This window comes from [Phormidium] sp. LEGE 05292, assembly GCF_015207735.1.
Classification (GTDB): Bacteria; Cyanobacteriota; Cyanobacteriia; order Cyanobacteriales; family Aerosakkonemataceae; genus Floridanema.
On record NZ_JADEWG010000001.1, the window covers coordinates 1 to 57,671 of the forward strand.

Here is a 57,671-nt window from a genome sequence, read left to right on the forward strand (position 1 = left end):
CCCTTGTCCCCTTGTCTCCTTGTCCCCTTGTCCCCCCATCCGGTTAATTTTATTTGATGACCATGAATTAGCCCTGCCTTAATAAGGGGGGAACTCCGAAAGAATTAATAACTAGCCACTTGCGTTAATAGCGAAGCTTGCGCTGGTTCCCCTCTTACAAAGGGGGGCGGAAGGGGGATCAAAAGGGGGAGCTAAGAAAGAGCCAGACTTGTAACTAACAACTTGAGTTAAATTACTCAAATAGGAGTAAGACTAAGCTATTTAATTAAAAAGCGTGTGTGTGTGTTTCAAGAAATAAAACTATTTAAAGTTTAGTAAACTAGTCGATCGTCACTGAGAAACAAATGCTACTTTATTAATTAAGGCACAGATCAAGTAGATCTTCATTCAATTTTCACATCTTGGTTTGGTTTCGAGCCTGTGCCTTCCTGCTCGATGCCGAGAGCAGCAGATTACCGGAATGATGTTTCATTTTTGAGAGTTATATTTGCGTTCAGTTTGTTACTACTTGCTTGTTCTTGTAAGAACGCAAATCGATCGGTAAGTGTCTGTAAGTAACGGAGGTGATGCAAACCGAGAGTCCGGCCTGTTGCGAGTAAAGTCCTTATTTTGGAGTTAAAGTTCTTTCTTTTTGGAAACTGTTCGTTATCAGTCGGTTCGTTTAATTCGACTGTTTGTAATCTCAATAACCCGCCTTGAGCTACCAGTATTTTCCTTAGCGAGGCGGGTTTTGAGTTGGTTAGGGAATCTGTTTTTATCATATTATTGTGAATAATTAAATAATTAAAGCATCAATTCTGAGCAACTAAATTAATTACAGTAATTTCTGGGCGGCAAAACAATCGTCCAGGTAAGTAAGTTCCTAATCCTCGATTGACATAAAGCAAATTTTTTCCTACTTGGTGTAAGCCTTGTGACCATTCCCAATGTCGAAATCTTTGGTAGGGTTTTTTCTTGGCGTAAGGCAACTTTTGACGCAAAGGTTGGGGGATGAAAGGATGAATTTTTGGTAATAGTGCAGGGAGGGAGCCAATTTTAGGGATGATAATTTGACCGCCATGAGTATGACCAGATAATTGTAAATCGACGCGCCAAGATTGCAATTGCTCGGCAGTATCAGGATTATGAGATAAGACGATGCGGGGAATCCTAGCATCGATTTGTGGCATAACTGCGGCAGGATTAAATTGATGAGAACGGAGATCGGCAAATCCGACTATGGCTAATTCAGATCCGAAAGGATAAACAATTTGATTCCAGAGGACGTGAATATCAATACTAGCTAAGGCGCGAATAATTGTGGTTTTTGAGTGAGAAAAATAAAGGTCGTGGTTGCCTAAAACGGCGTAGATCCCAAAGCGACTTGTTAAATGTTTCAGTTGGAGTACTAGTTGATAAATTGGGGCTGGATTGCTGGTAACATAGTCGCCTGTGAGAAATACTAAATCGGGTTGAATTTGATTGCTGGTAGCGATCGCTTTTTCTAACAAATCGTCTGACAAGGAGAAACCGTCATAGTGAAAATCTGAAAGCTGGACGATTTTGATGCCGTGTAAGGATGGGGGTAAATTAGCGATCGGCACTGTTAATTTTTCTACCTTTAACCTTCCGGTAAGTAATCTGTGCATAAATTTATCTCTTTTATATTTAGATGTAACATAATCAAGACTCTACAGACAGGAGCTTGTCACCGGAAAAAGTCAAAATTACTTGAGCAAAAGACTTGTGTTAAACGCCTAGATTGAGCAAAATTCTGTTATGCAAAAAAGTTCCCATAATGTAGCTATCGATAAGCTTATGAAATTCACTCCCATAGCTAGCGCCACTTTACTAACCACATTTACTCTAGCCAATCCCGCACTTGCGGCTAATCCCGAACATACCCGACAACTACTTGCCACTAAACAATGCTCTCGATGCGATTTAACTGACGCTGGATTAGTCATGGCTAATCTAGTGGGTGCCGATTTGAGTGGTGCTGATTTAAGTCGGGCAAACCTCAGCCGTGCTAACCTGATGGGTGCCGATCTCAGGGGTGCTAACCTGATGGGTGCCAGTCTCAATGGTGCAAACCTCACAGGTGCTAACCTTAGTGGTGCTAATCTCGCTGCTGCTGATTTAAGAGATACTTTTTTATCTCAGGCAAATTTAGTCGGGACAACTTTAGTTAATGCTAATTTGCTGGGTGCAGTTGGATTACCAAATTATACGGGTAATGCCGAAGATTTTTACCGCTGGGGAATGGCGGAAGCTGAGAGAGATAATCACCAAAGAGCTTTGGATCTACTCAACCAAGCTTTAGCGATGAAACCTGATTATGCCAACGCTTACTTAGGTCGGAGTATGGTGCAATTTAATCAGGGCGATCGCCTAGCAGCACTTGCTGATTCCAAAAAGGCAGCTGAACTCTACAATGCTCAAGGCGATCAAATGGGTGTTAAGGTCGCGCAACAAGTAACTGAGGGAATTGAACAACTAAACAAACCCAAAGAGCGCCGTCCCAGTTTTGGCGAAAATCTACTTGGCCTGCTTCAGGGTTTAGCAGGTTTAGCTCTTCAGATGGGGTATATCTAAATAGTATTGCTGAGGGAACAAGGAACCAAAAATTTTTCTTTTTACTATTCTTTATTCTCTGTTCTCTAAGTTGTTCAATTTACTACCTAAGTGTGACTCTAATCACTTAATTCTGGGAGAAGAGTCACAATTTTTTAGCGAGTTGAATCACTCTAATTAATATAGAAAAAACTGATAGTAATAATATCAACATTAGAGCGGTAATTTCACCACTCTTGGGGGGGAGTTATAAATGTTAGAAAAATTTTTATTAGCAGCCACAGTTACTTTCGCGATACATTTTCTTTTACCTGCACATTCGTCAGAAGTTACTCAGAAGGACTGGCAACTTTACTCGTCAAGTAAGATAAGCACAGAACAGAGCAATTCAGTAGATAAACAATTGCTAGCTGAAATTTGGCAACCTATAGATTTTGGCCGCTAATTTTGCTTTTTACCTGTGAGCAGATAAGTTACCATTTCTCCTTTACCTTTAATAGAGATAGCACCCCGCTTTGTTAACTTGTACTTATCTTTTAGTAATTGGTATGTGGTAGTACTAACTTGAATTGCACCAGGAATACCTTGAGATTCCATGCGGCTAGCTGTGTTAACTGTATCACCCCATAAATCGTAACTAAATTTTTTAATTCCAATTACGCCAGCTACAACTGGGCCTGTATTCATACCAATTCTGAGGCTAAAGCTGGTACCAGCTTTGCTATTAAATTCAGCAATTTTTATGAGCATACCTAATGCCATTTCCGCAGCTGCTTCTGCATGATCGGGCCGAGAAGCAGGTAATCCAGCTACAGCCATGTAAGCATCACCAATGGTTTTTATTTTTTCTAAACCATGCTGTTCGGCTAAGAGATCGAACTCGGAGAATACTATATTCAAGTTTTCTACTAATTGTCGAGGAGATGTGTTAGCTGACAATTCAGTAAAACCTACTAAGTCAGCAAACAAAACTGTGACATTTTCAAAACTATCAGCGATCGTATTTTGTTCTAATTTTAATCTTTGGGCAATTGGTTCTGGGAGAATATTTAGTAATAGTTTTTCTGCTTGTTCTTGTTCATAACGCAGAGCTTCTTGAGCTACTTTACGCACTGTAATATCGGAAACTGTACCTTCATAATATAGCAATTTTCCGGTGGAATCACGCACTGCCCGTGCATTTTCGCTAATCCAAATTACTTTACCATCTTTGCGCCGGATTAAAGATTCAAACCCATAGACAGCATGATGTTTTTCTATTTTATTAACAAATTCTTGGCGGCGCTTGGGATTGACATAAAGTTGCTCGGAAATATTATTCAGCATAGAAATTAATTCTGCTGGTGAATCATAACCGTAAATTTTCGCTAAAGCAGGATTAGCACTAAGATAACGTCCAGAAGGTGTGGTTTGAAAAATTCCATCTACTGCATTTTCGACAATGCTGTGATATCTTTGTTCAGCTAATCTTAAGGCTTCTTCTGCACGTTTACGTTGAATTAGTGAACCTAATTGTGTAGCAACTGCATTAACTAATTCTAATAAGTTTAGTTCGGCTTTGGTAGGAGTTTTTTTGAAGAAAATTAAAATTGCTAAGACTTCATCAGCAAGTAAAATAGGAACGCCAAAACAACAATTTAATCCTACTGCAAGAAGAATTTCTTGGCAAGAAAAAGTCTCCGATGATTCAGCACAAAGGTCTTCGATCCATTCTGGCTGTCGATTTATCCAAATTCTTCCAGGTAATCCTACGTTTTCAGCAAATGTAAATTTTAAGCTTTTTTGTCTAAATATTTCTAAATTTGATTCACTGGCATACCAAGCTGGAGAGCATTCTAAGACTTGGTGCTCTTGATTAGGAATCCAAGCTTCACCAAAATCCCAACCTATTGTTTTGCAGATTAAATGTAGAATTACTTCAATAGCAGTGTCAAATTTTTCGGCGCGACTAATGGCTTGAGTTGCTGCTAGTAAGAGGCGAATTTTGATTTCGGCTTTTTTGCGATCGCTAATTTCTGCTTGTAGCTGCTGATTTTTATATTCTAGTTGTTCAGATAATTTCTTTTGATTTAATTGATTGTTAATTCTTGCTAAAACTTCTTCTAATTGAAATGGTTTAGTAATATAATCAACTCCTCCCACTTCAAAGGCTTTGATTTTATCTATTACCTGATCCAAAGCACTAATAAAAATCACAGGGATTTTGCAAGTGTTAGGATTTGCTTTTAAAGCTTGACATACTTCATAACCGTTCATCAACGGCATATTCACATCTAGTAAAATTAAATCTGGGGGAGACATTTCTGTTGCTTTTAAAGCAATTTGTCCGTTAATTGCTTTTCGCACATAGTACCCTTGCCCAGTCAGCATGGTAGATAACAGTCGCAAGTTATCGGGGGTGTCATCAACGATCAGGATATTAGGTGCTGTTTGTGGATTTGATTGTGGCTTTTGTTGCTGATTCATCAGAAGCGATCGATTATTCTTAATTTGCTCAGTAGGGAGTTTTAATTATTCTCTTAAATATGCCCCTGATTATAAGACTTTCTTTAATTTTGCTTAACTAAGCTCAACTAAATTGACTAAAACAATCTGATTTCTTCCTTGTTGTTTAGCTGAATAGAGTGCTTTATCAGTTATAGCAATTAAAATGTCAGGATTAACTTCTGGATTAGGAATAACAGTAGTAACTCCTAAACTTAGGGTAACAAATTGGTTCACAGTAGATTTACCATGAACGATTTTAAGAGCTTGCACTTTCTGTCTAATTGATTCTGCTACTTTTAGCGCACCATTAGCATCAGTGTTGGGCAAAATCACGGCAAATTCTTCACCTCCATATCTTGCTACTAAATCTGCTGGACGTTTAATACTTGTATTAATCGTTGTAGCTACCTGCTGTAAACAAAAATCTCCTACAAGGTGTCCATAAGTATCGTTGTAAAGTTTGAAAAAATCTACATCACATAAAATTAAAGATAAGGGTAATTGTTCCCGAAACATCTGTAACCATTCTATTCCTAAATATTCATCAAATAAACGACGATTAGCAATTCCGGTTAAACCATCTACAGTCGCAAGTCGCTCTAGTTCCTGGTTAGCTTTTACTAAAGCGTCTTCGGTTCTTTTTAGCTGAATTAGTGAAGCTAATTGGGTAGCTACAACATGAACTAAATCAACTAATCTTGGTTCCAATGGGCTTAATTCTTTTTTATAAAAAGCCAAAACAGTTAAAACTCGATCGTTGATTAAAATGGGAATTCCAAAAGCTGTTTTTAACCCCGCTTCTAGGGCAATTTTTTGTCTAGTAAAGTTAGGTTCGATTTCGGTTGAAATATCTTCTACCCACTCAAAATTTTTTGATTTCCAAATTCTTCCTGCTAATCCATTACCAAAAGGCAATGTCAAAAATTTACTTTCTTCAATAAAATTTTTTAGATTTTTTTCCCTAGTATACCAACCACTACTATATTCTAATTTATTATTTTTATAATTAGGAATCCAAGCTTCTCCTAAATCCCAGCATATAGCTTGACAAACTTGCTTAAGAGTAACTTTTAGTGCATCATCAAAATCTACTGATTTACTAATTAATTGAGAGGTAGTAAATAAAAATCTAATTTCTTCTTCTACTTTCTGACGTTCAATTATTTCTAACTGTAGTTGAGCATTTTGCTGATAAAGCTGCTTTTGTAGCTTATGAATAGTTAATTGATTTTCGACACGAGCTAATACTTCTTCCAATTGAAAAGGCTTTGTAATATAGTCTACTCCTCCGATTTGAAAGGCTTTGACTTTATCTAAAATTTCATCTAAAGCACTAATAAAAATCACGGGAATAAGACGAGTTGTTTCCGAAGACTTCAATTGTTTACAAACTTCGTAACCGTTGATTTCTGGCATATTTATATCTAGCAATATTAGGTCTGGTTGGCTTATTTGTACTCCTTTTAAAGCTAACTGACCGTTGATTGCTTTTCTTACATGATAACCTTGGGACATTAGCATATTGGACAAAAGTCGTAAGTTGTCCGGGGTATCATCAACAATTAAAATATCTGCTTTATACTGAGTAGATTTTGATTTATTCATCAGGACATTCCCTGGTTATTTCGATAATTATATCCATGCGGAAGTTATCCACTAAGTCTATTAGAGCCTGCATAAGCTCAGAATGAGTTTCAGGTATTTGTTTAATCAGTTTACTTACTTCTAGGTCATTGATAGCGAGTGCTGCTCTGTGTAGTTTTGTTAACCATTCTTTCGACATGATATGTAAGTCATTTCGGTTAATAATTTTTGTTGCTACTGGATGAATAATGGGGGTAGATGATGAATCTTCTTGAGAAAGATAACGCAATCCTAAATGTTTAGCCATTTTTTCAAATAGCATTTCTTCCCGAAAAGGTTTGGGTAGAAAGTCGTCACATCCTGCTTTTAAGATAGCTGATTGTTGCTCTTGAAAGGCGCTAGCAGTGAGAGCAATAATCACGGTATCTTGACCTTTTGATTGAGATTTAATGTATTTAGTGGCTTCATAACCGTCCATGACTGGCATTTGCATATCCATCCAGATTAAATGGGGTTGCCAATTTTCCCATAAAGTAATTGCTTGTTGACCGTTTTCAGCTTCGCGGATTTCAAATCCGAAAGGTGCGAGTAATTTGACTACTAATTGTCGATTTTCTTTAATATCTTCAACTATGAGGATACGGTAGATGGGTTGATTGGATTCTAAACCAATAATTCGCTTTCTTGAAGAGATGGCATTTTGCTCAAGATGAGAAACTAGATGAGCGAGAATGTGGAATGTGAAGGTAGTTCCTTGACTCAGTTGGCTGCAAACTGTGATATCTCCTCCCATTAATCTGATGAATTGTTGACTAATTGGTAAACCTAAACCTGTTCCTTGTCCTGTCTGACGACCTGTTTGGGTTTGGACGAAGGGTTGAAATAAAGTTGAAAGTTCGTTGGGGGCAATTCCTGGGCCAGTATCTTGCACTATAAAGACGATTTTAGTTGTCGGGGTGGAAGAACTGTGATGAGTAGTTTCTGTTTCTGCTAAAAGAACTTGCAATTTGACAATGCCCGTGTGGGTAAATTTGATGGCGTTACCTAGTAAGTTCAGGAGAACTTGTCGTAATTTGCTTTCATCTGTTTGGATATATTCTGGTACTTGGGGAGCAATTTCAAATAGTAATTTTAATCCTTTGGAATTTGCTTTAAGTCGCAGTAGTTCTTCAATTGAATTGAGTAGTTCATGGAGGTTAAAAGGATTTTCGTTTAAGGTAACTTGTCCGGCTTCAATTTTTGCCATCGATAAAATATCGTTGATTAAATCGAGCAAATGTTCGCCACTGCGATTAATAATTTCTGTATATTCTTGCTGTTCTATAGAGAGGGATGGAGTACGAGTCATGAGTTGACTAAACCCCAGGATGGCATTTAGAGGAGTACGCAATTCATGGCTCATTTTAGCAAGGAATTGACTTTTGGCTTTGTTAGCAGCGTCGGCAGCTTCTTTAGCTTTCATTAATTCTAAGGATTGTCTTTGGGTTTGTTCGAGTAATTCTGCTTGCTGTAAGGCGACTGTTAGTTGGGTGCCAATTTGTACTACTACGTCGATTTCTGCTTTTTGCCATTGTCGGGGGCTAGAATTTTGATAGTTTGCTAGTAATCCCCAGAGTTTATTGCCACAAAAAATCGGTACGGTGAGGTAAGCTTTAGCTTGAAATTGTTCTAATACATGGATGTAGCATTGCTCAAAGTTGGCTTGATATATATCTGCTACTGCTAGATAGCTAGCACCACGAGTGTAAGCGCCACCTTGGGTATCTTGTAAATAAGTGTCTTCGACTATAATTGTAGGGGTACTCCATGTTTTAACAAGACATCTTTCCGAGTTTAAAGAATTAGTTGTGAGGTTGGGATTATCTTGATGTGATTTGATTAAAGAAACCCAACCACTAGCTACAGATTCAGCAACAAATTCGCCACTCCAGTCAGGGTTAAAGCGGTAAATGGCAACGCGATCGCAGTTGAGAACTTGCCGTAATTCTGAGGTGGTTGCTTTAAATATTGTTTCTAAGTTTAATGTTTGGCGGATTCTTTCGATGGCTTTGGCGATCGCTTTAGAGCGTTCGGCGCTTTCTCTTAATGCGGCTTCTGATTTCTGGCGTTCTGTGATATCAATTGCCATTGCTGCACCGCCAATTACTTGACCATCATTATCTACTAAAACTGTGTTATACCATTGACAAATGATTCGTTTACCATCTTTTGTTATGTTTTCATTAATGTTATTTTTGTCGCCACCTTCTCGCATTAACTTTTTTAAAAAATTAGTGATATATTCCCGTTGTTCTGGTGGCACTAATAATTGTAAAGCGTTAAAGTTTTTAATTTCTGTGAATTGATATCCAAAAATCGCTTCGGCGGCTGGATTCCAGGCAATTATTTCAAAGTTTTTATTCAATTCAATGATGGCTACTGGGGTTTGTTGGACAAAAAATGATAGCCTTTTTTGAGATTCTTTAAGTTTGGCTTCGGAAAGTTTGCGCTCGGTAATGTCAAATATTAAACCATGCCAAACAATGTCTCCGTTTGAGTGACATTCTGGTTTAGCAACTGCTTCTATCCATTTAATTCCTGATTGGGTAATTATTCTACCTTCCCAACGCCAAGGTTCTAAAGTTTGGCTGCAAATTTGGATGCTGTCATCGTGATTTTTGCGATCGTCGGGATGAATTTTATTGAAAGCTAGTTCTAAATTTTCTAAAATTTGCTCTGGCTCTAATCCATAAATTTCTCGGCAAGCCGAACTAATATAAGTTAAATTAAAAGCACCATCGGACTTTTGAATAATTTCGTAAATAATGCCTGGTACACTATCTGCTAATTTTTGAAATTTGGCTTCGCTTTGCTTTAAGGCTGCTTCGGTTTTTTTGCGATCGCTAATATCGGTTGCTGCACCAAGAATTTGTTCTGGTTTATCATCTGGGGTTCTACTGAAGACTATTTCTCGAGTAAATAGCCAACGCCATTCTTTGTTTTTGTGAAGAATTCGATATTCAAAATCAATGGCTTCACCATCTTTAATTGTTTCCAGTTTGCTAAACTGTGTTTTCATCATTTGGCGATCGTCTGGGTGAATCAGATTTAACCAATCTTTGCTTGGCACATTTTGTAATTCTTCTGGTGTATAACCAAGTATTTTAACTACTTCTGCATTAATATATATATTCTTTATTTCTGGCAATTTATAAATATACAAAAGATTTGGGTTTGCATCTGTTATTGCTTGCAACCAACGTTGGCTTTTTTGCAATTGTTCTTCTATTTCTTTGCGTTGGGAAATATCTTTAACTATCCCGATAAAATACAGAGGATTACTCTGGGAATCTCGTACTAATGAAGTACTAATATTTATCCACTTAATTTGACCATCTTTCCGAACTAAATGTTTTTCTACCGAATATTTGTCAATTTTTCCTGCTAAAAGTTCATTGATATAATTTAAGCATCGATCTATTTCTTCTGCCAGAGTCCAGTGTTTCCAAGTGATTTGTAATAATTCGGATTCTGAATATCCACTAATTTGACAAAACTGTTGGTTAACTCGGATAAATTGTCCAGTGAGAGATACCTGAGTTATTCCTACTGCTGCTTGCTCAAAGATGGCGCGGAAACGTTCTTCACTGTCTCTGAGTGCTTCTTGTGCTTGTTTTTCTGAGGTTATATTCCGCAATGTTATAGCTAAACCATCAGCTAATTTAACAGCTGTTATTTGCAACCATGCTTCGATATTTTCATAATCATAATAAATTTTAGTATTGAATGTTTCACCTGTTTCTACTACTTTTATATAAGCATCAAATAAGCCGCTTCTTTGATGACCAGGCAATTCTTTTAATAAATATTTGCCAACAATATCATCGGCAGTACGGTGGATAAGTTCTTCGGCACTTTTATTAAGTAAAAGATATTTAAAATCTATAATATTGCCTTGGGAATTGCGGACAGATGCTAAGGCAATTATTCCATCTAAAGAACTATTTAATATACTAGCTAAAAGAGATTCTGTTTCTTGTAGATGTTGATTTTGCCTTTGCAGTTGTATTTGCAGGCGTTTAATAGTGAGTTGGTTTTCTATGCGAGCTAATACTTCTTCTACTTGAAATGGTTTAGTAATATAATCTGTACCACCAACGCGAAAAGCTGTGACTTTTTCCGCAGTTTGGTCTAAGACACTTAAGAAAATTACTGGTATATCTTTAGTTTGGGAATTTTCTTTAAGTTTCTGGCAAACTTCGTAGCCATTTATTTCTGGCATCATTATATCCAGAAGTATTAAATCTGGGGGAGAGGCGATCGCATAATTTAAGGCTAAGTGTCCAGAAATAGCTTTTTTAACGCTGTATCCTTCTCGACTAAGAACATCAGACAAGAAGCGGAGGTTACTAGGTTGATCGTCAACTACTAAGATTTCAGTCTTGGCATTTTCGGTTTTTCTTTGGTTATACTGATTTTCTGATGGCAACATACCTTTGGGCTACTTTATGGCTGAGTTTGTTATACGAACTATTATGTCAAGCCGAAAATCATTAAGCAAATCCCTTAAAGCATCAGCAAGAGTTGCAGACTCAGCTGGTAATTGCTCAATTAACTGAAAAATTAACTCTTCATTCAGTTCAGTAGCTGCTTGATACAACTGCATTACCCAATTGTGAGGTACTTTAGCCAGTAAAGGTAAAAAGAATGAATCTGGCTTTTGGTTAACAGAATAACGCTTTCTATAAAAAACGTTGTTTATTTGAGGCAAATCTTCATAAAGATATAGTATTCCTAAGTACTGTGCAATTTTTTCAAATATTAATTTTTCGTCAAAAGGTTTGCGGACAAAATCATCACAGCCGATGGCTAAAAACTCTTCTTTTTTTTCTTCAAAAGCACTAGCAGTTAAAGCAATAATTATTGTGTGAGTTCTACAACATAAAGTGTCACACATGGAAAATTTGCGATCGCTAATTTCTAGTTGCGGCTCTGTTTTTTTCCTTTGCTTTTCCAAGTCTCTAATATATTTAGTAGCTTGAAAACCATCCATTACAGGCATTCGCGTATCCATCCAAATTAAGTGTGGTTGCCAACTTGACCACAGGCTAATTGCTTGTTCACCATTTTCAACTTCTTGGACTTCAAAACCGATCGGCTGAAGTAGTTTAACTAACAACAAACGATTGTCCCGATTATCATCAACTATTAAAATCCGACAGGGTGTTTGTGTTTGTTCTAATCCAATTACTCTTTGTCGTATTTGAGGCGTTATTTCCGCAGCATTTGCCAGTGAAGCTTTAATATCAAATTTAAAAGTTGTTCCTTTACCTAAAACACTACTAACACTAATATTTCCTCCTAAAATTTGCACAAATTTACGAGTAATTGTTAACCCCAAACCTGTTCCTTCAGCACTTTTTCTGCCTGATTCAGTTTGAATAAAAGCATTAAATAAACTATCAATTTCTTCTGGTGCGATGCCTACTCCAGTATCTTCAACTTCAAATTGAAGTTTGCATGATTGATCATTGAAACTAAAATCATTTTTACTAACAATATTGACGCGCAAAATAATACTTCCAAAATGAGTAAATTTAATAGCATTACCGAGCAAATTAATTAAAGAGCTACGTAATTTTTTTTCATCAGTTTTGATATATTGAGGAATTTCTGGTGGGACTATTAACCTCATTTTTAATCTCTTTCTTTCAGCTTTGATTTGAAACATTTCCTCCAAACTATCTAAAAGCCTATACAAATCAAAGCTGCTTTCATCCAATGAAACCACTCCTGATTCTATTTTAGACAATTCCAAAACATCATTAATTAATTCCAATAAATGTTCACCGCTACGATTAATAATTCTCAAGTTTTCTGTCTGATCGCTACTTAACATAGAGTCACGCATCATCACTTGAGTAAAACCCAAAATTGCATTCAGCGGAGTACGCAACTCATGACTCATATTGGCGAGGAATTCAGTTTTAGCATGAGAAGCTGCGGCGGCGGCTTCTTCTGCCTTTTTGCGTTCAACTATTTCTTCTTGTAATTGTTGATTTTGAGCAATTAATTGTTTTTGTAATCTCCGAATTGTTAATTGATGCTCAACTCTTGTTAAAACTTCTTCGACTTGAAATGGTTTAGTAACATAATCTACACCTCCAACCTGAAAAGCTTTGACTTTATCTAATACTTCATCAGAAGCACTAATAAAGATAACGGGGATTTCTGAAGTAGAAGCATCACTTTTAAGGTGTTCGCATACTTGATAGCCATTCATATCTGGCATTCTAATATCCAATAAAATTAAATCCGGTTGAGCCGATCGCGCTGCTCTCAATGCCATTTTGCCATTAATTACTCCCCGAATTTTATATCCAGAATCGGTTAAAGTTGCCGACAGAACTTGTAAGTTTTCCGGGGTATCGTCAACAATTAAAATATTTCCTTTACTAATTATGTTAGAGTTGTCCATTATTTTAACAATTTGCTATGTGGCTAATAATTAACTTGCTTGGCTTTCTATTAAATCAATGATTTTATCACAACGGAAATTGTGAACTAAATTAGCAATTGTTCTGCTAATATAAGCATATTTCGGGGGAATTTGTTCGAGTAGTAAAAAAATTTCTTCATTATCTACAGCATCAGCAGCCTGATATAGTCGATCGATCCATTCTGGAGGCATTACCTGTAAGCACAAAGGCTCAAGATTATTACCTAAATTCATATTTCCCTTTAAAGCTTCTGCTTCAATTAATGAAGATTGTTTTTCTCCGTTGGTTAATGATGAAATAGGTTGCTCATAAATATAACGCACTCCTAAATATTGAGCCATTTTTTCTAAAATTACCTGTTCCCGAAATGGTTTAGCAACAAAGTCATCGCAGCCTATTGATAGGATAACAGAACGTTCTTCGTCAAAAGCACTGGCTGTTAAGGCAATAATTACAGTTGCTTGACCTTTTAAATGGTTTTTGATATGTTTAGTAGCTTCATAACCATCCATTACAGGCATTCGCATATCCATCCAAATTAACTGTGGTTCCCAACTTGACCACAATTCTACTGCTTGCTGACCATTTTCTGCTTCCTGCACAGAGAAGCCAAGGGATGCTAATAGTTTTACTAATAAAAGACGACTTTCTAAGCGATCGTCCACTACTAAGATACGATACTCAGGTTGTCCGGGTTCTATAGCAACTACTCGACAGTTTTCTTGAGTAGTTTGTACTAAATCTTTTTCAACTATATTAATGGCAATATTAAATTTAAAAATAGTACCCTTACCCAAGGTACTGCTAACAGTAATATCTCCTCCCATAAGTTGAATAAATTGACGGCTAATTGGTAAACCTAAACCAGTTCCTTCTTGCGATCGCCGACCTGTTTCAGTTTGCATAAATGGTTTAAACAAAGTATCGATTTCTTGAGGAGAAATTCCGGCTCCTGTATCTTCAATCTCAAAAAATAAATAATTTAATGAACGATCATTTTCTTGATTTCCAGTTTCATCTGCTAATTTTACTCGCAGTGTCACCCCACCTTCCGATGTGAATTTAATGGCATTTCCCAGAAGATTAATTAACACTTGCCGTAATTTACTTTCATCAGTTTCTATGTATTGAGGTAAGTTCGGAGCAAAATCAAAAATTAATTGCAAAGCTTTTTTCTTAGCCTGTAGTTCCAACATTTCATCTAGACTCTTGAACAGGCGATACAGATCGAAAGTATTTTTATCTACTGTTACCCGTCCTACTTCAATTTTGGACATTTGTAAAATATTGTTGATTAGTTGGAGTAAATGTTCTCCACTGCGGTTGATAATTCCTAATTGTTCTTGTTGCTGAGGTTTTAAAGAAATATCGCGTAATAATAATTGAGTAAAGCCTAAAATAGCATTCAGAGGAGTTCGTAATTCATGGCTCATATTGGAGAGAAATTCACTTTTGGCACGGTTAGCTTTATCAGCTGCTTCTTTTGCTTGTTGTAATGCTAATTCTGCTTGTTTGCGATCGGTGATATCCTGGCTAACGGAAATCACACAAGTTTCTCCGCTTACTTCAATAATTTCCGCTGCTAGTAATGCCGTTTTAATATCTCCGTCTTTGGTACGAAAATCAAACTCAAAATTGCGAATTCTGCTGTTTTGAGTTAACAATTCAAATAAGCGGGTACGATCGGATAAATTTACCCATAAGTTTAATTCGATCGCTGTACTACCTATAATCTCTTTATTGCTATAACCAATCATTTGGCAAAAAGCATCATTTACTTCAATATGGCAACCGTCACTGAGCCTGGTAATAGTAATGGGATTGGGAGATGAGCGAAAAGCTTTAGCAAACTTTTCCTCAGAAAGACGTAATGCTGTTGTGCGTTCTTCAACTATACTTTCTAACTTGTGATTCATGCGCTGGAGTTGAGCATTTTGCTCTGCCAGCTGTTGTTCCAAAAAGTAGCTATGTACGGCTTCTTTAACTGTAAGTTTTAAATCTTCTATTTGCCAAGGTTTGGCGATATAACGATACAATCTGGCATATTTAATTGCATTTCCCACTGCTTCTAAATCGGCTTGACCAGTGAGCATAATTTTGAGAGTATTGGGAATAATTTTATGAATTAATTTTAATAGTTCATCGCCTTTTAAATCAGGCATGATATAATCAGAAATAACCAAAGGAATTTGATAATTATCTGCTAATAATTCTTCAATTAAATCTAAAGCATCAGACCCACATTCAGCAGTTTCAATCAGATAATCATTGCCTAATATTGCTTTTAGTTCTATTTTAAGACTATCTAAAATAGTTGTCTCATCATCAACACAGAGGATTATCGGTTTTTTCATATTTACCCCATTTATAAATTTGCTTTTTTTTCATTATTTTAAATTATGAAAGTAATTTTTGAATAACTTCAGCTTATAACCCTTCCAAGCCAGATTTTATTGTGGCAATTAATTCCTGACTACTCCAAGGTTTATATAAACAATTGTGTAATGCAGCTTTTTCTTTGGCACGTTGAATTGCTGTTTCATCAGCTTGTCCTGTCAGCATAACTTTGATGATTTTGGGATATTTTTCATGCACACGAATTAAGAATTCATCGCCTTTAATACCAGGCATCAACCAATCAGAGACAATTACTAAAATATCAGTTTCTTCTGATTGTAATTCATCAATAATTTCTAAGGCTTCGTCAGCACTTTCGGCTACCTCATAAACATAGGCATCGCCAAATTCCCTTTTCAGCTGAATTTTTAAGCTATTTAGTACTACTACTTCATCATCAACACACAAAATTGCTGCTTTAGACATTAAACTTTACTCCTTAATTAGATTGAATTTTGCTATGTAAATTTGGGGTTAAGAGTTGGGATTTAATGGTAAATTTACATTAAAAGTTGTTTTTCCTGGGACACTTTCTGCAAAAATTTTACCATCATGTTTTTGAATTATTTTTTGCACAATGTCCAGTCCCAAACCGCTACCTTCTCCTGGGGGTTTAGTAGTGAAAAATGGTTCAAATATTCTGGGCATTATGTCAGGAGGAATTCCCTTGCCGCTGTCAGTTATACTAACTAATAAGCTATCACCTTGATGAGTGATGTTAATAGCTAAATGGCCTTTATAATCCATTGCCTGAATTGCATTATGAATTAAATTTGTCCAAACTTGGTTTAATTCATCAGGGTAACATAACAAGGATGGTAAATTAGGTTCATAATCTTTGGTAACTTCGATGCCATGTTTTAGTTGATTATTATAGAGAGTTAAAACTGTGTCTATACCTTCTGGAATTTGCGATCGCACTTTTTCTCCCGTATGATCGTAACGCGCATAATTTTTTAAAGCAAATACAACTTTTGCCGCTTTTTCTGTCGCTGTTCTAATCGTATCTGTGCTTTTTTGAATACTGGCAATTTGGTAAGCTTTTTCTAATATTTGCGAGCCTTTTTCATCTTGAAATAGGGGAACTAAGCTTGATATGCGATCGTAAATCCCTAAATCAACTAAAGTATCGGCAATAGTATCAGCATTACTAATTTCTTTTGCCTCTAATTCTTTGATTAAGGATTTCTTTAACTGACGCTTTTCTTTACTAGATAAACTATTTTTTTGTTCGCTCGATCTGTGTAAAATTTCCCAGAAATATTGCTGATATTCCGGCATTAAAGAATTGAAAAAGTCAGGAAATTGCAATAAGTTCTCTTTCAAAAAATCAGCAATATTTTCTACTGATGAACGAATTGCACCCAAAGGAGTATTAATTTCATGGGCTATTCCTGCTACAAGTTGTCCTAAAGCCGCCATTTTTTCGGATTGAATTAACTGTTCCTGAGTATTTTGTAACTGTTGGACAGTCATTTCTAAATCTTGGTTTTTAGTAATAAGATTTTTTTCTAATTGACGAATTGCTAAATGCGTTTCCACTCGCATCAAAACTTCTTCTACTTGAAATGGTTTGGTGACATAATCTACACCCCCAACTTGAAATGCTTTTACTTTATCTAATACATCATCCAAAGCACTAATAAAGATTACAGGAATTTCCCGTGTTAATTCATTCTCTTTTAATTTTTCACAGACTTCATAGCCGTTCATTTTCGGCATATTAATATCCAGTAAAATTAAGTCTGGTGGTATAGCTTTAGCACCTGTCAAGGCTAGTTCACCATCCATGACAGGACGAACTTTATAACCATTTTCTGTTAACATTCCTACCAAAAGCCGTAAATTAGCTGGAGTATCATCAACAACTAAAATGTTAGCTTTATAATTTTTCTTTAAATCAGGATTCATCGCTACTAATACTCCTCCTTAATCTACTGCTATTAAGTGCAAAATTTTTTCATAATTAAAATTATCTATATAATTCTTGATTGATTTGGCTACATCGGGATTATACTGATAAATTTCTCTAATTATGAGTTCGGCTGATTCTACATCAATATTGATGACTGCTTCTTTTAAATTAACTAGTAATGATTCAGGTATATTTTGGAAATCAGTCGCAGTCAATACAGTGTTATTAACTTCCGACAATGAAGGTGTATCATCGCTTTTATCCTCATAGATATAGCGTACTCCAATATGTCTATTCATGATGTCAAAAATTTCTGCTTCCCGAAATGGTTTACGCAAAAAGTCATCGCAACCTGCTGATAAAACAATTGTTCTTTCTTCTTCAAAAACACTAGCAGTGACCGCAATTATTGCGGTAGATTGACCTTTTTTGGTTGCTTTAATCTGCTTGGTAGCAGTGTAGCCATCCATGACTGGCATTCGCATATCCATCAAAATTAAATGTGGTTCCCATTTTTCCCATATTGCGATCGCTTCCTCACCATTACCAGCTTCCTGCAATTCAAAACCCAAGGGATTTAACAATTTAACTAATAGTTGACGATTTAATGCTTTATCATCAACAATTAAAATTCGATAATTGGGTTGATTTGGTTCCAAGGCAATCACTTGGCGAGTAGGCTTATAAGTGGGAACTTCCGCAGTATCAACCATTTGAGCTTGGACATAAAATTTAAAATTTGCTCCTTTACCAACTTGGGAATTAACGCTCATTTCACCATCCATTAATTGCACAAATTGTTGGCTAATCACTAAGCCTAAGCCTGTTCCTTCTTGTGAATCTTTTCCACTTTTAGTTTGGACAAAAGCTGTAAATAGATTTACTAATTCCTCTGGTGCTATACCAGAACCAGTATCTTCAACCTCAAAGTAAATTTTTATTTTTTGTTCATCATTAGTTGTGGTTTTTTGCTCAATGTATTGCCAATTAGTATTATCTAATGACACCCTAACTGACACACCACCCTCTTGAGTGAATTTTAGTGCATTATTTAGCAGATTAATTAAAATTTGACGTAACTTTACCTCATCAGTACGAATATACTGGGGTAAATTCGGATGAAGCTCAAACACTAAATATAAATTTTTATCGTCAGCCTTCAGGTAAAACATATCTTCTAAATCGTTAAGCAAACGATGAAGGTCAAAGTTTTTTTCGTTTAAAGTCACTCGTCCAGCTTCAATTTTAGATAAATCCAAAATATTATTAATTAGAGTTAACAAATGTTCCCCACTCCGCATAATAATACCAATGTTTTCTCTTTGATCGGAACTCAACGTTTTCTGGCGATTAATAATTTGGGAAAATCCTAAAATTGCATTTAAAGGTGTTCTTAATTCATGACTCATATTAGCAAGGAATGTACTTTTTGCTTGATTAGCAATTTCAGCTACTTCTTTAGCTTTAACTAATTCCTCTGTACGTTCTGCTACTCGTTGTTCTAATTTTGTAAATGATTCTTGTAGTTGTTCTGCCATTGAATTAAAAGATTTAGCTAATTCTCCTAATTCATCAGAACGTTTTACTTCTATGGTTTTTTCCCAATCACCTTTAGCAATATCTTTAGCCGCTGTATTTAAACGCAAAATTGGTTTAGTCACCCAACGAGCAGTTAAAATACCAGTAATTATAGCTAGTCCTAAAGCTGCTAAACATAAGAAAATTGTCATGCGGCTATTAGCATTAATTTGTTCCATAAAATCTGCTTCTGGAACTACCACCATAATCAACCAATCTAAACCTTTACCATCCTGAAATGGCAAAATTTTTACGAACTGCTGCTTACCATTGACAGTAAAATTGACTTGTTGAGGAGATTGAATTTGCTTGAATGTTTTCAAACGATTGAATAAATAATGAGCTGTTGCTTGAGTTAATAAGTTACTGCTATCTTCGGCTTTAATTAATTTTCTAGTGTTGTCTGGCTGAATGCGAAAAGGTTTTTCTTCTGTAGAAGTTGCTAGGAGAGTGCCATTTCTTTCGATAATAAATGCTTGTCCAGTTTTGCCAATTTTTAAACTGTTGAGAAAGTTCCCAATATGATCTAAACGTATAGCTGTATGTATTACTCCTTCTAACTGATTTCCTTGGGGGTTGTAAACTGGTTCAGTGCCACTAATTAGTAATGTTGGCTCTAAAATAGAAATAAAAACATCACTCCAAGTTGGTTTACCTGCTTTGACTGCGTTTTGATACCAAAACCAATTACGGGGATCAAAATCTCCCTTAGTCATGGCAGCAACAGAAGTACGATCGCCCTTGTCATTAGTATGATAAGAAATAAAATTATTATTAACCTTAGTTCCTGCTATATTCATCATCAAATTACCATTAGACATTCTTTCTCCAGAACGATACTCTCCTTTGGCATTAGCTACAGCAGTAAAATTAATGTAAGGATATAATTGAACTTGATGCCAAAGAAACTTTTCCCAAGCATCCATTTCTGTCATATTTAAATAGCCCATTTTAATCATATTGAGCTTATTTTTATTGATGATATGCGGAGTTCCTACATAAACTTGAAGATTTTGCTTAACTCGATCGCCAACTTCACTCATTAATTGACTAGCTAAGACATTTACTGCTTGTTGACCATTTCTAAAAGAAAGATATCCTACTATTCCCACCGTTCCTAAAATTTGCAACACAAAAGGAACTATTAACACAGTTCTTAAAGGAACTCTTCCCCCAGCTTTGCCCATCCAGCGATCGATCGATTGAATTAACATACTTGATTAACTGCTCTTTAATTTATTAAGCAAAAATGAAATTAATTATTATCCTAAATTGGCATTAGTTTCTCTGTTTTTGGTCAAGAGAAATCTAAAAAACTTAGTTAAATTATATTGTACTGAATTTTCGTTAAATTTAGATAAATAAACTTTAGCTTCACATCCGATGCTAGGATACTAAAGATATAGCACCAAAAAGCTTACCTTTTGGTACTCTAGGGAAATGTTCATTAGTATACTAACTTATAATAAAATCAGCCCTTGACGAGCGCCTAAAATTACCGCCTCAGTGCGGCTAGAAGCATTGAGCTTACTAAAAATTGAGGCAATGTGAAATTTCACTGTATGTTCAGAAATACCTAGCCGACGAGCAATAGTTTTATTCCCCAAACCTTCAGCCAACATGGTTAAAACTTCAATCTCGCGACTAGTTAAAGGATGATTTAATTTAGTAGGTATAGGTTGAGTATTTGTAGGTAAAATTGATACCAAAGAATCTAATATATCTGGATGTAAAACTGTTAACCCAGTTGCCGTTGCTATAATTGCCTGAATAATTTCTTCAGCCGTCGCCTCAATGGGTAAAACGCCACGTACCCCAAAACGCAAAATTTCCGCCAAAGATACAATTTGCCAATTATTGACTAACAAAACGATCGCTAAATTAGCCAACTCTGGTTCCAAAGAAAATAGAGTCGGAACCCCATCATTTTCCGACTCATCCCACTCCCATAACAATACATCCGGCTGAAGTTGCATCACCTGTTGCGCCAAAGAATCTGAACTAGAGAAACTGCCCACTACATCCAAATTAGAATTAGTAGTAATCAGCGCCTCCAGTCCAGCCCGCATAACTACAGAGTTTGCAACTACCAAAACGCGAATCACGCTGCCTCCGCCGAAGAAACTCTGCTGCATAACACTACATCCGCTACCATTTGCCTATGATCACGCTGGAAATTTAGCGTTAGTCCATCACCAACATGAGAATTTTCCAAAATCCGAAATAACTCATTTGGTTTGTGAAAAGGAATTCCTCTAACACCAGTTAACACATCGCCAACTTGCAGTTTCGCAACTTCTGCCGGACTTCCCGCCACCACTTCAGTAATTAACAACCCAAAACCAGGTCTAGAATTAAAAGCAACTAAAACAGGTTGCAAAGTCACACCCAAATAAGGACGGGCTGGGTAATTACTCAAAAATTGTTGCACCACATTGCTAGGGACAGCAAACCCTCGACCATTCACAATCATGGTGTTAATTCCTATTACCTGACCTTGCACATTTGCTAAAGGCCCACCAGAATTTCCCGGTGCGAGTTTAATATCTGCTTGTATCCAATTGCGCCGACTAAATTCAGTTGTACCAACACTGTGAATAATCCCCGTAGTTACTGCGCCCATTAATCCCAAAGGATTACCAACTGCTAATACTAATTCCCCAACTCGGAGGTTTTCTGAATCTCCTATTTGTGCTGCTGGCAGGTCTGTAGCATCTACTTTTAATGCTACTAAATCTCGCTGCGAATTTCTAGCAGTAATAGTTGCCATTAAAACTCTGCCATCAGCAAGTTCTACTTCTGTATTTCCCCTTCGGCTAACAACATGATCGTTAGTAATGATGACTCCATCACTACTCCAAATTACCCCAGAACCAACACCCCTTTTCCTGCCGCGAACTTGCACATTTGAACGTCGCAATTCTTCCGTTATTTCTGTTAATTCCGCAGCTAAATTTGCCCAAATCATCTCTATTTTCCTTGTTAATTCTAAATGTGAAAATCCCCATCCCGTAGGACAGGCATCTTGCCTGTCAGTCCCCAATTATTCCTTTTCTCCGACAATAATTGTGATTTGGGTTAAAGTGCCACCGCGAATAATTTGAGCGTTTAAAGGTTTGCCTACTCTTTCGGGATCGAGCATGGCGTGAACATCGCTGACATCATTAATTGGTTTGTCATTTAGCGCCACCAAAATATCACCTATTAATATTCCTGCTTTATCTGCGGGTGCATCTGGTTCAACGCTAACAATAATTACTCCGCCAATTCCAGAAATATTTAATTGTTTTCGCAGTGCTTGAGGCAATTGTATGGGTTGCATTCCTAAACCTAAATAACCTGGTTTGATGCGTTTTCCGGTTAATATTTGCTCAACTACTCGGTTGACTGTGGAAGTAGGAATCGTTAAGACTAATTGCCGAGGGCCAGCAGTATTAATGCCAACAACTTTTCCTTGGGCATTAACTAATGAACCGCCAGAAAAACCGGGATAAAGCATTACTGAAGGACGAATAAATTGGTCTATTTTGCCTCCATGCCAAGTGCGCCAAGTGCCGCCTAAAGTGCTAATTACTCCTAAACTGGCACTAATGCCGCTTTCTGGGAAACGTGCGATCGCTAACACCATTTCTCCTACTCTTAATTCTGTACTATTGCTTAAATTTGCTGTGGGTAAAGCGTCGGTTTCTGCTAATCGCAGTAATGCTAAATCAGTGCCGGAGTCGCGCCCAATTAAAGTTGCGGTAATTGTGCGATCGTCTGACAAAGTAACAGTAATATCTTCTTCTCTATTAATAGTATGATCTGCTGTGACCACAATTCCCGATCGCCAATGCACACCCGCAGAAGACATCCGCCTGCGTCCATTCACTGCCACTACAGAACGCCCCGACTGTTCCACAATATCCGCCAAATTGTTTGAGAGTTGTTGTAATAAATTCCCACTCTCTGTTGCTGAATTTACCATATCATTCCTTTGATATCGCTTATTTCTAGAATGCAGAATTATCCCCTTGTGCGACATCGGATAAATGGCGAGTTACTTACCTAGAAAAATGGCTAGTAACTCAAGTTGCTAGTTATTAATTCTTTCTTGTTCCCCCTTTGAGTAAGGGGGGCTAAGAAAGAGTCAGACTTGTAACTAGCAACTTGAGTTACTATACAATTTACTCTTATTTCCCCAACGGCAAAATCACTGTAAAAGTCGTCCCCACCCCTACTTCACTCTTCAAATTAATACTCCCGCCATGCAACTCTACACACTTTTTCACCACCACAAGTCCTAGCCCCGTTCCTGGAATATTCCGCACATTTTTCCCGCGATGAAACGGTTCAAATAACTGTTTTTGATCCGCTTCAGAAATGCCAATTCCTCGGTCGCGAATTCGCAAAACAGTATTATTTCCATCACACTCTAAACTAAAATAAATGTTGCTACCTTGGGGAGAATATTTAATTGCATTAGAAAGCAGATTTGATAAAATTGACTTGAGCAATCTTTCATCTAAATAAGCGCGACTACATTCCCCAACACATCCAAACCTAATTTGATGATTTGCCCCTTGACTTAAACGTATTTCTTCGATAACATTCAAACAAAAACTTTCTAAATTTAAAACCTGTGGCTTAAATTCTAATTTTCCAGTTTCAGCACGATTAATAGTTAATATATCATCCAATAACTGAATCATCGTTTTTACAGAAGATTGGATTCTGTTTAAATTCCGGGTAATTTTATCATTTTGATTCCCTTGAGTACTGCTGTTTTCTAAAAGTTGCGCTGCGGCTAGAATTGTACTTAAAGGGGTGCGAAATTCATGGGATGCCATTGAAAAAAAGCGCACTTTTAAAGCACTAATTTCTTTCTCTTTTTCCAAGGCGAGGCGAATTTCATCTAAACGTTTGCGTTCAGTAATATCGCGAGAATTGACAAAAATTCTGGTAGTTTCCGCATGGTCTACAAACTTCTGACTAATCGCTTCAAAAATTCGCCAAGTTCCGTCTTTGTGACGACGACGAAATTCGATCGATAACCCAGTTCCCGGATTTTGAATTGTGTTAGTAAAAGTTCGTAAAGCGTTGCTAACATCATCTGGGTGAATATATTCAAAAATGTTCTTTCCCACTAAGTCAGCAGAGGCGTAACTTAAAACTTTTTCAACTGATGGACTTTCGTAACTGATAATACCATCGGCATCAATAATGGTGATAATATCTAAAGCATTTTCGATTAAAGAGCGGAATCTTTCTTCACTTCTTCGTAAAGCTTCTTCCGCCTCTTTTCTTTCAGTAATATCTCGTTGGACAGAGATCCAATGTGTGTACCAACCAGTTTTATCTGCAACAGGAACAACACTAAATTCTACCCAAAATTCTGAACCATCTTTGCGATAATTAATTACTTCAATTGTGACTGATTCCCAACGAGAAAGTGCTTCTCTAACTTTCTTTAATTCGGCGGGATCAGTTTTTGCCCCTTGGAGAATTCGGGGGGTTTTTCCTAACACTTCTTCTAATGTATAACCAGTCATGCTGGTAAATGCTTTGTTAGCATAAAGAATCCGAGGCCCAGGTTCATCAATTGGCGCAGCTTCGGTGATTAAAACGGCATCATTTGTGTTAATAACCACTGACTGAAGTAGACGTAATTGTTCTTCTTGGCGTTTTTGTTCGGTGATGTCAGCAACTACGGCTACTAAACCATTAACGTTTCCTTCGCTATCTTTTAAAGGTGCAGCAGAAAAGCTAATATCTATTGGTGTTCCGTCTTTTTTCTGTCGGCGTAATTCGCCTGTATAATGAATTGTTCCTTGCAAAACGCTTTGTTTTAATGATCGGAATTCTTCGATTTTATCTTCGGGAACTATGGGATTAGGCCGATCGCTAATTTCCGCCTCTGTCCACCCAAAAATTCTTTCCGCTGCTGGATTCCAAATGTTCACGTTACCATTTAAATCTAAGGTAAAAATGGCGCGTGGAGATGCAAAAATTAAGGCTTGTAAAGTATGATTTGTGTGGCGCAAAGCTTCATTGGCTAATGCTAATTCTTCGGTACGTTGTTGCACGCGAATTTCTAAGTCGGCGTTGAGTTCTTGCAATTGTTCGTAAAGTTCTGATTGTTGAATTGCGATCGCTACTTGTGTCGCTAATTGTTTCATTAATTCTACTTCTGATGCTTCCCATTGTCGCGGACTGCTACAATGATGAGCAATGAGTAATCCCCAAAGGTTTTCTCCTTGTAAAATCGGAACTACTAACTTTGCTTTCACACCGAATTGTTTGACAAATTCTATTAAGCAAGGTTCGATGTCTGATTTTTCAATATCAGTAATGGCGCGAGTTTTGCCTTTTGAATAAGCTTGATGATACTCTTGGGGAAATACTTCTTCAGGAAATGATTGTCCTAAAATTAAGGGCCATTCTGGTAATACTGTTTCGGTAATTGCTGTACCTGTTCCATCTGGCCAAAGGCGATAAATCAGTACGCGATCGCATCCCAAAAATTGTCGAACTTCGGCTACAGTTGTCACTAATACTTCTTCTAAGTTTAATGATTCCCGAATATGATGGGCAATTTGGGTAACTAATCTCTCTCTTTCTGTTTGTTGGCGGAGAACTATTTCTGTTTGTTGGCGTTTGGTAATTTCTTGGTTTAATAGGTAATATGCTGTCAGTAAAATTAGAATGTTAATTGTGAGGATGATTAAAAGCATTTTGGGTGAAGTTGATAGATTTTATTATTAAAACCGCAGAGATGCAGAGACGCAGAGACGCAGAGGAAAGAAAGAGTGATAAAAAATTATCTGTGCTCATCTGCGTACTAAAAGAGAAATCCGGCAAAAACAGTTAACATCTATATACTATCTGTGCCTATTTGTCGTAAAAACTCCTAGATTTTGGATTGTTTTCAATAGGTTAATTTTATAATACAAAATTCCCACCCCAAAAAGGAGTGGGATAATTCATTGTCACTTCACCAATTCCAGGCGTGTAGGAGTTTAACGTAGGCGATAGAAGCTAAGGGGAAAGATATTTAAACCGCAGATGTAGGCTTAGCCTTTTCGTAGAGTACGCAGATAAACGCAGATGAATTTTAGGTGTTAATTTCAATTCTAGCAGATTGCCAATTTTCTAAGGCGGTTTGACAACGTAATCTGACAATTTGATCGGTTTGTTGACCTAATGATTGTTCTAAAATTTTCTGAGTTTCTGGGGTAGCAATTTGTTGTAAGGAGACGATCGCTGCATAGCGTAATGCCCAATCTTCGACGTTAGATAATGCCCAATTCAGTTTTTCTATGCAACGATCGATCGCAGAAATATCGTTTGTTGTGCTGCCGATTTTTCCTAATCCTCTCGCTGCCATTCTTCGCACGCTTCCTTGACAGTGATTGGCTACTTCTATTCCTACAACTTCGATTAATAAATCGAGGGCGCGAATATCAGCAATTCGAGCTAATGCTTGGATAATAAAACCTTGAACTCCGTGATCTTTACAAGTTAAAAAAGCAGCGATCAAAGGTTCTACTGTTTCGGTTCCTCTTTGTACTAATGATTCTACTACTGTTGATGAAATGCCTGGATGATTATAGTACAATTTTTCAATTAAAAAGGCGATCGCTTCCTCATTATTTACAGTAGCTTCCCGATTTTCCGGTAGTAACAATCGATCGATAGCACCCAACAACAAACTTTTTTCTGGTAAAGATGTTCCATTCTCTGCTTCTTCTGCAAGCAATGCTTCTAAAATGCGCTTCAAATTCAACAGCTTTAAACTATCAGCAACTTTTGCAGAAATTATCGCTTCTGCTGCGGTTAAATGTCCGATCGCACCCAAATCAAAAGCAGCTGCCCACCGCAAATATACATTCTCATGACTGAGATTTTGGATCAACCTTTCTATATATTGCGGTTCCTGTGTCAATAAATAAAGATATCTCGCTGCGGCACATTGCACCCTCTCCGATCTATCCCGTAAAAAAGGTTCAACTAAAGCCCGTGCTTCCCATGCTTGTAAAGTTCCTAAAGCTTCAATTATTGCTTCGTAAGGTTGCGGGGAATTGGATTTTAAAAGACTAATTAAAGCCGGAATTGCTTGTCGATCGCCAATCGCTGCGATCGCTTGTACCACAGCTTCCCTTAAATTCAAATCTTCACAATCTAAAGCTGTTAATAAATCAGGTAAAGCTTGGGTATTTTTTAACTGTCCTAAAGCCCTCGCCGCTTGTCTTCTTAAAGGATATCCACCCTGTTTAGTACGATACCGTTCATCCCGCAAAGCTTCACATAAAAAAGGACAAGCTTCCTGTATTTTATTTTTACCTAACCACCAAGCAGCATAATAACGAGTTTGATTATCATCTCCTGTTAAAGCTGCGATCGCACTTTTTGCCGAATTAATTGGTTCTGTCGAGTAAGTAGCAGTCATAAAAATTGTTGATTATTATTAGGGACTAGGGACTAGGGATTGGGTATTGGGAAATTTTTTTTACCTGAAATTTGGGTTTTCAGTTATTAATGATATCTAGATAAGGGAAAAGGAACATCCCAATCACCCATTACCTATCACCAATTCCCAGTCCCCAGTCCCCAGTCCCCAATCACCAATTACTGAGCAGGTGTAATGCTGACAATTTTGCCGCCCCGCTTATGAATTTCTTGGAATTTTTCTGACAATTGATCGAAGGGTACAGAATAGACTTGGCGACTGCGACGCACTGCAACTTTTGTACCAACTCCGCCCACAATTACTTCTACCAAATATACGCGAGCATCTCCTCTGGTGGGAGCACTACGTAAAGTCCCCGCACTGCTAGCAATACTTCTGGTAGTAACTGTTGGTGGAGTAATACCATTTGCCAAATTCATGGAAATTCGCATCCGCAGTTTGGAATCTTTGCCTCCATACTGAGCATTATCGCTATTTCCATTTCCCCGATATAGGCTAAACAAACGGTTAAAGCCTACGGTTTTTTGTCCGGCAATTGATTTAAATCCCCGATAATAAGGAACGGTATAATCACCAAAAGCAGAGTCATATTCTGGGCTATAAATGTAAGAATCTATTTCTGCTTCGTAGCCCTGAGAAGCATAAATATCAACGTGATACGCAATCTCTGATTGATCGTAAGGAGCGCGTCCCAATAAGTGCTTATAATTCAATTCGATGAACCGCACTTGGGATTTATTGTAGAAAAAGCGCTCTTTGTAAAATTCCGATTTAGCTAAAATTGCAATAAATTGCCGCACATTAATGCTGCCATTTCTTAACAAAGCTTCGGCGCTAGAAAATACACCACTGGTGTAAACTCTTTCCCGTCCGAAAACGTGCTCGTAAGCAGCGCGAAAAACTTGTTGCAACTCATCTTCTGTCCAATTGCGACGCAGTTCAAATTTCTTACCAACTGCGCCGCTAATGCCTAAGCGATCTTCCGTTAAAAGACTCATGTTTTATGCTCCATTAAAAAACGTTTTTGTCATTGGTCAATTGTCATTTGTCTTTTGTGATTTGTCATTTTTAATTAATTGTGGATTAATCACTAATGACAAACAACTAATGACAAATAACTAATGACCAATGACTAAGAACGAGTTAGTGCAGTGACAGGAGGAGCGAGTTTTGCAGATAATTTCTTGGTTAAGAGACAAGGATCGAGGCTAAAAACCTTCTTTCCTTCTTTCCTTCTGCCTTCTGCCTTCTGCCTTCTGCCTTTTTTTGTGCTAGCTTAGTGCGTTGATGGCGTAGTTGAGGTAAATGTTGGCTTCACCTGCGGCATCACCAGACAAACCATGATTATCACGAACGAATTCTAATGCTGCAACATACCAGCTGGGAGACAATCCCAAAGCAGCGTTGAATTCTTTCACACCTGCTAATACATATTCATCGAGTGGCCCTGTACCACCGACAACACAGCAGTAGCTAATGGTACGCAGGTAGTGGTCAATATCCCGTACACACTTGTTTTTGCCTTCTTGGGTAGAAGCATATTGTGGCCCTTGCATTTGGGTGGTGTAAGGGAACTTTTGATACACATGGTTAGCAGCTGCTTCTGCCCACTTTTTGCCATTATTGTTAAATGCTTTGGCAGCTTCTAGTCCAGCACGGGCACGGTTAAAGCGACCGAAAATCGCTTGCACTTCGGTGTTGCTGAGGTAAGCGCCACGAGAATCTGCTGCTGCAATTGCTTCTGTGATCGGGGTTTTCATGATATCTTTCTTCTCCTCAATGCTTTGATTAAGCTGTGGTGTAATCTGAGGTGTGTAACTTAAATTCGATTCATTGTGCAGGATGGCAGATGAAAAAGGCTAATAAACCTTTCCTTACCTTCTGCCTTCTGCCTTCTTACTAGGCAACTGCGCCAGCAGCTCGATCGAAATAACCAGCCAATTCTGACATTATGGCGCTGCAATCTCCTTTGGTAATTCCATTGGAATCGTTAGCAATTTGAATTGCCGCATCTTTCATTTTTTGGATGCCTTTAGCAACAGTACCACCAGGAGTTCCTAAAGCTTGATAGGTTTCGCGCAAACCATTTAAGCAACGGTCATCCATTGCGCTGGCATCGCCCGCTAGTACTGAGTAGGTGACATAGCGTAAAATGAATCCTAAGTCACGAATGCAAGCAGCTTGGTTGCGGTTGTGGAAGCAAGCACCACCAGGGCCAAATACTTGGGGTTCTTCTGCAACTAATGCGCGATAAGCATTAGCGGTGATGGTGGAAGCGTTGCTGGTGAGGCGGTTAACTACGTCCAAGCGCTTGTTGCTTTCGGCAACCATGTTGGACAAAGCATTTACTTGATCGTCGCTTAGGTAAGCACCTTTCTTATCAGCTTGATCAACTACTCTGGAGAAAGCGTCGAGCATTTTTTTTAATCTCCTAAGTTGCTTAGGTTTTATAAATTGCGGCTGTCAAAATTTCAGCTTGAGTAGAACCTTACCTTCCGAAAGTAAAAAAATTGGTGAGGAAACGGTAAAGAAATCGGAAAGATTGTAACGAATTGAGTAATTTGTTACAAACGGAAACAAAGACTTGAGTTAATATTACAAGTTTTTGTAAAAAATCTTAACTTTTATTGCGAATGTTTAGCCAAAATAATGTCCACCAAAGAAGGTAAGATTTTCTCAACTGCCGAACTCTTGCTGCCAAAAGGTTATTAATTTTGGCGAAAAATTTGTGCTTATGAGGATTCTTCTGGTTGAAGATGATTTGCGCCTTGCGGAAACGTTAGCAGAAGCACTGACCGATCAGCGCTATGTTGTTGATGTGGTGAGTGATGGGGAATCAGGATGGGAACAAGTCAAGGTACTCAATTATGACTTGATGCTTTTAGATTTGATGTTGCCAGAGTTGGATGGGGTGAGTCTTTGTCAGCGTTTGCGATCGCACGGTTACAGTATGCCTGTACTCATGCTCACCGCTTGTGATACCGTCACAGATAAAATCAATGGCTTAGATGCTGGTGCAGATGATTACGTTGTTAAACCTGTAGATTTAGGCGAATTATTTGCCAGAGTTCGCGCTTTATTGCGGCGAGGAAATTCCTGTTCAGCTCCAATTTTAGAATGGGGAAATCTGCGTTTAGATCCGAGTACTTACGAAGTGAGTTATGGAGATAAACCCCTACATTTAACTCCTAAAGAATACAGCTTGTTAGAATTATTGCTCAGAAGTGGTCGGCGTGTTCTCAGTCGCAGCGTGATCATTGAACACATTTGGTCTTTGGAAGCACCCCCAGAAGAAGATACAGTGAAAGTGCATATTAGGAGTTTGCGGCAAAAATTAAAAGCTGCGGGTGCGCCAGATAATTTAATCGAAACAGTTCACAGCATGGGTTATCGTTTGCGACAATTAACCTAAATTTATTAAATATTCCAGAATTAGCAACCGCAAATAATCTAGCATCCGAATATAAGCTTTAGTTTTTCTGTATTCTTCATTTGTTGTCTAATAGAATTTAGCGATCGCTAAAACATCCAATACTCGCATAGTTTTTAATTGCTCAATTGCTTCCTGTTCATTTTAACTGTATTTACTTTATATAAGCACAAGTTTATAGTCTAATTAAAACTGTGCTTAATAAAAGATACATCGACTGCACCAAAATTTGTTACCAAAGCCACATTTAAATTTTCCAAAGATTGCACTAACCACCGTAAATCTTCTACTGTTTGCGATTCATAGTAACTAAATAAGATAGAAAATCTTCTTTCTAAAAGTGGCTTAACTTTGTTGGAGAGCAAAGCTATTTTTAGTAATAGTCCGATCGTTCGACGGGGGCCAAGATTAGCCACCAAATCGAGAAATAAATAATAGTTGGGATTGGCGGGACTTTCTACCAAAAAGTTGAATAGTTCGCTACAAGTCTGCATAATTAAAACTTCATTTAATTTTTGGGAATCTTTGTCTGAAAATAAGTTTTTTAAATGCTGGTGAAGTCGATTATTAAATTGATGCTTGCCATATTTCGGCTCGACAGAATCAATTAGATAATCGTACAAGTATGATTTAAACCCTCGGTAATTTTTATGTTGGCTAGCTTGAGAAAGAAAATCCTGAGCTAAGTCGCGATAAGTGTAAGAGTCTTTGACTTTACCAACAAATTCTTGGAGAGCAAGGTAAAGTTTTTCATCAGTTAATAAAGTAGGATTTTTCATCGGTTTGATGATTTTATCTCCAATTTCTGAATCAATTTGCTTAGCGGTTTTCACTTGTCTTAAAAGGTAAAGTGTATATTGAGAAAGACTAATTTCAATTTGTTTTTGTCTCTGTTTCTGAATTTCCTGAACTGTTTGTTTTTGCAAGGAAGGACTTTCTACATCAAGCAAACAATGATCGTATAAAAACGGATAGCGAGAAATTAACTGACCTAACGGATATTTCGCTTCTTGATTAACTGTGACAATTCGGGGAGTCAATGCGGGAACTAAACGTCGTAAGATTTTGTACTCTTCACTTTGAGTAAAGTTAGAGGTTAATTCTTGCAAACGTTGCACTAGGCGAGAACGGCTAGCAATTCCCGTAAATCTAGAGGATGAATTTTCAAATAGTTCTATTAATTCGCCGATCGCATTTTTACTTTTTGGCTGCATTTGCCAACGATTGATTAAAATGTAGCAGCAACGGCTAATAATATAATTGAATTGTTGCTGACTTTCTAAATTAACAATTATTTTATATAAAGCTTCCTCAATATCCCTTTCTGGATAACCAATGCCATCAATAAATAATTGGTGGAAGCGTTCGATAATTTCTGCTGATTGTTCATTTTGAACACAGTTAATTAGATGATCGTAAATTATTTGCTCATTGCTGTTTTTCATTTGATGATTATTCTTATTTTTGACTAATTCCATGTTCTCTATTGACTATTAAAAATTGATCTTTTTGGGGACTGAATTCTGTTTTGTCACCTGAAAAAAAATTTTTTGTTTTGCACCCTTAATAAATGCGACTTATTCAGACGAGCTAAAGCTAGCTGAAAAATTCAGCAGGATAAAATTACGATTTTTTTCATTTTTCCTGAGCTAGTTGTAGATGCGTAGATTAACTATTAAATGACCCTGGTGTTTTACCGCAAAACTTGAACTAATTTTATTTTTGATGACTGTCCTTTGGTAAAACTTACTAATTTAGTAAGTTTTATGGAACGAATTTAAGTTTTACTAGAGTTTGAGCTATTTTGCAAGAATCGTCACGAATTGGTTGCCAATCCTTTGATTTATCCTGCTTTTGTCTGCCAATAATTATACAAGTTTTGACAACTTTTTTGTGAAGTATATTTCATTTTTTCATCTAAAATCAGGTATTTAATGCGTCTTTGAAATAACAATAACATCTATTTGACTGTTCTGCCAAGAAATATATTAAGGAGGAGCGACAATTTTCCCTTTATCTGACAACTGCAATACTTTGAGGTAATCATTAACCAAGCACTCTTAAGTTTATTTCACCGATCGCCAACTTTAAAAATACGTAAACGAGAAATTGATAAGGTACAAATTTTACTGAAACAACCCTTATTGAAAATTATGAAGAATATGTAATTTTAAATTAAAAAAGTTGTAAAATTTACGATATCTCCTGAATAATGAAGAAAATTCTTTCTTAGACAGCGAATTAGGAGCATTTATGTCACTCATAGAACTAATTGTTTTGTTGGTAATTGCGGCGATTTGTGGCAGTCTTGGACAAACATTAGTTGGTTACTCGGCTGGGGGCTGTTTAGCATCCATAATTGTCGGTATTATCGGAGCTTACATTGGGCTGTGGGTAGCAAAGGAATTTCATTTGCCTGTTTTTTATGCTTTAAATATTGGGGGTAAACCTTTTCCGATAATTTGGTCTGTTATTGGTTCAGCAATTTTTGCAGTTGTGCTGGGTCTAATTAATAAATTACTGAGAGGAAATAGGTAATTGGATTTGAAGTATGTTTTGCTAAGTTGCGTCAAACTATAATCAATAACGATACAATACCCAACCATGCAAACTCTGCAAAAGATAGAACCGAAACTCCAAGAGCTAAAAACTCGCCTGATTGAAATTAAAGATATTGAATCAGCTGCCGCTGTTTTGTACTGGGATCAGGCGACTTATATGCCTCCTGGAGGTGCAGCCGCCAGAGGTAGGCAAATAGCAACTCTCAGACAAATCGCCCATGAAAAGTTTACCGATCCGGCTATTGGCGAATTGTTAGAAAATTTACGTCCTTATGAAGAAAGTCTTTCATACAATTCGGATGAAGCAAGTTTAATCCGGGTGACTCGGCGTTTGTACGATCGCGCCCTGCAAGTACCCGCCCAATTTATGGCAAAATTCTCTTTACATCGGGCACAGTCTTATGGCGCATGGGCGAAAGCACGACCGGAAAATAACTTTGCGGCTGTACAACCATATTTAGAAAAAACCCTCGAATTGTCTCAGGAATATGCTAACTTTTTTCCCGGTTATGAACATATTGCCGATCCGTTAATTGATGGGGTTGATTATGGGATGAAAGCGGCTGGTTTGCGATCGCTTTTTGCCCAACTACGCCAAGAACTTGTTCCCATCGTCGAAACTATTACTTCCCAAACTCCCGCTGATGATTCTTGTTTACAGCAACATTTTCCTGAAGCAGAACAAATTGCTTTTAGTCTCAAAGTAATTGAAAAAATCGGTTACGATCTTCACCGAGGAAGACAGGATAAAACCTTACATCCCTTCATGACTAGCTTTTCCATTGGTGATGTGAGAATTACCACTCGCGTTTACGAAAATCACCTTGGTCAAGCATTATTTAGTGCAATTCATGAAACTGGTCATGCGATGTATGAACAGGGGATTAATTCAGAATTTGAAGGTACACCTTTAGCTGACGGTACATCTTCGGGAGTGCATGAAAGTCAATCTCGATTGTGGGAAAATTTAGTGGGGAGAAGTCGCGGATTTTGGCAATATTTTTATCCGCAATTACAAGAATTTTTTCCTAATCAATTAGGTAATGTTTCTCTAGAAAGATTTTATCGAGCAATTAATAAAGTAGAGCGATCGCTAATTCGTACCGACTCCGACGAAGTTACTTACAATCTTCATGTAATGATTCGGTTTGATTTAGAATTAGCCATGTTAGAAGGGAAACTTGCTGTCAAAGACCTTCCTGAAGCTTGGAACGATCGCTACAAATCTGACTTAGGAATTGTTCCTCCTAATAATAGCCAAGGCGTGATGCAAGACGTACATTGGTACACAGGCAGGATTGGCGGAATGTTCCAATGCTATACTTTAGGTAACATTATGAGTTCCCAATTTTTTGCCGCAGCACTCAAAGCCCATCCAGAAATTTCGACTCAAATTCAGCAGGGTAATTTTAGTACTCTCCTCAATTGGTTACAAAAAAATATCTACGATCATGGTTCCAAATATACCACTGCTGAATTAATTCAACGAGTAACTGGTAGCAGCTTGAGCATTGAACCATTTATTAGTTACATCCGTAACAAATACGGCGAAATTTACAACTTATAGGATAAAGTTGAGTGGTATCAGCATTCGGTTAAAAAATTTACGTTTAAGCTTATAAATTGTGACTTGAATGCTTTTACCCTTAACTTTCTTTCAACATTAATCATACTTACGATACATGAATTGCCCGTAACAATATGTGGCTTAATAAAAGAAGTAAGTTAAAGGAAGGTACTATGTCCGATCTACTCCATGCGGTAATTAATAGTGAAGAAAAAACTGATTTACGGCATTTTATCAGCGATTTGCGTCATCAAGAAAAACGATATTTACTCCGCAATGATATTCTGAATAGTTTTGTTAATTACTGCATTAATTACCAAAAATCTTCGGAATTTCAAGAACACTCAAATTTTGGTAAACTGATATATTATACTCAAGAGATTATTATTGAAGATGGTAGCCTTTGCTTAATAATTCGTCCCAAAATTGCCTCCCAAGAAGTTTATCGACTCACAGAAGATTTTAAAATTCAACCCCTGACCGTACAGGAATTGCTGGATGTACGAGACTTACTGGTTAACCATTTTCATCCCAATGAAGGGGACATATTTGAAATTGATTTCGGCCCTTTTTACGACTATTCTCCCACAATTCGCGATCCGAAAAATATCGGCAAAGGAGTACAATTCCTAAACCGTTTCCTTTCTAGTAAATTATTGCAAGATTCGCAAAAATGGTTAGAAGCTTTATATAAATTTCTCAGCTTACATTCCTACAATAATTTACAACTACTAATTAACGATCGCATTAAATCCCAGCAAGAACTTTCCGATCGCGTCAAGCAAGGATTAAAATTTGTTAGTAATCGTCCAACCAATGAACCCTACGAACAATTCCGCTATGAATTACAAGCAATGGGATTTGAACCAGGTTGGGGAAATACAGCTAATAGAGTGCGAGAAACTTTGTCCTTGCTTGATGAATTAATTGATTCTCCAGATCCGCAAACTTTGGAAGCATTTATTTCTCGCATTCCCATGATTTTTCGTGTGGTTTTAGTTTCGCCTCACGGATGGTTTGGACAAGAAGGCGTTTTAGGTCGTCCAGACACAGGAGGACAGGTAGTTTATGTGCTTGACCAAGCAAAAAGTTTAGAACAAGATTTACAAGAACATATATCATTAACCGGATTAGATGTTTTGGGTGTGCAATCAAAAGTAATTATTCTCACCCGCTTAATTCCTAATAGTGATGGCACTCGTTCTAATCAACGTTTGGAGAAAGTTCACGGGACAGAAAACGCTTGGATTTTGCGCGTACCTTTCCGGGAATATAACCCGAATATTACTCACAATTGGATTTCGCGATTTGAAATTTGGCCTTATTTAGAAACTTACGCTATAGATGCAGAAAGAGAACTTTTGGCAGAGTTTCAAGGACGACCAGATTTTATTGTCGGTAACTATTCAGATGGTAATTTAGTAGCTTTCTTGTTGTCCAGACGGTTGAAAGTCACTCAATGTAATATTGCTCATGCTTTGGAAAAATCTAAGTATTTATTTAGCAATCTTTACTGGCAAGAATCAGACGATAAATATCATTTTTCTTTGCAATTTACTGCTGATTTAATTGCTATGAATGCTGCGAATTTCATCATCAGTAGCACTTATCAAGAAATTGTGGGGACACCGGATAGTGTGGGACAGTATGAGTCTTACAAATGTTTCACGATGCCCGAACTTTATCATGTGGTGAATGGCATTGAATTGTTTAGTCCAAAATTTAATGTAGTACCGCCTGGGGTGAATGAAAATGTTTATTTACCTTATAACCTTGAAGAAGAAAGAATTCCTAGCGATCGCGACCGACTAGAACAAATGTTATTCATTCAAGAAGACCCCGAACATATTTTTGGCAAATTGGACGATCCTAGCAAGCGTCCGTTGTTTTCAATGGCGCGTCTTGACCGAATTAAAAATATGACTGGTTTAGCAGAATGCTTTGGCAAAAGTCAAGCTTTACAAGAACGTTATAACCTCATTTTAATTGCAGGTAAATTGCAGGTTGAAGATTCGGACGATAATGAGGAAAAAGACGAAATTGAAAAGCTTTACCGCATTATTGAAGAACACAATCTCTACGGTAAAATTCGTTGGTTAGGTGTGCGTTTACCGAAGAATGATTCAGGAGAAATTTATCGGATAATTGCCGATCGCCAAGGCATTTTTGTTCAACCTGCTTTGTTTGAAGCTTTCGGTTTAACTATCTTAGAAGCAATGATTTCGGGATTACCAACTTTTGCAACTCAATTTGGTGGGCCATTAGAAATTATTCAAGACAAAGTAAACGGGTTTTATATTAACCCAACCAACTTAGAAGAAACCGCAGAGAAAATTATGGAGTTTATCTCTAATTGCGATCAAAACTCAAGGTATTGGGAGGAAATTTCTCAGCGAGGAATAGAACGGGTTTATAGCACCTACACTTGGAAAATACACACTAACAAATTGTTATCTTTGGCGCGGATTTATGGCTTTTGGAACTTTACTTCTCAGGAAAACCGAGAAGATTTGTTACGATATTTAGAATCTTTGTTCTATCTGCTTTATAAACCAAGAGCACAACGTTTGTTAGAACAACATAATCACTCATAAAAATAGCGATCGCTAGGTGGACAGCGAAGCGATCGCTAAATGAACAGTAACCTTGACACAGTATGTTGATGTTTCCCAAATACAGCAAGAACTGTATTTCAACAATTACAAATTAACCTGTGATTGATTAATGTTGACTTACCCAAAAGGGCGATCAATAATTAAAATCAATTTGATTTAGTGCCTTTCAATCTTTTGAACTGACAATTCCATCAATTAGCAAATTTCAATATTTTTGGAAGTTTTTAACAGTAGCTTCCGTTTTTGCCCAAAGATGTCATCGCTCGTCACAGGATAATCAAATATATTCCAACGTTCTTGCCAGAAAGTAACATAATAATCTCTGCTACCATGACTTAAAGTTGGGAAAAAACTGGCTTACTAAGAAAGCAAAGCATTCCAAGTTTTTGGCCCAACAACTCCGTCTACTGCTAAACCGTGACTCTTTTGAAATTGCTTAACTGCTGCTACAGTATGTGGCCCAAAATCTCCGTCAACTTTTAAAGAGTAACCTTTTTTATTGAGGAGTTGTTGTAAGTATTTTACATCGTTGCCTTTGCTGCCTGAACTGATAACTGGTCTAGATGGCATTTTATTTACTCCAGAAATTGAATGTTTGTTTCTACATTTCTAAATTAACTCTTATGGAGTAAAATATGCAGTACCCCCAAGGGTAGTTTACCTAAAAACTATTAATAGCTTTAAATAAAAAAATAGCGATATCTCCCTTTAAGAGCGATCGCTATTGTTGGTTATGAACTAATCGAAAATAACTTAGAATTACTGATAACAATCGGGATTAATTAGTGAAAATTAATAATCGATCGCGTAGAGTTCACTCCAAGTATATTTTCCGACAATTCCATCAACTACCAAACCTTGAGCTTTTTGGAACATTTTTACAGCTGCTTCTGTTTTTTCTCCAAAGATGCCATCGATCTTCAAAGGATAACCGATTACATTTAGGCGATCTTGCAACAAAGTCACATAATAACCTGTGCTATCACGACGTAATATTGGGTATTTACTTGGCTCGTCAGGAAGCAAAGCATTCCAAGTTTTCTCGCCAACAATTCCGTCTACTGTTAAATCGCGACTCTGTTGAAATTTCTTAACCGCAGCTTCAGTAAGTTTGCCAAAATCTCCGTCAACCTTTAAGGAATAACCATAAGAATTGAGGATTTCTTGGAGGAATTTAACATCATCACCTTTGCTACCTTTACTCAAAGTTGGTAAAGAACATTCACATTGAACTTGCATTTTATTGACTCCAAAGATTAAATGTTTGTGTCTACATCTCTAAAGTAACTTTCCCCTATTGAAATATGCAGTACCCACTAGTGTAATTTACCTATTTAGCTAATTCAAACCATTGATTAATTTAGATAAAAAACAGCGATCTCTCTTCAAGAAGAGCGATCGCCATTTTCAAGTCTTATCTAATTAATAAATCGATTAATCGAAAGTAACCCAAAGGGATGAATTATCAGTAAGCGAGTTTTAAAATAGCATCGCCTAAAGCACGCCAAGTTTTTGGCCCAACGATACCATCAACTTTCAAACCGTGAGCTTTTTGGAAGTTTTTGACAGCAGATTCAGTCTCAGCATTGAACTGGGCATCGAAGTGATCCTTCTGATATTTAATAGCAATCAGAACTTGCTGTAAAAAGCGCACTGCTTCACCAGAAGTACCCTTTTGCAAAACGGGCATATTGATTGTTGTAGCTTGCGTAGTGGATTCCATTTTTTTGACTCCAGAAATTGAATGTTTGTTTCTACATTTCCAAAGTAATTATTCTGGAGCAAAATATGCAGTACCCGCTAGGGTAATTTATCTATTTAGCTAATTTAAATCCTTAATTACTTGAGATAAAAAAATAGCGATCGCTAGCAGTTGGAGAGCGATCGCTATTTTTTCTTGTTATCTAGTTAAGGAATCGATTAATCGAAAGTAACTCAAAAGAATAAATTAGCAGCAGGTGAGTTTTAAAATAGCTTCGCCTAAAGCACGCCAAGTTTTTGGTCCAACTATACCATCATCTGCCAAATCACCCTCTGCTTGGAAGTTTTTGACAACTTTTTGAGTTTCAGTTCCGAAGACTGCATCAAAGGAAATCTGATATCCAAGAGCAATCAGGACTTGCTGTAAAAAGCGCACTGCTTCACCAGAAGTACCAATTTTTAAAACAGGCAAGGAGATATTGATTGTTGTTGTTTCGTTAGTGGTTTGCATTTTGTTTACTCTAGAAATTGAATGTTTGTTTCTACATTTCTAAAGTAATTATTCTGGGGGTAAATATGCAGTACCCCGTTAGGGTAAACTTGAAAATTCTCAGTTACTAACAGAATATTGACTCAAATTCCTACACGAAACCAAAGCGATATTCGTTACAACAAACGTTTTCTAGTTCGTTGTGACGACTTCAGTCGTTCTCTTGAGAAAATAAACGACTGAAGTCGTTACAACAGACGATTACAACAGAGGGTTAACCGATGCCTTCAATTACGGGATGGAAGTAGAAAGCTATGCCTAAAACTGTGTAAGCTGCTAATAGTAAAGTTCCTTCCAACCAGTTCGATCGCCCATCCGAACTAATGGAATTAGCAATTAACACAGCTACAGCTACAGCTACTAACTCAAATGGATTAAAATCTAAATCCATTGGTTGACCCAATATAAAACCAGCTAAAACTAATACAGGTGCGACAAACAAAGCAATTTGTAAACTTGAACCTACGGCAACGGAAACGGAAAGATCCATTTTATTTTTCATTGCCACAGTAACAGCTGTAGCGTGTTCCGCAGCGTTACCAACAATGGGAACAATGATTACACCAGTGAACAAAGCTGTTAATCCTAAACTTTCGGTTGCTACTTCCAAAGAATCAACTAAAAGTTCTGATTCCACTGCTACCATCAAAGTGCAAGCTAATAGTATGCCAATCCATAAAGGTAAGTTTACTTTACCACCTGATTCTTCATCAGCAAGATTTGATTCGGCTAATGCTTCTAACTCTTCGGACTCTACATCTGCTACACCTGCATCGTAGAGATAAGAGTGGGTACGCATAGAAAACAGCAAAGTCAATCCGTAAACTATGATTAAGACGATCGCCACTGCGCTAGAAAGAGTTTGCATTGTAGCTTCAGAAATTCCTGGGGAGGTGTAATTTACCATTGTGGGCAATAACATGGCAATTACAGCTAAATTCATAGAAGAAGCGTTAACACGAGCAACTATCGGCTGAAATTCTTGCTCTTTGTAACGTAACCCTCCTAAAAGCATGGAAAGCCCCATGACTAAAAGCAAGTTTCCAATAATTGAACCTGTAATGCTGGCTTTCACCACATCAATAATTCCAGCCTTCAGCGCCACCAAGCCGATAATTAGTTCCGTAGCATTACCAAAAGTAGCATTTAACAACCCCCCCAAGGAAGGGCCAAGAACTACGGCAATTTCTTCTGTGGCAGTTCCCATCCAAGCTGCCAAGGGCAAAATTGCTAAAGCTGAGGTGATGAATATTACAGTTTCACCCCAATGAAGGAAGTGTGCGGCAATGGAAATCGGGATGAAAATTAAAAGGGCTAGGAAAATTTTATCTTTACTCAACATTTAGTTTTCCGTGTTTTGGTTCATTACGTATTATGCACAAGGTTAGAAAAGTATAAAACTAAAGCAGCTAATAAAATCCTTCTTTGGATGTAAAGCGTAGCGGTAATAGTAAAAAATTATTTATTTTATTTACTAAATTTGGGAATTCTTAATTTAAATTTTTAATTGTAGTTAATTTTCATTAATTATTGTGGAACAATTCTAAATTTTAGGTTTTAATCGAGAAAGATAAAAGAAAATACCTACCCTCGGTGTCATGCTTTTATTTCCAAAGTAAAAGATCGTATGTAGTAAGGTTCTCGATCGCTACGGATTACGTCAACTATCTATTAGTCTTTGATCCCCAGCTATAGCCAAAAAATACCGACCTGAAAGGCGAAAAGCCAATCCCAAGGCGGTTTGACAAGCTGTTTAACCTTTCAAATTGGACTTAGTACTTATGACTGCTTTCGCAGATTTACCAACTTCCCTCACTGGGAAAACTGATAACATCACGGCATTAACAACTGATAATCAATCGGGGATCGATCCCCAACAAATTACCGGAGTTTTTGTCACGGTTCACGGACATTTCTATCAGCCACCAAGGGAAAATCCTTATTTGGATGCGATCGAAAGACAACCAAGTGCATCACCTTTTCATGATTGGAATGAACGAATTCACCACGAGTGCTATCGTCCCAATGCCTTCGCAAGGGTATTAAATGACAAGGGAGAACTAGTGGGGATCATTAATAACTATGAATACATGAGTTTTAATATTGGGCCTACACTCATGTCATGGTTAGAAAAATATGATTTAGAAGTTTACCAAAGAATTTTAGAAGCAGACCGGAAAAGTTGCGATCGCCTAAACGGACATGGAAATGCGATCGCCCAAGTTTACAACCACATCATCATGCCTTTGGCGAACACTAGGGACAAATACACCCAAATTCGCTGGGGCAAAGAAGACTTCCGTTCCCGCTTTAACCGCGATCCCGAAGGAATGTGGTTAGCGGAAACCGCCGTAGATTATGCTACCTTAGAAGCGGTAATTGCTGAGGGCATTCGCTTCTTAATTTTGGCACCTTCCCAAGCCCAACGTTGCCGACCTTTACCCACAGCCGAACAACCGGAATCAGAGTGGTTAGAAGTGGGAGGGGCACAAATCGATCCCACCCGACCTTACCGTTGTTTTCTGCCCGGAACTGACAAATTTATCGATATTTTCTTCTACGACGGCCCAATCTCCAGAGATATGGGCTTTAATGATGTGCTCAATAGTTCCCATAACTTAGCGGGACGAATCGGCATGGCAATCCAAGGGGATCGTCGTCCCGCCCAATTAATTTCTGCTGCTACCGATGGCGAAACTTTTGGACATCACAAGCATGGCACAGAAAAATGTCTAGCTTATGCTTTTACCAGCGAGTTTGCCAGTCGGGGTTGGCAAGTTACCAACTTCGCCCATTATTTAAGCTTGAATCCCCCCGCTTGGGAAGTGGAACTAAAACCTGTGACTGCTTGGAGTTGTAGTCACGGGGTCGATCGCTGGCAAGAAGACTGCGGTTGTGGTGGTGGTGGCGGATGGCACCAAAAATGGCGGCGACCTTTGCGGGATGCGTTAGATTGGTTACGCGATCGCTTGATTGAAGTTTACGAGGAAGTGGGACGGAAGTATTTCCTCGATCCTTGGCAAGCTAGGGATGAGTATATTAAGGTGATTCGCGATCGATCTGCTGCTAATGTCGAACATTTCTTAATTAGACATCAATCGCGAAAACTTCAATCCGCAGAAAGAATTGATGCTTTGCGTTTGTTAGAAATGCAGCGTCATGCTTTGCTAATGTACACCAGTTGCGGTTGGTTTTTTGAAGAAATCTCTCGCCCCGAAGGTGTGCAAATTCTCCGCTATGCTTCCCGCGCCTTAGAATTAGCTGGAGAAGTGGCAGGTGTACATTTAGAAAAAGAGTTTGTCGATCGTCTCGCCCTCGCCTCCAGCAACGTCGATACTTTCCGCAACGGCGATGAAGTTTACCGTCAGTTAGTAGTTTCTGCACAGGTTAACTTCCAACAAGTCGCTGCACATTATGCCATTTCTTCTCTGTTTACCACTTATCAACCCGAACATCGCGTCTATTGTTACACCGCTAATCAAGTAGATTACCAATTGCAACGCATGGGGCCGTTAACTTTAGCAGTAGGTCGATTGCAATTGGTGTCAGAAATTACTTGGGAAAGTGCGGATTTAACCTTTGCAGTGTTGCATTTAGGCGGTTGGGATTTCCACTGTTGTATTAAGCGATTTACTACCCGTCGCACTTATACGCAAATGAAAGAGCAATTATTTGATGTTTTGCAACAGGCAAGTGCGGCACAAGTAATTTTAGCAATGGTTAAATTGTTTGGCGATCAAAACTTTAATTTAGAGAATTTGTTTGCTGAAGAACGCCATCGGATTATGCGTTTATTAACGCAAGAAACTTTGGTGCGGTTGGATCAACTTTATACCCAAGTTTATCGGGATAATTTTGGTGTATTGCGGGCATTTCATCGGGATGAGTTGCAAGTACCGCAAGAGTTACAAGTAGCAGCGGAAATTGCTTTGAGTAATCGGGCGATTGTGACAATGCGATCGCTAGAACAAGTAATCAGCGATTCAACTTTTGACGATCCATTAGTGGGATTAGCAGAAATAGGCGAGTTGGAAGCAGTTGCGATCGAAGCTAACAGTATGGGTTGTCAGCTGAAAATCCGCGAAGGTAAGCAAATGATGGAACGGTTGATTTTGCGATCGCTTTGGCATCTGTTACATGATGCTAATCCCACCACAATGGAAGCAGAGATTCATCGTTTAGAACGCATGGTTGATGTTAGCTATCGGCTGAATCTTGGCTTGTCTTTAGACCGGGCACAGGAAATCTTTGCTAATGCTTTGTCGAAGCAAATTATGCCTAACTTAGTTCCGGTAAGCGCGGTTTTGGATGGGGGAAAAGGCGACCGATCTCCTGCTTGGGAATTAACCCAAATGCGTCCATTAATTCGCTTAGCTGAAAAACTCAAAGTTGACATCGACTTTTGGGTAAGTCAGTTACTTTAATTTGGGGAATCTAGATCTCCGACTTTTAGAAGAAGTCGGAGATCGGGAACTTCAAGGAAGCTAGATGATAGTTTTGGATTATCTCTAAAACTACAGTAGAGCCAACTGGAGAAAGTATCGAATGCTAAAGTTAAACACCCACAAAATCAGCCCCGAACAAGTAGAAGCTTTTGCGCGAGACGGCGTTATTTGCGTCAAAAATGTTTTGGATGACATCTGGGTGGAACGGATGCGAACAGCGGTTGACAAGAATGTATTAATTGCTGGCCCTTTGGAAAAGAAAGGTGTGCCAAGACCAGAAGGCCGTGTAGAGCATACTAGTAGTTTATGGCTGGTTGATACTGATTTCCGTGCTTTAGCTTTTGAATCTCCTCTGGCAGCCCTTGCTGCTCAAGTTTTGCAATCAGAAAAACTCAACTTTTTGACTGACGGCTTCTTTGTGAAACAGCCGAAGGCTACTAGCCGTGTTGGTTGGCACAATGACCTACCTTACTGGCCGATACAAGGTTGGCAGTGTTGTAAAATTTGGTTGGCTTTAGATAAAGCCAACCAAGAAAATGGTCGATTAGAGTACATCAAATCCTCACATTTATGGAACAAAGAGCTCTGTGAAGGATCGAACCCCTCATGGTTTATGGAGCCAGAACCTCACGAAATTCTCTCCTGGGATATGGAGCCTGGAGATTGCTTGGTTCATCATTTTTTGACTATTCATCATTCAGTAACCAATGTATCTTCTAATTCAAGACGTGCAGTGGTAACTAATTGGACAGGCGATGATGTTACTTACTATAATCGCCCCAATGCTTGGCCTTTTATTAATCTCGATCGAATCGATCTACCAGAATTTAATTCATTTAAAACTAAAAAAGATGGTGAACCGATCGACTGTGATATTTTTCCAAGAGTTGAACTGCGTCGCTAGTTAAGCATTTTACAAGTCGTTACAGAAATTAAAACTCGGTTATTGCGAGCATTCGTAGCAAACATTTAGGTATTGCATATACTACTTAGGATGTAATCCTATCAAGTTCATCAAGAACATTGTTATCTATATTAAGGTCAAATTTCCGAGCAAAATGAGCAGATGATGCCAGCAATTTTGGCAAGTCTTCTATGAGTAATGTCTTGGGATGACAACCTCCACTAGACCAATCAATATAGCGCAAACGATCGTTTTTTAGTTTCAAGTGAGGTGCGTTAGCAAGTATAGTCTGAAAATATGATTCGTCTGTGTATTTCAGCGTTTTATAGTACTCGGTTAACACATTTTTATGACTGTGAAAATCGATAATGTACTTAGCAGCTTTACTATTGGCACAAAACCATTGACTTCCACTGAAACAAGCAAGTTTTTTGGAAAAAGGAAGGAAAGGTTTTGTTAATAGCGGATGTTCTAAGCATATTTCTAAATTTAGATGCGTCAAGTATTTTTTGGAAAAATTGAAAGCCAACGACTTTGTACAGTATCGTTGATATGAATTTTTTAGCCATAACATATTAGGTTCTAAGTCAGACTTATAAATTTCATAAGTAATTTGCTCATATTGAATATAAGCATCATAAGAATTTGTAGTCAAATCGTCTAATATTTGCTTTGCAGTTTTAATTGGATAATCTGCGCCACTCAGTAATACAAACCAATCCGGTGCATCTGCTGCCTCGTACATTAGTTTAAGTGCTTGTACTGTAGCTTCTACAAGCGAAAAAGCTCCCCATTCAGTCTTTACGTGAGGTCGGACAAATAAGACATTTTTTGACAGAGTATCTACAGATAGATCGCATTTAGCAAAATCATGATGACAAACAATTAACGGATAATTAAACATCCTATTTAACGTATTTATCAGCCTGTATATTTGTAGAGGTTTATTATGAGTTAGTAAAACAAACCCGATCGAATTTTGAGGAAAATTAGACATTTATTTTAGTGAACATTCCGCATCACACTGATTTTTTTTAACAAAAAGCTGATTTTATGTCAATAAGCCATATTAATTAAATTAGTTTTAGATGCGGGGAACAGCGATCGCCCGGTTGGGAATTAACCCGAATGCGTCCTTTAATTAGCTTAGCTGAAAAACTCAAAGTTGATATCAATTTTTGGGTAACTCAGTTAGTAACAATAGGGGGTAAACGACTGAAGTCGTCACAACGAACTTTCATCAGAAACTTAATTGTTATTTATTAACAATAAATTAATTGTTATCTTGCTTACTAGAAAGTGTAACAGTTTTGAATAGATACAATATGTCTACCTTAACTTAGACAAAAAAATAGGCTTTGTCAATAAGTAACATTACTTAACATATTATTAATACATACTCATTTAAAGATATATAAAATCCCTCTTAAGGCTATTTAAAAAAGTTATTTTAATGTTATAAAGTAAGAGAAAGCGTCGTTTGAGAGTGAACAGCAGCAGCTTGTTGCTGTCTTAATTGGCATCGCAAAATCTTTCTTATAAAAATAGCAATCATGAGTATCGTCGAAACCAAACTCGAAGTAACTGATAGTGCATTTCATGTGGCAAGTTACGAAAAGATTGAGTACAGTCTCGTTTATGTAAATGGAGTTTTCGATTCACAAAACTCTGAAATTGCAGACAGTTACCAAAAATTTGGACGTTGCCTAGCAGTTGTAGATGCCAATGTAAATCGATTGGATGGACAAAAAATTCAATCCTATTTCCAACACTACAACATCGATTTAACTGTATTTTCGCTCTCCATCCCAGAACTAGAAAAAAATCTGATAACGATGGAGAAAATTATCGATGCTTTCGCAGAATTTGGCTTACTGCGTAAAGAACCAGTTTTAGTAATTGGTGGTGGTTTAATTACTGATGTTGCAGGTTTAGCTTGTGCGGTTTATCGTCGCAGCAGTAATTATATTCGCATTCCAACTACTTTGATTGGGTTAATTGATGCGAGTGTAGCGATAAAAGTAGCAGTGAATCATAGGAAACTAAAAAACCGCTTGGGTGCTTACCATGCCTCCCAAAAAGTAATCCTGGATTTCTCATTTTTGGAGACTTTGCCAACGGCTCAAGTTCGCAACGGCATGGCAGAATTAGTGAAAATTGCTGTTGTTTCTCAAGCAGAAGTTTTTGAATTGTTGGAGAAGTATGGCGAAAAATTGTTGCATAGTCATTTCGGCTATCTTGGTGACAATTCCGAACTGCAAGAAATCGGTCAAAAAATTAATCATCTGGCAATTAAACAAATGCTGGAATTGGAAGTTTCCAACTTGCATGAGTTAGATTTAGACCGAGTGATTGCTTACGGACATACTTGGAGTCCGACTTTAGAATTAACGCCTCGCATCCCTTTGTATCACGGTCATGCTGTTAATATTGATATGGCGTTATCGGCAACAATTGCAGCGAATCGGGGTTATATTACGACTGGGGAACGCGATCGCATTCTCCAACTCATGAGTAGTTTGGGTTTAGCACTGGATCATCCCCTGCTGGAAATCGATCTGTTATGGCGTGCTACTGAGTCTATTAGTTTAACTAGGGATGGTCAACTACGCGCCGCTATGCCAAAACCGATCGGTACTTGTTTCTTTGTCAACGACTTGACTCGCGAAGAACTAGAAGCAGCAGTAGCAGATCACAAGCAGATTTGCGCTACTTATCCTCGCGCAGGTGCAGGTGTTGACGCTTATGTGCAAACTGAAGAACCGGAATTGATCGGGAGTCGGGGATGAGTGATAGTTTATTGAAAGGCGATCGAGCAAGACCTGTCACACCTTTAGGCATTTTGGTAGAAAAGCTGGAAAAAATCGTCAAAATGGCTGAAACAGCGACGATTCCCACTGAAATTAACAACGCTCTGCAACAAGCATATCAACTAGCCGCTGGCATCGATCCGTATTTAGAAGAAGTGACGACCCAAGAATCTCCTGCTTTGGCGCAGTTGGCGAAACAGACACGCGAAGAACCTTGGAGTAAACACTTTAGCGATCGCGCCACTGTGCGACAGTTAGAACAGGAAATGCTTTCGGGACATATTGAAGGACAAACTTTAAAGATGTTTGTCTATATGACTGGCGCAAAAAACATTTTAGAAATTGGAATGTTTACCGGATATTCGGCGCTAGCAATGGCGGAAGCATTACCAGAAAATGGGCGAGTTATTGCTTGTGAAGTTGATGAATATGTAGCTAATTTCGCCAAAAGTTGCTTTCAAGAATCACCTCACGGCAGTAAAATTTCTGTGGAAGTCGCCCCAGCTTTACAAACTTTGGAAAAATTAGCCGCAGTAGGAGAATCCTTTGATTTGGTGTTTATTGATGCCGATAAAAAGGAATATGTGGATTATTTCAAACTGCTGCTAGATAAGGGTTTGTTGGCAGAAAATGGGTTTATTTGTGTTGATAATACGTTGCTTCAAGGGGAACCTTATTTACCTGCGGAAAAACGTAGTCCTAATGGAGAAGCGATCGCACAATTTAACCACATTGTTGCCCAAGATCCCAGAGTTGAACAAGTTTTGCTACCTTTGCGAGACGGTTTAACTATTATTAGGCGAGTTTAGGGACTGGGGACTGGGTATTGGGGAAAGATCGATCGGGATTTAATGATTTACATGATGCTCAGGATTAATCAAGAAATCTGGTAAATCCGTAAATCCCGATCGAGTTTCCCTGCTGTAATATAAATAGATGAGTAATGATATGAAAGAGCGAATTTTTGCGGTGTTGCAAAATTTAGGGACTTTGGCACTTTTGGCGATCGCATTTCCCTTTAATTTGACTATTGTATTAGCAGCATTATTAGGGAATTTGATTAGTCAACCTTGGCAAAAGTCAAGAGTGAAAAACCCGAATCCCAAAAATATTATGCTGACTGGTGGGAAGATGACAAAGGCGCTGCAACTGGCGCGATCGTTTCACGCGGCTGGACATCGGGTGGTATTAATTGAAACTCATAAATATTGGTTAGTTGGTCATCGTTTTTCTAATGCGGTCGATCGCTTTTATACTATTCCCTCACCGTCAAAAGATCCAGAAGGTTATACTCAAGCTTTATTAGCGATCGCTAAACAAGAAAATATCGATGTTTATGTTCCAGTTTGTAGTCCGATCCAAAGTTATTATGACTCTTTAGCTAAACCAATTTTATCAGGTTGTTGTGAAGTTTTTCACTGCGATGCTGATGTGACAAAAATGCTGGATGATAAGTTTGCTTTTGCCGAAAAAGCGCGATCGTTCGGTTTATCTGTTCCCAAAACTTTTTTGATTACTAACCCAGAAGAAGTGCTAAATTTCGACTTTTCCCAAGAAAAACGAAAGTATATTTTAAAAAGTATTGCTTACGATTCGGTGCATCGCTTAGACATGACTAAATTCCCAATGGAAACTAGGGAAAAAATGGCGAATCATGTTCGCAGTCTACCAATTAGTAAAGACAACCCTTGGATTATGCAAGAGTTCATTCCAGGGAAAGAGTATTGCACTCACAGCACAGTAAGAAATGGCGAATTAAGGGTACATTGCTGCTGCGAATCTTCAGCTTTTCAAGTAAATTATGAAAATGTGGATAATCGGAAAATTTTTGCATGGGTGAGTCATTTTTTCCGGGAATGCAAATTAACAGGACAAATTTCCTTTGATTTTATTGAAGCGGAAGATGGAACGGTTTATGCGATCGAATGTAATCCCCGGACTCACTCAGCAATCACCATGTTTTACAATCATCCTAAATTGGCAGATGCTTATTTAAATGATGAGTCAGATTCCGATTATCCTTTGCAACCTTTAGCTAATAGTAAACCAACTTATTGGTTGTATCATGAAATTTGGCGATTGACGGGGGTAAGGTCGATCGCTCAACTAAAAACCAGATTAAACATTATCTTACGTGGTAAAGATGCCATCTTTCAATTTAACGACCCCCTACCATTTTTCATGGTACCTCATTGGCAAATCACCTTATTATTGCTGAAAAACTTGCAAAAACTTAAAGGTTGGATCAGGATAGATTTTAACATTGGTAAACTCGTTGAAATCGGTGGAGACTAAACTCAGATATTGCTCCAGTAAGGAGGTAGAACCTCCCAAAACCTCGTTCCCAGGTTCAACCTGGGAACGAGAAATAGAGGCTCCGCTCAGGAGTTCAAGATCTCAGTAAAGGTACGTTGTTGCGCTTTATCACTAAAGTTTATCGCTGAAGCGCAACAACTTACTTTATGTTTCATCGATCGCTGTTTTTAATAACTCCTTTACAGGAATTCCTGCTGCTTTTGCCATACAGGGAATCACACTTTTAGTAGCAAAAGAACAATACAAACCAGCTTCTAAAAACCAAGGTTCTCCATTTGGATCGATGCGAAAATCAAATAAACTATAGTGACGACAACCTAAAGCTTGATGACACTTTTTAGCTACTTGTTGAACTTTTTCGGTGAGGGGATCGTTAGGGTCTACAATCCAAGATTTGATGTTATCTTTAGCAGCAAAAAGCAAGTTGCCATCATCTGTTAGTTGGAGTTTATCGGCATGGTTGCGAATGGGTTTTTTCTCAGAGTCTACCAGATACTCTTCCAAGGGTAAACCTACTAGTTCCCCATCTTTAACAATGATGCCACATCTGACTTCTCGACCAAGTTCGATGAATTCTTCAACTATGACTTCCGAATCATATTCAAATGCTTTTTTCAAGGCAGCATCATATTCACTAACATCTTTAACTAATACTACCCCTAAAGAATTGTCAGAAGTTGTAGGTTTAACGACTGCTGGAGGTAGAATTGTGGGAACATCTCCTTGGCGAAGCAGTTCTCCACGAGGTACTTTTACTCCTGCTGCGGCGACAATTGCTTTGGTTCTTGCTTTGTGGGCTGCGATCGCCATAACATCAGGAGTATTCCCAATGTAAGGAATTTTCAGCAAGTCGAATAAACCTCGGTAATAAGTCATTCCCGGAAGACAAAACATTTGTGGTAAAACCAGGTGAATGTTTTGCGCTGTGATAAATTCGATCGCCTCAAACAAAGTCATCGGTTTGGCGACAGCGATATCTTCTAAACTGAGAGAAGCAGGAAATCGCCAATTGCGATCGGGTGTAATATATGCAATTAGAAAGTCATAGCATGGATCTGCTGTTGCTGTGAGACAATCTTGAGCATAAAGGCGGGACAAATCACAGTAAAAATCATTTTCAGCAGACCCAACTAAATGAAGAATACGCAGCGATCGCATGACTCATTTTTTATATGATATTACAATTATATTTTAATAGTTCTATCAGTCAACAGTTAACTTTTTAGACCATAATTGATAGCTGATAACTGTTGACTGTAAACGACTGAAGTCGGCACAACCTACCTTAAAAAGAGTAAACTCTTCCAGTTTCATCAATATAAACTGACCTGTCTTCGTCTGCGGGATTAGTTGCTAAACGAATGCGAACAAAGAGTTGATTTTGTTGAGGGTCAGTACTGTAGTCAAATGCCAATATTTGTGGAGAATAAATATTAACATTAACAATATCTTGAACTTGATTAATGCTTCCTGCTGTAAAACTACTTGTGCCGTTTGGAGGCAAATTTCCCGCTGCACTACGACCTAAACTATAATTAACAGGAAAACCAGATTGATTCAAAATAGTGATTTTAATCGGTTGTTTTGGGTCAATCTGTGCTTGAGGTTGCCAGAAACCTGTCGAAAAAGTGTTTGCACCTGTTTTAGGTTGAGAAAAAACAGCATTAGGAATTGTTACACTGATGCTGGTAAGTAGTACCAAAGCAGTTAAAAATCTTATTTTCATCTTTACCTTTCTTTACCAATTGTGCTTAATATTTAAATTTTGGTAGTTCATTTTAATAGTATGCTTACTGTGAAGAATTTTTGTTTTTTATACTAAAAATTTTTAGATTTGGGAATTGATAATCGCAGATAAAACTGTAGAGACGTTGTATACAACGTCTCTACAAAACTAATCAGGTAATTTTCAGACTGTTAAGCATTCAACGGGAGAGGGTTGAAAAATTCTTTCTCCAGTTAAACTAAAGGCGCGGACTTCGGTAATTTTGACTTTGACTATTTGACCTTTTAATTCGCTGATATTGCCAGGGAAAAAGGTCAAACGATTTCCGCGAGTTCTTCCCATTACTTGAGTTAAATCTTTGGGATTTTGGTCTTCGACTAAGACTTCTTCGATGCGGTTTTGGTAGCGTTGCGATCGCTCAAATGCTTTAATAGAAACCAAGTGATTTAAACGTTGCAATCTATCCGCTTTCACCTCTTCCGAAAGTTGATTTGACCACACAGCCGCAGGCGTACCCGGACGCGGAGAATAAGCAGCAGTATTTAATAAATCAAAACCAATCTCTTCTACTAATTTCAACGTATTTTCAAACTGTGCTTCCGTTTCCCCAGGAAAACCGACAATCGCATCCGCACTAATCGCCGCATCTGGCATATAACTCCGAATTGTATTAATAATTCGGCGGTATTTTTCCTGAGTATAACCCCTAGCCATTGCCTTGAGAATTTCGTTATCTCCTGATTGAAAAGGAATGTGGAAATGTTCGCAAACTTTTGGCAATTCCGCACAAGCTTTGATCAATCTTTCGGTAAAATAACGAGGGTGAGAAGTAGCAAAACGAATCCGTTCAATACCAGGAACATCATGAATAAAATACAGCAAATCTGTTAGTGTGTGTTTGTGTCTTCCTTCCGGTGTCACTCCTGGTAAATCTCGACCGTAAGCATCGATATTTTGACCGAGTAAAGTTATCTCTGTATAACCCTGACTTGCTAACTCTTCAACTTCCCGACGAATCGCTTCAGGAGTGCGAGATTGTTCCACACCTCGCACATTGGGAACAACACAATAAGTGCAACGTTCATTGCAACCATAAATCACATTCACCCAAGCAGTAACAGCACTATCACGCCGAGGCTTGGTGATATCTTCCATAATATGAACAGCTTCGGTAGCAACTACTTGATTGCCATTAAAAACTTGTTCCAATAAATCTTCTAAACGGTTAGCGTGTTGCGGCCCCATTACTAAGTCTAATTCAGGCACGCGCCGCAGTAAAGCTTCACCTTCTTGTTGCGCCACACAACCTGCAACAATTAATGTTAAATCCGGTTGTTCTAGTTTGCGTTTCGCCTGTCTTCCCAGATAAGAATAAACTTTTTGTTCGGCATTATCCCGAATTGTACAGGTATTGTAGAGAATCAGACTAGCATCATTAGGATCTTCCGACCACTCAAAACCCATATCTTCCAAGATACCAGCCATGCGTTCCGAGTCGGCTTTATTCATCTGACAGCCGAAGGTGGTAATGTGATAGCGACGGGGAGTAGTGGTCATGGTTCAGTTACGCAAAAAGTTAAATATAAATGACAAACTCTTATAAATTATAGATTTTTGTGATTTGTTTTGGCGAGTTTAGGCGTTAATTTAAAAGTAAAGGGTTTTCTCATCTTATAAATTGACTACTTCCCGCCAAGTAAAAACGATTTGCTCATCCGCTTGACGAAACTCAATATTAAACTTATCAAATACAACTTCTCTGCCCAAAAGCATAACATCTGCCGTATTATTTTGTAACCATGCCACTGGAGCCATAAAAGTATGTCCATCAATAGTCATTTCAACCCTACGTAAAACATACTCTACGCTTCCGCCTATTGCTTGTCCTACTAATATTTCCTCGCCATCAGCCAAAGCATAGCCTAAATCTTGACCAGCTTTGCTAGAAATTACGCTAAAATCTGCACCTGAATCAACTACCATATTTGTATTTATAACCAACTCATTATGCTTTAGAGTCACTGGATAATCAGGCGACCATTCATGACGGCTGACTGTGCGAAAATAAATTGGTAAAATCACAATAGAGCCAGTAAAACCAGGAACTAAATAAATTAAATAAATCTCTCCAGAAGCGTCTGCTTTCTCAATAACTTCGCGCAGATTTTCACCATGAGTAATAATTCCGTTAGTATTATATGCCACATATTGATGAGCATATTTTTTAAAGAGTTGCCGATTTCGATTTAACCATTTTACGATTTCCCGACCTTCTTCGGGAGAGGGTGTTTTGCTCATAGATTTTACCGTTGATGAAGTGATAGTAGCGATCGCACAAATCCCCTTATGATATAATTCAAGTTTAGCAATTATGTATTTGGTTGATAAAGTGGCGATCGCTTTTCCACATCTACCTCTGAAAATCAAGAAATTTCTATGGTAATTTTTTTTCCTAAAGCATGGGCATATCTTGCTAGAGTAGAAATGCCAACATTTTCTCCATGATTCTCTATTCTAGAGCTTAGGGAGAAATATCTATCTAATGACTGATAAATAAGATTTCCACGCGATCTAGTTTTTGAAGAAAACTAGAGAACAGGAGTTTAGTTTGTAAGCAAGATAGTTACATCCGACTACATAGTTGGATACTGAACATTTAGCAGAAACGAGGATATTAAGATGACTCTAAACCAGCAAGGAATAGTCATGATGCCTCAAGAAGGCGATGTGGTGACAGTTGTCGGTGATATTGTCACTTTTAAGGCATTGGGGCAGAATACTCAGGGACAATATGCCCTGATTGAGATTGTATGTAATCCAGAGGTGGGCACGCCCCCCCATATTCATAGCCGTGAAGATGAAGCGTTTTACATTCTTGAGGGTGAAGTTGAGTTTCGCTTAGATGACCAAACTATTTTGGCGACACCCGGTACATTCTTGCATTCTCCCAAGGGACAAAAACACAGCTTCAAAAATACTGGAACGACGCAAGCGCGAATGTTATGTTGGGTAACACCTGCTGGTTTGGAAATGTTCTTTGCTGAAGTTGGCAGACCTGTAACCGATCCATTGAATCTACCTGTGCCCGATCAGGCTGCGATCGACAAACTGCTAGCGACTGCACCAAAGTATGGGCTGACAATCTTACCCCCCGAAGCATAAAGTGGCTCTCCCTTACTTTTGGTGGAAAACCCTGATTTTAGGGACTCTTGACTGGGGATAACAGGCAAGATACCTGTCCTACGGGACTGGGATTCCTGATAAATCAAGGATTTCACAAAACAATAAAGTTTATTTATCACCAGAAGTACAGGAGAGCCAAATTGTGATTCCTCTGTTTCCCCTCTCTCTTCTCTTTGCGTCCTATAGCGCTATCGCGCATGGCTTCGCTAGCGCGTTCTTTGCGGTTTAAAAAAAGTCGATCGCAACGTCTACTTAAATATTACCCAGTTTAATTAACTCTATTTTCAACAAAATTAACCATTAAAATGAAGTGTAAAATAAAAAGTGCTGCCTTCGTTTAACACACTTTGTACCCAAATTTTGCCGCCGTGCTGTTCAATAATACTACGACAAATAGACAACCCTAAGCCAGTGCCGCCTTTTTCACGAGAATCTGAAACATTGACTTGTTGAAATTGTTCAAAAATACTTTCTAGCTTATCCTCTGGAATGCCTCGACCTTGGTCTTGGACTGAGAAAAGCGCGACGAATGGAAGCTCTTTTTCAGTTAATAAATCATTAGGAATAACTTCGGCGCTGATAGTAATTGTTGAATTTGGTGGAGAGAATTTAATGGCATTACTGAGGAGATTGGTTATTGTTTGAACGATCGCATCAGCATCAGCCCAAACTTCTAGCGCACAGGGGATGATAGACAGAGTAATCTGGTTTTGTTCCGCTTGAGTTCGCATTACATCAACTGATTGCTGGATTAACTCAGCCACAGCACATTGCTGGAAGTTGAACTTTGTTTGTCCTGATTCCAAGCGGCGCAAATCGAGAATATCATTGACTAAGCGCACTAGACGCTCGCTTTGTCTAGCAGCAATGTCAATCATATTCTTCATCTTTTCCGGTTTTTTATCAAAAATGCCCGCAGCAACCAAACCCAGAGCACCGCGAATTGAAGTTAAAGGGGTTCTGAGTTCATGACTGACTATGGAAATAAACTCTTGTTTCATCTGGTCAATTTTGCGTCTTTCGGTAATATCTTCCACAGTCCCAACGAACAGAATCACCGTTCCATCACTTGACTTGATTGGTGCAGTTCGCACTTGGGTATAACAGATTTTTCCTTGACGATCTTGGTAGCGCACTTCGTTAAATATGCCTTCCTTACCTGCGGCTACTACCTCTGACCAATATTGAAACACCCATTGGCGATCGTCAGGATGGATAAATTCTTTCCAACCATCCCCCAATGCTTCCTCAGCTGATGCACCGATAATCTGTTGATAGAGGGGATTGGTATAGATAGTTTTGCCTGCAATGTCGCTGAGGAAAATGCCAATGGGAGAGAACTCACTCAACGATCGGAATGTTTCTTCACTTTGTCGCAAAGCTGCTTCGGCTTGTTTGCGGAAGGTAATGTCATTGTTAATTTCTAGGATTTTAATCGGTCTACCCATCGCGTCTTTTTGCAATACCCAACGGCTAGCAACGGTTATGGATTGATGATTTCGATGTTGATGTACTAGTTCTCCTTCCCAGTAGCCTTGGTCAAATAATTGGGCTTGAATCTCTGTTAATGGTTGAGTAAATTGGGTTTTTAATAGAGTATGAGTTTCCTTTCCCAAGGCTTCGGCTGGAGTCCAACCATACATTTGTTGGGCTCCTTGGTTCCAGAAAGTAATTACCCAATTCAAATCGCAGGTCATGATTGTGTCATGTGCCAAATCTAGCAATTGTGCTTTTTCTGATAACAGGAATTGAGTATGTTGCTGTTCAAGTAAAGCTTCCAGTAATCGATCGTTTATTTGATTCAATTGGACAGTTCGTTTAAATACTCTTTGCTCAAGTTCAGCATTTAGTTGTTGTAAAGCAAGTTCGGCTTGTTTGCGCTGGGAAATATCAACAGAAAAAACGATAATGCCACCAATTTCACCTGTAGCAGTATGCCAAGGATGAATCTCCCAGAAGAGCCATTGCTGCGATCCATTTGCCCGGACAAACAAATCTTCTTCAGATTTCTCGATCGCCCCTGCCAAACAACGTTGATGAATCTGTCGCCAACGTTCGGGAATGTCGGGAAAGATCTCGTAGTGCGATCGACCAATCAGAGATTCCACCGCACCAAGGTTATATTCATCTACCCAACGCTGACTTGCCATTATATAGCGCATATCCCGATCCAACATCGCAATCCCAGCAGGCGCACACTGGGCAAATAACCGCAGGAGAGCTTCGCTTTGTTTGCGTTGTGCCAGTTCCGTTTGCACTTGTTCCCACAAAGTAGATTGCCCAAGCGCGACGCTGACTTGGGCTGCTAACTGCTGCAAAAGGTTGATTTCTGAATCTTGCCACTGACGCGGTGCGGCACAGTGATGGGCTGCGAGTAACCCCCACAATCGATCGCCCTCGATTACGGGAACGACTAAGTTT

Annotated in this window: 40 protein-coding genes (1 of these 40 running past the window's edge); 11 read left to right on the plus strand and 29 right to left on the minus strand. The window is 38.2% G+C overall.

The genetic code is table 11. The features are described from left to right. Window positions 1-791: 791 nt before the first annotated feature. Window positions 792-1,628 carry a metallophosphoesterase gene (locus tag IQ264_RS00005; RefSeq protein WP_193977333.1) on the minus strand — a complete coding sequence of 279 codons (837 nt, stop codon included), beginning with the start codon at window positions 1,626-1,628 and terminating at the stop codon, window positions 792-794. Between the two features lie 169 nt (window positions 1,629-1,797). Here IQ264_RS00005 and IQ264_RS00010 point away from each other — a divergent pair, with 169 nt between their 5' ends. Continuing rightward, entirely contained in the window at window positions 1,798-2,574 is a 777-nt protein-coding gene (locus IQ264_RS00010) for a pentapeptide repeat-containing protein (protein ID WP_193977335.1), read from the plus strand. Between the two features lie 420 nt (window positions 2,575-2,994). Here IQ264_RS00010 and IQ264_RS00015 read toward each other — a convergent pair whose 3' ends face one another. The 16 genes from IQ264_RS00015 to IQ264_RS00090 form a co-directional block, all read right to left on the minus strand. Further along, entirely contained in the window at window positions 2,995-5,019 is a 2,025-nt protein-coding gene (locus IQ264_RS00015) for an adenylate/guanylate cyclase domain-containing protein (protein ID WP_193977337.1), read from the minus strand. Window positions 5,020-5,112: 93 nt separating this feature from the next. Then, the gene (locus tag IQ264_RS00020) at window positions 5,113-6,645 is read right to left on the minus strand and encodes a diguanylate cyclase domain-containing protein (protein WP_193977344.1); all 1,533 of its coding nucleotides are present in this window, start codon (window positions 6,643-6,645) and stop codon (window positions 5,113-5,115) included. Then, entirely contained in the window at window positions 6,638-11,095 is a 4,458-nt protein-coding gene (locus IQ264_RS00025; protein ID WP_193977346.1) for a PAS domain S-box protein, read from the minus strand. Before IQ264_RS00025 ends, IQ264_RS00020 begins: the two co-directional genes overlap by 8 nt. Window positions 11,096-11,104: 9 nt before the next feature. After that, window positions 11,105-13,081, minus strand: a complete 1,977-nt coding sequence (locus IQ264_RS00030) for a response regulator (RefSeq protein WP_193977348.1) — start codon at window positions 13,079-13,081, stop codon at window positions 11,105-11,107. Between the two features lie 30 nt (window positions 13,082-13,111). Next, a complete protein-coding gene (locus tag IQ264_RS00035) occupies window positions 13,112-15,457 on the minus strand; it encodes a response regulator (protein ID WP_193977350.1) in 2,346 nt (781 codons plus the stop codon). A 73-nt stretch (window positions 15,458-15,530) separates the two neighbouring features. Further along, window positions 15,531-15,926 (minus strand): response regulator, encoded by a 396-nt coding sequence (locus IQ264_RS00040; protein ID WP_193977352.1) that lies wholly within the window; start codon window positions 15,924-15,926, stop codon window positions 15,531-15,533. Between the two features lie 48 nt (window positions 15,927-15,974). Further along, the gene (locus IQ264_RS00045) at window positions 15,975-17,411 is read right to left on the minus strand and encodes a sensor histidine kinase (protein WP_193977354.1); all 1,437 of its coding nucleotides are present in this window, start codon (window positions 17,409-17,411) and stop codon (window positions 15,975-15,977) included. Between the two features lie 18 nt (window positions 17,412-17,429). Next, complete coding sequence (locus IQ264_RS00050; protein ID WP_228061177.1) at window positions 17,430-20,207, minus strand: response regulator; 2,778 nt, start codon at window positions 20,205-20,207, stop codon at window positions 17,430-17,432. Between the two features lie 246 nt (window positions 20,208-20,453). Further along, entirely contained in the window at window positions 20,454-21,128 is a 675-nt protein-coding gene (locus IQ264_RS00055; RefSeq protein WP_228061178.1) for a response regulator transcription factor, read from the minus strand. After that, window positions 21,095-21,961, minus strand: a complete 867-nt coding sequence (locus tag IQ264_RS00060) for a S1C family serine protease (RefSeq protein ID WP_193977356.1) — start codon at window positions 21,959-21,961, stop codon at window positions 21,095-21,097. The genes IQ264_RS00055 and IQ264_RS00060 overlap by 34 nt, the downstream gene beginning before the upstream one ends. 75 nt (window positions 21,962-22,036) lie before the next feature. Further along, window positions 22,037-22,960, minus strand: a complete 924-nt coding sequence (locus tag IQ264_RS00065) for a S1C family serine protease (protein WP_193977358.1) — start codon at window positions 22,958-22,960, stop codon at window positions 22,037-22,039. 205 nt (window positions 22,961-23,165) lie between these two features. Further along, on the minus strand, window positions 23,166-25,706 hold the full coding sequence (locus tag IQ264_RS00070; protein WP_193977360.1) for a PAS domain S-box protein: 2,541 nt from the start codon (window positions 25,704-25,706) through the stop codon (window positions 23,166-23,168). 380 nt (window positions 25,707-26,086) lie between these two features. Continuing rightward, a complete protein-coding gene (locus IQ264_RS00075) occupies window positions 26,087-27,421 on the minus strand; it encodes a HEAT repeat domain-containing protein (protein WP_193977362.1) in 1,335 nt (444 codons plus the stop codon). Window positions 27,422-27,600: 179 nt separating this feature from the next. Next, window positions 27,601-28,440 (minus strand): phycobilisome linker polypeptide, encoded by an 840-nt coding sequence (locus tag IQ264_RS00080; RefSeq protein ID WP_193977364.1) that lies wholly within the window; start codon window positions 28,438-28,440, stop codon window positions 27,601-27,603. Window positions 28,441-28,713: 273 nt separating this feature from the next. Further along, entirely contained in the window at window positions 28,714-29,202 is a 489-nt protein-coding gene (locus tag IQ264_RS00085) for a phycocyanin subunit alpha (RefSeq protein WP_193977366.1), read from the minus strand. Between the two features lie 139 nt (window positions 29,203-29,341). Then, entirely contained in the window at window positions 29,342-29,860 is a 519-nt protein-coding gene (locus IQ264_RS00090) for a phycocyanin subunit beta (protein ID WP_193977368.1), read from the minus strand. Window positions 29,861-30,176: 316 nt separating this feature from the next. Between IQ264_RS00090 and IQ264_RS00095 the strand changes: the two genes are divergently transcribed. Beyond that, window positions 30,177-30,854 (plus strand): response regulator transcription factor, encoded by a 678-nt coding sequence (locus IQ264_RS00095; protein WP_193977370.1) that lies wholly within the window; start codon window positions 30,177-30,179, stop codon window positions 30,852-30,854. 200 nt (window positions 30,855-31,054) lie between these two features. On the opposite strand, the gene IQ264_RS00100 is transcribed toward IQ264_RS00095, so the two are convergent. Continuing rightward, window positions 31,055-32,350 carry a hypothetical protein gene (locus IQ264_RS00100; protein WP_193977372.1) on the minus strand — a complete coding sequence of 432 codons (1,296 nt, stop codon included), beginning with the start codon at window positions 32,348-32,350 and terminating at the stop codon, window positions 31,055-31,057. Between the two features lie 775 nt (window positions 32,351-33,125). Between IQ264_RS00100 and IQ264_RS00105 the strand changes: the two genes are divergently transcribed. The 3 genes from IQ264_RS00105 to IQ264_RS00115 all read left to right on the plus strand — a co-directional run bounded on the left by IQ264_RS00105 (window position 33,126) and on the right by IQ264_RS00115 (window position 37,594). Next, entirely contained in the window at window positions 33,126-33,410 is a 285-nt protein-coding gene (locus tag IQ264_RS00105) for a GlsB/YeaQ/YmgE family stress response membrane protein (protein WP_193977374.1), read from the plus strand. Window positions 33,411-33,476: 66 nt separating this feature from the next. Beyond that, window positions 33,477-35,000, plus strand: a complete 1,524-nt coding sequence (locus tag IQ264_RS00110; RefSeq protein WP_193977376.1) for a carboxypeptidase M32 — start codon at window positions 33,477-33,479, stop codon at window positions 34,998-35,000. Between the two features lie 173 nt (window positions 35,001-35,173). Further along, complete coding sequence (locus tag IQ264_RS00115) at window positions 35,174-37,594, plus strand: sucrose synthase (protein ID WP_193977378.1); 2,421 nt, start codon at window positions 35,174-35,176, stop codon at window positions 37,592-37,594. Between the two features lie 381 nt (window positions 37,595-37,975). Here the strand turns inward: IQ264_RS00115 and IQ264_RS00120 are convergent, their stop codons facing one another. From IQ264_RS00120 to cax, 5 genes are all read right to left on the minus strand, one after another. Then, window positions 37,976-38,185: a peptidoglycan-binding domain-containing protein gene (locus tag IQ264_RS00120; protein WP_193977380.1), complete on the minus strand. Its 210-nt coding sequence runs from the start codon at window positions 38,183-38,185 to the stop codon at window positions 37,976-37,978. Between the two features lie 222 nt (window positions 38,186-38,407). Further along, window positions 38,408-38,854, minus strand: coding sequence for a peptidoglycan-binding domain-containing protein (locus IQ264_RS00125; protein ID WP_193977382.1), 447 nt, complete (start codon window positions 38,852-38,854; stop codon window positions 38,408-38,410). 226 nt (window positions 38,855-39,080) lie between these two features. Beyond that, entirely contained in the window at window positions 39,081-39,338 is a 258-nt protein-coding gene (locus IQ264_RS00130; protein ID WP_193977384.1) for a peptidoglycan-binding domain-containing protein, read from the minus strand. 225 nt (window positions 39,339-39,563) lie between these two features. Continuing rightward, complete coding sequence (locus IQ264_RS00135) at window positions 39,564-39,827, minus strand: peptidoglycan-binding domain-containing protein (protein ID WP_193977386.1); 264 nt, start codon at window positions 39,825-39,827, stop codon at window positions 39,564-39,566. Window positions 39,828-40,080: 253 nt separating this feature from the next. Further along, complete coding sequence (gene cax, locus IQ264_RS00140) at window positions 40,081-41,208, minus strand: calcium/proton exchanger (protein ID WP_193977388.1); 1,128 nt, start codon at window positions 41,206-41,208, stop codon at window positions 40,081-40,083. 439 nt (window positions 41,209-41,647) lie between these two features. Here cax and IQ264_RS00145 point away from each other — a divergent pair, with 439 nt between their 5' ends. Both IQ264_RS00145 and IQ264_RS00150 read left to right on the plus strand, forming a co-directional pair. Further along, the gene (locus tag IQ264_RS00145; RefSeq protein WP_193977390.1) at window positions 41,648-44,290 is read left to right on the plus strand and encodes a DUF3536 domain-containing protein; all 2,643 of its coding nucleotides are present in this window, start codon (window positions 41,648-41,650) and stop codon (window positions 44,288-44,290) included. Between the two features lie 121 nt (window positions 44,291-44,411). After that, window positions 44,412-45,215, plus strand: a complete 804-nt coding sequence (locus IQ264_RS00150; protein WP_193977392.1) for a phytanoyl-CoA dioxygenase family protein — start codon at window positions 44,412-44,414, stop codon at window positions 45,213-45,215. 85 nt (window positions 45,216-45,300) lie between these two features. Here IQ264_RS00150 and IQ264_RS00155 read toward each other — a convergent pair whose 3' ends face one another. Then, window positions 45,301-46,119 carry a beta-1,6-N-acetylglucosaminyltransferase gene (locus IQ264_RS00155; RefSeq protein ID WP_193977394.1) on the minus strand — a complete coding sequence of 273 codons (819 nt, stop codon included), beginning with the start codon at window positions 46,117-46,119 and terminating at the stop codon, window positions 45,301-45,303. A 649-nt stretch (window positions 46,120-46,768) separates the two neighbouring features. On the opposite strand from IQ264_RS00155, the gene IQ264_RS00160 reads away from it, so the two are divergent. The 3 genes from IQ264_RS00160 to IQ264_RS00170 all read left to right on the plus strand — a co-directional run bounded on the left by IQ264_RS00160 (window position 46,769) and on the right by IQ264_RS00170 (window position 50,320). Continuing rightward, window positions 46,769-48,004, plus strand: a complete 1,236-nt coding sequence (locus IQ264_RS00160; RefSeq protein ID WP_193977396.1) for a sedoheptulose 7-phosphate cyclase — start codon at window positions 46,769-46,771, stop codon at window positions 48,002-48,004. Next, window positions 48,001-48,834, plus strand: a complete 834-nt coding sequence (locus IQ264_RS00165) for an O-methyltransferase (RefSeq protein WP_193977398.1) — start codon at window positions 48,001-48,003, stop codon at window positions 48,832-48,834. The genes IQ264_RS00160 and IQ264_RS00165 overlap by 4 nt, the downstream gene beginning before the upstream one ends. 139 nt (window positions 48,835-48,973) lie before the next feature. Further along, window positions 48,974-50,320, plus strand: coding sequence for an ATP-grasp domain-containing protein (locus IQ264_RS00170; protein ID WP_228061179.1), 1,347 nt, complete (start codon window positions 48,974-48,976; stop codon window positions 50,318-50,320). A gap of 165 nt (window positions 50,321-50,485) precedes the next feature. Here the strand turns inward: IQ264_RS00170 and IQ264_RS00175 are convergent, their stop codons facing one another. The 4 genes from IQ264_RS00175 to IQ264_RS00190 all read right to left on the minus strand — a co-directional run bounded on the left by IQ264_RS00175 (window position 50,486) and on the right by IQ264_RS00190 (window position 54,494). After that, on the minus strand, window positions 50,486-51,499 hold the full coding sequence (locus IQ264_RS00175) for a D-alanine--D-alanine ligase family protein (RefSeq protein WP_193977401.1): 1,014 nt from the start codon (window positions 51,497-51,499) through the stop codon (window positions 50,486-50,488). Between the two features lie 127 nt (window positions 51,500-51,626). Beyond that, window positions 51,627-52,067: a hypothetical protein gene (locus tag IQ264_RS00180; RefSeq protein ID WP_193977403.1), complete on the minus strand. Its 441-nt coding sequence runs from the start codon at window positions 52,065-52,067 to the stop codon at window positions 51,627-51,629. 183 nt (window positions 52,068-52,250) lie between these two features. Further along, the gene (gene miaB, locus IQ264_RS00185) at window positions 52,251-53,624 is read right to left on the minus strand and encodes a tRNA (N6-isopentenyl adenosine(37)-C2)-methylthiotransferase MiaB (protein WP_193977405.1); all 1,374 of its coding nucleotides are present in this window, start codon (window positions 53,622-53,624) and stop codon (window positions 52,251-52,253) included. Window positions 53,625-53,738: 114 nt separating this feature from the next. Next, the gene (locus tag IQ264_RS00190; protein ID WP_228061180.1) at window positions 53,739-54,494 is read right to left on the minus strand and encodes a retropepsin-like domain-containing protein; all 756 of its coding nucleotides are present in this window, start codon (window positions 54,492-54,494) and stop codon (window positions 53,739-53,741) included. Between the two features lie 252 nt (window positions 54,495-54,746). Between IQ264_RS00190 and IQ264_RS00195 the strand changes: the two genes are divergently transcribed. After that, window positions 54,747-55,229, plus strand: coding sequence for a quercetin 2,3-dioxygenase (locus IQ264_RS00195; protein ID WP_193977407.1), 483 nt, complete (start codon window positions 54,747-54,749; stop codon window positions 55,227-55,229). A 314-nt stretch (window positions 55,230-55,543) separates the two neighbouring features. Here IQ264_RS00195 and IQ264_RS00200 read toward each other — a convergent pair whose 3' ends face one another. Continuing rightward, window positions 55,544-57,671 carry the 3' portion of a PAS domain S-box protein gene (locus tag IQ264_RS00200; RefSeq protein ID WP_193977409.1) on the minus strand. 1,118 nt of this gene lie beyond the right edge of the window, so only the last 2,128 of its 3,246 coding nucleotides appear in the window; the start codon falls outside the window, past its right edge — the gene reads right to left on this strand; the stop codon is at window positions 55,544-55,546.

Bases quoted from the DNA above. Each gene is read 5' to 3' on its own strand.
- IQ264_RS00005 (WP_193977333.1), bottom strand. From the start codon at position 1,628: ATGCACAGATTACTTACCGGAAGGTTAAAGGTAGAAAAATTAACAGTG.
- IQ264_RS00010 (WP_193977335.1), top strand. From the start codon at position 1,798: ATGAAATTCACTCCCATAGCTAGCGCCACTTTACTAACCACATTTACT.
- IQ264_RS00015 (WP_193977337.1), bottom strand. From the start codon at position 5,019: ATGAATCAGCAACAAAAGCCACAATCAAATCCACAAACAGCACCTAAT.
- IQ264_RS00020 (WP_193977344.1), bottom strand. From the start codon at position 6,645: ATGAATAAATCAAAATCTACTCAGTATAAAGCAGATATTTTAATTGTT.
- IQ264_RS00025 (WP_193977346.1), bottom strand. From the start codon at position 11,095: ATGTTGCCATCAGAAAATCAGTATAACCAAAGAAAAACCGAAAATGCC.
- IQ264_RS00030 (WP_193977348.1), bottom strand. From the start codon at position 13,081: ATGGACAACTCTAACATAATTAGTAAAGGAAATATTTTAATTGTTGAC.
- IQ264_RS00035 (WP_193977350.1), bottom strand. From the start codon at position 15,457: ATGAAAAAACCGATAATCCTCTGTGTTGATGATGAGACAACTATTTTA.
- IQ264_RS00040 (WP_193977352.1), bottom strand. From the start codon at position 15,926: ATGTCTAAAGCAGCAATTTTGTGTGTTGATGATGAAGTAGTAGTACTA.
- IQ264_RS00045 (WP_193977354.1), bottom strand. From the start codon at position 17,411: ATGAATCCTGATTTAAAGAAAAATTATAAAGCTAACATTTTAGTTGTT.
- IQ264_RS00050 (WP_228061177.1), bottom strand. From the start codon at position 20,207: ATGTTAATTCAATCGATCGATCGCTGGATGGGCAAAGCTGGGGGAAGA.
- IQ264_RS00055 (WP_228061178.1), bottom strand. From the start codon at position 21,128: ATGCAGCAGAGTTTCTTCGGCGGAGGCAGCGTGATTCGCGTTTTGGTA.
- IQ264_RS00060 (WP_193977356.1), bottom strand. From the start codon at position 21,961: ATGATTTGGGCAAATTTAGCTGCGGAATTAACAGAAATAACGGAAGAA.
- IQ264_RS00065 (WP_193977358.1), bottom strand. From the start codon at position 22,960: ATGGTAAATTCAGCAACAGAGAGTGGGAATTTATTACAACAACTCTCA.
- IQ264_RS00070 (WP_193977360.1), bottom strand. From the start codon at position 25,706: ATGCTTTTAATCATCCTCACAATTAACATTCTAATTTTACTGACAGCA.
- IQ264_RS00075 (WP_193977362.1), bottom strand. From the start codon at position 27,421: ATGACTGCTACTTACTCGACAGAACCAATTAATTCGGCAAAAAGTGCG.
- IQ264_RS00080 (WP_193977364.1), bottom strand. From the start codon at position 28,440: ATGAGTCTTTTAACGGAAGATCGCTTAGGCATTAGCGGCGCAGTTGGT.
- IQ264_RS00085 (WP_193977366.1), bottom strand. From the start codon at position 29,202: ATGAAAACCCCGATCACAGAAGCAATTGCAGCAGCAGATTCTCGTGGC.
- IQ264_RS00090 (WP_193977368.1), bottom strand. From the start codon at position 29,860: ATGCTCGACGCTTTCTCCAGAGTAGTTGATCAAGCTGATAAGAAAGGT.
- IQ264_RS00095 (WP_193977370.1), top strand. From the start codon at position 30,177: ATGAGGATTCTTCTGGTTGAAGATGATTTGCGCCTTGCGGAAACGTTA.
- IQ264_RS00100 (WP_193977372.1), bottom strand. From the start codon at position 32,350: ATGGAATTAGTCAAAAATAAGAATAATCATCAAATGAAAAACAGCAAT.
- IQ264_RS00105 (WP_193977374.1), top strand. From the start codon at position 33,126: ATGTCACTCATAGAACTAATTGTTTTGTTGGTAATTGCGGCGATTTGT.
- IQ264_RS00110 (WP_193977376.1), top strand. From the start codon at position 33,477: ATGCAAACTCTGCAAAAGATAGAACCGAAACTCCAAGAGCTAAAAACT.
- IQ264_RS00115 (WP_193977378.1), top strand. From the start codon at position 35,174: ATGTCCGATCTACTCCATGCGGTAATTAATAGTGAAGAAAAAACTGAT.
- IQ264_RS00120 (WP_193977380.1), bottom strand. From the start codon at position 38,185: ATGCCATCTAGACCAGTTATCAGTTCAGGCAGCAAAGGCAACGATGTA.
- IQ264_RS00125 (WP_193977382.1), bottom strand. From the start codon at position 38,854: ATGCAAGTTCAATGTGAATGTTCTTTACCAACTTTGAGTAAAGGTAGC.
- IQ264_RS00130 (WP_193977384.1), bottom strand. From the start codon at position 39,338: ATGGAATCCACTACGCAAGCTACAACAATCAATATGCCCGTTTTGCAA.
- IQ264_RS00135 (WP_193977386.1), bottom strand. From the start codon at position 39,827: ATGCAAACCACTAACGAAACAACAACAATCAATATCTCCTTGCCTGTT.
- cax (WP_193977388.1), bottom strand. From the start codon at position 41,208: ATGTTGAGTAAAGATAAAATTTTCCTAGCCCTTTTAATTTTCATCCCG.
- IQ264_RS00145 (WP_193977390.1), top strand. From the start codon at position 41,648: ATGACTGCTTTCGCAGATTTACCAACTTCCCTCACTGGGAAAACTGAT.
- IQ264_RS00150 (WP_193977392.1), top strand. From the start codon at position 44,412: ATGCTAAAGTTAAACACCCACAAAATCAGCCCCGAACAAGTAGAAGCT.
- IQ264_RS00155 (WP_193977394.1), bottom strand. From the start codon at position 46,119: ATGTTTAATTATCCGTTAATTGTTTGTCATCATGATTTTGCTAAATGC.
- IQ264_RS00160 (WP_193977396.1), top strand. From the start codon at position 46,769: ATGAGTATCGTCGAAACCAAACTCGAAGTAACTGATAGTGCATTTCAT.
- IQ264_RS00165 (WP_193977398.1), top strand. From the start codon at position 48,001: ATGAGTGATAGTTTATTGAAAGGCGATCGAGCAAGACCTGTCACACCT.
- IQ264_RS00170 (WP_228061179.1), top strand. From the start codon at position 48,974: ATGAAAGAGCGAATTTTTGCGGTGTTGCAAAATTTAGGGACTTTGGCA.
- IQ264_RS00175 (WP_193977401.1), bottom strand. From the start codon at position 51,499: ATGCGATCGCTGCGTATTCTTCATTTAGTTGGGTCTGCTGAAAATGAT.
- IQ264_RS00180 (WP_193977403.1), bottom strand. From the start codon at position 52,067: ATGAAAATAAGATTTTTAACTGCTTTGGTACTACTTACCAGCATCAGT.
- miaB (WP_193977405.1), bottom strand. From the start codon at position 53,624: ATGACCACTACTCCCCGTCGCTATCACATTACCACCTTCGGCTGTCAG.
- IQ264_RS00195 (WP_193977407.1), top strand. From the start codon at position 54,747: ATGACTCTAAACCAGCAAGGAATAGTCATGATGCCTCAAGAAGGCGAT.